General features: G+C 60.1%; 49 protein-coding genes (1 of these 49 running past the window's edge). 33 read left to right on the top strand and 16 right to left on the bottom strand.

Going from position 1 to position 57,671, the window contains the following annotated elements; translation table 11 throughout:
* Positions 1 to 55, bottom strand: the 5' end (the start) of a protein-coding gene (fadB, locus tag BFQ03_RS01575; protein ID WP_032863316.1) for a fatty acid oxidation complex subunit alpha FadB. Its footprint begins 2,093 nt before the window's first position; 55 of the gene's 2,148 nt are visible here — the first part of the coding sequence; the start codon lies at positions 53 to 55; its stop codon lies beyond the left edge, outside the window.
* A 597-nt stretch (positions 56 to 652) separates the two neighbouring features.
* Positions 653 to 1,090: a hypothetical protein gene (locus BFQ03_RS01570; RefSeq protein ID WP_032863317.1), complete on the bottom strand. Its 438-nt coding sequence runs from the start codon at positions 1,088 to 1,090 to the stop codon at positions 653 to 655.
* 105 nt (positions 1,091 to 1,195) lie between these two features.
* Here BFQ03_RS01570 and BFQ03_RS01565 point away from each other — a divergent pair, with 105 nt between their 5' ends.
* The gene (locus BFQ03_RS01565) at positions 1,196 to 1,633 is read left to right on the top strand and encodes a universal stress protein (protein WP_032863318.1); all 438 of its coding nucleotides are present in this window, start codon (positions 1,196 to 1,198) and stop codon (positions 1,631 to 1,633) included.
* Between the two features lie 94 nt (positions 1,634 to 1,727).
* Here the strand turns inward: BFQ03_RS01565 and BFQ03_RS01560 are convergent, their stop codons facing one another.
* Positions 1,728 to 3,644, bottom strand: a complete 1,917-nt coding sequence (locus BFQ03_RS01560; RefSeq protein ID WP_065942391.1) for an ATP-binding cassette domain-containing protein — start codon at positions 3,642 to 3,644, stop codon at positions 1,728 to 1,730.
* A 211-nt stretch (positions 3,645 to 3,855) separates the two neighbouring features.
* On the opposite strand from BFQ03_RS01560, the gene BFQ03_RS01555 reads away from it, so the two are divergent.
* A complete protein-coding gene (locus tag BFQ03_RS01555) occupies positions 3,856 to 5,784 on the top strand; it encodes a transglycosylase SLT domain-containing protein (RefSeq protein ID WP_032863320.1) in 1,929 nt (642 codons plus the stop codon).
* A 62-nt stretch (positions 5,785 to 5,846) separates the two neighbouring features.
* Here the strand turns inward: BFQ03_RS01555 and BFQ03_RS01550 are convergent, their stop codons facing one another.
* Complete coding sequence (locus tag BFQ03_RS01550; RefSeq protein WP_162237660.1) at positions 5,847 to 7,622, bottom strand: ABC transporter transmembrane domain-containing protein; 1,776 nt, start codon at positions 7,620 to 7,622, stop codon at positions 5,847 to 5,849.
* Positions 7,623 to 7,867: 245 nt separating this feature from the next.
* Here BFQ03_RS01550 and BFQ03_RS30150 point away from each other — a divergent pair, with 245 nt between their 5' ends.
* Positions 7,868 to 8,041 (top strand): PA1571 family protein, encoded by a 174-nt coding sequence (locus BFQ03_RS30150; RefSeq protein WP_032863322.1) that lies wholly within the window; start codon positions 7,868 to 7,870, stop codon positions 8,039 to 8,041.
* A gap of 165 nt (positions 8,042 to 8,206) precedes the next feature.
* Here BFQ03_RS30150 and pdxB read toward each other — a convergent pair whose 3' ends face one another.
* Positions 8,207 to 9,352, bottom strand: a complete 1,146-nt coding sequence (gene pdxB / locus BFQ03_RS01545) for a 4-phosphoerythronate dehydrogenase PdxB (RefSeq protein WP_032863323.1) — start codon at positions 9,350 to 9,352, stop codon at positions 8,207 to 8,209.
* A gap of 142 nt (positions 9,353 to 9,494) precedes the next feature.
* Between pdxB and BFQ03_RS01540 the strand changes: the two genes are divergently transcribed.
* Positions 9,495 to 10,877 (top strand): MATE family efflux transporter, encoded by a 1,383-nt coding sequence (locus BFQ03_RS01540; RefSeq protein ID WP_065942363.1) that lies wholly within the window; start codon positions 9,495 to 9,497, stop codon positions 10,875 to 10,877.
* A 157-nt stretch (positions 10,878 to 11,034) separates the two neighbouring features.
* Here BFQ03_RS01540 and tusA read toward each other — a convergent pair whose 3' ends face one another.
* Together tusA and rlmM are read right to left on the bottom strand one after the other, a co-directional pair.
* Positions 11,035 to 11,286, bottom strand: a complete 252-nt coding sequence (gene tusA, locus BFQ03_RS01535) for a sulfurtransferase TusA (RefSeq protein ID WP_032863325.1) — start codon at positions 11,284 to 11,286, stop codon at positions 11,035 to 11,037.
* A gap of 38 nt (positions 11,287 to 11,324) precedes the next feature.
* Positions 11,325 to 12,398 (bottom strand): 23S rRNA (cytidine(2498)-2'-O)-methyltransferase RlmM, encoded by a 1,074-nt coding sequence (gene rlmM / locus BFQ03_RS01530; RefSeq protein ID WP_032863326.1) that lies wholly within the window; start codon positions 12,396 to 12,398, stop codon positions 11,325 to 11,327.
* Between the two features lie 190 nt (positions 12,399 to 12,588).
* Here rlmM and acnA point away from each other — a divergent pair, with 190 nt between their 5' ends.
* The 10 genes from acnA to BFQ03_RS01480 all read left to right on the top strand — a co-directional run bounded on the left by acnA (position 12,589) and on the right by BFQ03_RS01480 (position 30,510).
* Positions 12,589 to 15,330 (top strand): aconitate hydratase AcnA, encoded by a 2,742-nt coding sequence (gene acnA, locus BFQ03_RS01525; protein ID WP_065942362.1) that lies wholly within the window; start codon positions 12,589 to 12,591, stop codon positions 15,328 to 15,330.
* Between the two features lie 209 nt (positions 15,331 to 15,539).
* Positions 15,540 to 16,331: a CPBP family intramembrane glutamic endopeptidase gene (locus BFQ03_RS01520; protein WP_065942361.1), complete on the top strand. Its 792-nt coding sequence runs from the start codon at positions 15,540 to 15,542 to the stop codon at positions 16,329 to 16,331.
* Positions 16,332 to 16,471: 140 nt separating this feature from the next.
* Complete coding sequence (gene wecB / locus BFQ03_RS01515) at positions 16,472 to 17,623, top strand: non-hydrolyzing UDP-N-acetylglucosamine 2-epimerase (protein WP_032863329.1); 1,152 nt, start codon at positions 16,472 to 16,474, stop codon at positions 17,621 to 17,623.
* Positions 17,620 to 18,882: a UDP-N-acetyl-D-mannosamine dehydrogenase gene (gene wecC, locus BFQ03_RS01510; RefSeq protein ID WP_032863330.1), complete on the top strand. Its 1,263-nt coding sequence runs from the start codon at positions 17,620 to 17,622 to the stop codon at positions 18,880 to 18,882. Before wecB ends, wecC begins: the two co-directional genes overlap by 4 nt.
* Positions 18,883 to 18,892: 10 nt before the next feature.
* On the top strand, positions 18,893 to 22,504 hold the full coding sequence (locus tag BFQ03_RS01505; RefSeq protein WP_065942360.1) for a glycosyltransferase family protein: 3,612 nt from the start codon (positions 18,893 to 18,895) through the stop codon (positions 22,502 to 22,504).
* Between the two features lie 29 nt (positions 22,505 to 22,533).
* Entirely contained in the window at positions 22,534 to 24,732 is a 2,199-nt protein-coding gene (locus tag BFQ03_RS01500) for a heparinase II/III domain-containing protein (RefSeq protein ID WP_229752172.1), read from the top strand.
* Between the two features lie 13 nt (positions 24,733 to 24,745).
* Positions 24,746 to 26,467 (top strand): hypothetical protein, encoded by a 1,722-nt coding sequence (locus BFQ03_RS01495; RefSeq protein WP_065942359.1) that lies wholly within the window; start codon positions 24,746 to 24,748, stop codon positions 26,465 to 26,467.
* Entirely contained in the window at positions 26,464 to 27,675 is a 1,212-nt protein-coding gene (locus BFQ03_RS01490; RefSeq protein ID WP_065942358.1) for a glycosyltransferase, read from the top strand. Before BFQ03_RS01495 ends, BFQ03_RS01490 begins: the two co-directional genes overlap by 4 nt.
* The gene (locus BFQ03_RS01485) at positions 27,672 to 28,850 is read left to right on the top strand and encodes a glycosyltransferase family 4 protein (RefSeq protein ID WP_065942357.1); all 1,179 of its coding nucleotides are present in this window, start codon (positions 27,672 to 27,674) and stop codon (positions 28,848 to 28,850) included. Before BFQ03_RS01490 ends, BFQ03_RS01485 begins: the two co-directional genes overlap by 4 nt.
* A 94-nt stretch (positions 28,851 to 28,944) precedes the next feature.
* Complete coding sequence (locus tag BFQ03_RS01480; RefSeq protein ID WP_065942356.1) at positions 28,945 to 30,510, top strand: methyl-accepting chemotaxis protein; 1,566 nt, start codon at positions 28,945 to 28,947, stop codon at positions 30,508 to 30,510.
* An 83-nt stretch (positions 30,511 to 30,593) separates the two neighbouring features.
* Here BFQ03_RS01480 and BFQ03_RS01475 read toward each other — a convergent pair whose 3' ends face one another.
* Entirely contained in the window at positions 30,594 to 31,286 is a 693-nt protein-coding gene (locus BFQ03_RS01475; RefSeq protein WP_065942355.1) for an alpha/beta family hydrolase, read from the bottom strand.
* A 79-nt stretch (positions 31,287 to 31,365) separates the two neighbouring features.
* On the opposite strand from BFQ03_RS01475, the gene ccoN (BFQ03_RS01470) reads away from it, so the two are divergent.
* From ccoN (BFQ03_RS01470) to hemN, 16 genes are all read left to right on the top strand, one after another.
* Positions 31,366 to 32,790 (top strand): cytochrome-c oxidase, cbb3-type subunit I, encoded by a 1,425-nt coding sequence (gene ccoN / locus BFQ03_RS01470; protein WP_029300057.1) that lies wholly within the window; start codon positions 31,366 to 31,368, stop codon positions 32,788 to 32,790.
* Positions 32,791 to 32,800: 10 nt separating this feature from the next.
* Complete coding sequence (gene ccoO, locus BFQ03_RS01465; RefSeq protein WP_029300055.1) at positions 32,801 to 33,409, top strand: cytochrome-c oxidase, cbb3-type subunit II; 609 nt, start codon at positions 32,801 to 32,803, stop codon at positions 33,407 to 33,409.
* A 3-nt stretch (positions 33,410 to 33,412) separates the two neighbouring features.
* Entirely contained in the window at positions 33,413 to 33,631 is a 219-nt protein-coding gene (locus BFQ03_RS01460; protein WP_032863336.1) for a cbb3-type cytochrome oxidase subunit 3, read from the top strand.
* The gene (gene ccoP, locus BFQ03_RS01455; protein ID WP_032863337.1) at positions 33,628 to 34,551 is read left to right on the top strand and encodes a cytochrome-c oxidase, cbb3-type subunit III; all 924 of its coding nucleotides are present in this window, start codon (positions 33,628 to 33,630) and stop codon (positions 34,549 to 34,551) included. The genes BFQ03_RS01460 and ccoP (BFQ03_RS01455) overlap by 4 nt, the downstream gene beginning before the upstream one ends.
* 545 nt (positions 34,552 to 35,096) lie before the next feature.
* On the top strand, positions 35,097 to 36,539 hold the full coding sequence (ccoN, locus tag BFQ03_RS01450; RefSeq protein ID WP_032863338.1) for a cytochrome-c oxidase, cbb3-type subunit I: 1,443 nt from the start codon (positions 35,097 to 35,099) through the stop codon (positions 36,537 to 36,539).
* Positions 36,539 to 37,147 (top strand): cytochrome-c oxidase, cbb3-type subunit II, encoded by a 609-nt coding sequence (ccoO, locus tag BFQ03_RS01445; protein WP_029300047.1) that lies wholly within the window; start codon positions 36,539 to 36,541, stop codon positions 37,145 to 37,147. Before ccoN (BFQ03_RS01450) ends, ccoO (BFQ03_RS01445) begins: the two co-directional genes overlap by 1 nt.
* 5 nt (positions 37,148 to 37,152) lie before the next feature.
* Complete coding sequence (locus BFQ03_RS01440; protein WP_003175465.1) at positions 37,153 to 37,338, top strand: CcoQ/FixQ family Cbb3-type cytochrome c oxidase assembly chaperone; 186 nt, start codon at positions 37,153 to 37,155, stop codon at positions 37,336 to 37,338.
* Positions 37,335 to 38,309 carry a cytochrome-c oxidase, cbb3-type subunit III gene (gene ccoP / locus BFQ03_RS01435; RefSeq protein ID WP_032863339.1) on the top strand — a complete coding sequence of 325 codons (975 nt, stop codon included), beginning with the start codon at positions 37,335 to 37,337 and terminating at the stop codon, positions 38,307 to 38,309. Before BFQ03_RS01440 ends, ccoP (BFQ03_RS01435) begins: the two co-directional genes overlap by 4 nt.
* Before the next feature lie 155 nt (positions 38,310 to 38,464).
* On the top strand, positions 38,465 to 38,719 hold the full coding sequence (locus BFQ03_RS01430) for a type II toxin-antitoxin system Phd/YefM family antitoxin (RefSeq protein WP_029300038.1): 255 nt from the start codon (positions 38,465 to 38,467) through the stop codon (positions 38,717 to 38,719).
* Positions 38,719 to 39,129, top strand: a complete 411-nt coding sequence (locus tag BFQ03_RS01425; RefSeq protein WP_065942354.1) for a type II toxin-antitoxin system VapC family toxin — start codon at positions 38,719 to 38,721, stop codon at positions 39,127 to 39,129. Before BFQ03_RS01430 ends, BFQ03_RS01425 begins: the two co-directional genes overlap by 1 nt.
* Positions 39,130 to 39,336: 207 nt before the next feature.
* Positions 39,337 to 40,752 carry a cytochrome c oxidase accessory protein CcoG gene (gene ccoG / locus BFQ03_RS01420; protein ID WP_032863341.1) on the top strand — a complete coding sequence of 472 codons (1,416 nt, stop codon included), beginning with the start codon at positions 39,337 to 39,339 and terminating at the stop codon, positions 40,750 to 40,752.
* Positions 40,753 to 40,766: 14 nt separating this feature from the next.
* Positions 40,767 to 41,306, top strand: coding sequence for a FixH family protein (locus BFQ03_RS01415; RefSeq protein ID WP_032863342.1), 540 nt, complete (start codon positions 40,767 to 40,769; stop codon positions 41,304 to 41,306).
* A 115-nt stretch (positions 41,307 to 41,421) separates the two neighbouring features.
* Complete coding sequence (locus tag BFQ03_RS01410; protein WP_065942353.1) at positions 41,422 to 43,872, top strand: heavy metal translocating P-type ATPase; 2,451 nt, start codon at positions 41,422 to 41,424, stop codon at positions 43,870 to 43,872.
* Positions 43,873 to 43,894: 22 nt separating this feature from the next.
* Complete coding sequence (gene ccoS / locus BFQ03_RS01405; RefSeq protein WP_032863344.1) at positions 43,895 to 44,122, top strand: cbb3-type cytochrome oxidase assembly protein CcoS; 228 nt, start codon at positions 43,895 to 43,897, stop codon at positions 44,120 to 44,122.
* Positions 44,115 to 44,798 carry a sulfite exporter TauE/SafE family protein gene (locus BFQ03_RS01400; RefSeq protein WP_032863345.1) on the top strand — a complete coding sequence of 228 codons (684 nt, stop codon included), beginning with the start codon at positions 44,115 to 44,117 and terminating at the stop codon, positions 44,796 to 44,798. Before ccoS ends, BFQ03_RS01400 begins: the two co-directional genes overlap by 8 nt.
* A 102-nt stretch (positions 44,799 to 44,900) precedes the next feature.
* Entirely contained in the window at positions 44,901 to 46,283 is a 1,383-nt protein-coding gene (hemN, locus tag BFQ03_RS01395) for an oxygen-independent coproporphyrinogen III oxidase (RefSeq protein ID WP_065942352.1), read from the top strand.
* A 6-nt stretch (positions 46,284 to 46,289) separates the two neighbouring features.
* Here the strand turns inward: hemN and BFQ03_RS01390 are convergent, their stop codons facing one another.
* Positions 46,290 to 46,760, bottom strand: coding sequence for a hypothetical protein (locus BFQ03_RS01390; RefSeq protein WP_065942351.1), 471 nt, complete (start codon positions 46,758 to 46,760; stop codon positions 46,290 to 46,292).
* Between the two features lie 154 nt (positions 46,761 to 46,914).
* On the opposite strand from BFQ03_RS01390, the gene fnr reads away from it, so the two are divergent.
* Positions 46,915 to 47,649, top strand: coding sequence for a fumarate/nitrate reduction transcriptional regulator Fnr (gene fnr, locus BFQ03_RS01385; RefSeq protein WP_032863348.1), 735 nt, complete (start codon positions 46,915 to 46,917; stop codon positions 47,647 to 47,649).
* 90 nt (positions 47,650 to 47,739) lie between these two features.
* Complete coding sequence (locus BFQ03_RS01380) at positions 47,740 to 48,288, top strand: adenine phosphoribosyltransferase (RefSeq protein WP_032863448.1); 549 nt, start codon at positions 47,740 to 47,742, stop codon at positions 48,286 to 48,288.
* Between the two features lie 143 nt (positions 48,289 to 48,431).
* On the opposite strand, the gene BFQ03_RS01375 is transcribed toward BFQ03_RS01380, so the two are convergent.
* From BFQ03_RS01375 to dnaX, 5 genes are all read right to left on the bottom strand, one after another.
* Positions 48,432 to 49,580, bottom strand: coding sequence for an acyl-CoA dehydrogenase family protein (locus BFQ03_RS01375; protein WP_032863349.1), 1,149 nt, complete (start codon positions 49,578 to 49,580; stop codon positions 48,432 to 48,434).
* A gap of 130 nt (positions 49,581 to 49,710) precedes the next feature.
* Positions 49,711 to 50,313 carry a recombination mediator RecR gene (gene recR / locus BFQ03_RS01370; RefSeq protein ID WP_032863350.1) on the bottom strand — a complete coding sequence of 201 codons (603 nt, stop codon included), beginning with the start codon at positions 50,311 to 50,313 and terminating at the stop codon, positions 49,711 to 49,713.
* Between the two features lie 58 nt (positions 50,314 to 50,371).
* Positions 50,372 to 51,397 carry an NADP-dependent oxidoreductase gene (locus BFQ03_RS01365; RefSeq protein ID WP_065942350.1) on the bottom strand — a complete coding sequence of 342 codons (1,026 nt, stop codon included), beginning with the start codon at positions 51,395 to 51,397 and terminating at the stop codon, positions 50,372 to 50,374.
* Between the two features lie 139 nt (positions 51,398 to 51,536).
* Positions 51,537 to 51,875, bottom strand: a complete 339-nt coding sequence (locus BFQ03_RS01360; protein WP_003193199.1) for a YbaB/EbfC family nucleoid-associated protein — start codon at positions 51,873 to 51,875, stop codon at positions 51,537 to 51,539.
* A 66-nt stretch (positions 51,876 to 51,941) separates the two neighbouring features.
* Positions 51,942 to 53,993 carry a DNA polymerase III subunit gamma/tau gene (gene dnaX, locus BFQ03_RS01355; RefSeq protein WP_032863352.1) on the bottom strand — a complete coding sequence of 684 codons (2,052 nt, stop codon included), beginning with the start codon at positions 53,991 to 53,993 and terminating at the stop codon, positions 51,942 to 51,944.
* A 134-nt stretch (positions 53,994 to 54,127) separates the two neighbouring features.
* Here dnaX and BFQ03_RS01350 point away from each other — a divergent pair, with 134 nt between their 5' ends.
* A complete protein-coding gene (locus BFQ03_RS01350; protein WP_065942349.1) occupies positions 54,128 to 54,895 on the top strand; it encodes a substrate-binding periplasmic protein in 768 nt (255 codons plus the stop codon).
* Here the strand turns inward: BFQ03_RS01350 and BFQ03_RS01345 are convergent.
* On the bottom strand, positions 54,868 to 56,565 hold the full coding sequence (locus BFQ03_RS01345) for a putative bifunctional diguanylate cyclase/phosphodiesterase (RefSeq protein ID WP_050593448.1): 1,698 nt from the start codon (positions 56,563 to 56,565) through the stop codon (positions 54,868 to 54,870). The genes BFQ03_RS01350 and BFQ03_RS01345 overlap by 28 nt on opposite strands.
* An 18-nt stretch (positions 56,566 to 56,583) precedes the next feature.
* Positions 56,584 to 57,671: methyl-accepting chemotaxis protein (locus BFQ03_RS01340; protein WP_065942348.1), on the bottom strand; the 1,088-nt coding region annotated here is incomplete at its 5' end.

The raw sequence follows: 57,671 nt of genomic DNA, 5'->3' as shown, positions 1-57,671 counted from the left end.
CGACGATGCCACTTTCAAGAGCCTTAACCGTGATGGCTTTACCTTCGTAAATCATCAACTGATCTCCACGATATGGAAGCTGAACAGTACACACTGGACGCTGGCCTCTGGTCGGGCATTGATCATTACGTCAATGCTTACGCCAATGCGCCAGGCACACCCGCCAATGCGATAGTCGGGATTATGTCTGAGATGTCTGACAGACAAACACTCAATTCATACGCCCGTTTGATTTGGGTACGCCACCTTCAGCCAATTTCCGACAATTGTCAATCGCTCGAAAGGGCCGCTAAAACGCGACTTTTCAGTCATTTCAGAACCGCCAAGGCGAATCAATGCGCAGGCATTCACATAATCAATAATACAAAAAGCTTAGAAAAGGCCTGTACAGCGGCGAATATCCGGCTAGGCTAGCCGCACGTTTGAACGCCTGTGCGAATGCGCGGCGTGATGAATTGAAGAATTACCGGCCTGCCTGGCCAACTCCAGCCCGATGATGATGTCGGGCTTTTTATTGCCTGTGATTTCGTCACTGTAGGAGCGAGCTTGCTCGCGAAGATCGTCAACGATAACGCGCTAAACCTGGTTTAACGCGGCGTGCTCAGGTTTTTCGTGAGCAAGCTCGCTCCTACAGTGGAACAGTGGAACGCTGTCAGGCCAGGGCCTTGAGCAAGGCATTGATGTCCTGCAAGACGCTCAATTCGCCCTTCTCCCCCCAATACAAGGCGATCATTTGCCCGTCGGCTTCGATTTTGTAGACGTTATCCGGCAGCTTTGCAAAATGCGGCAACAACTTCTCGTCGACGCAGATTTCCCGCCACTGATTGACCCACACCCCCGGCTCCAACTGCCAGTAACACCAGAGGGCCGGCTTACTGCTGCGCCGTGGCCGGCAGTACTGCGCACACGGGCTGGGCGGCTCCTGCTTGAGCCAGTGCGGCCATTCCTGGGGCGACAATTGCATCGCCAGGCCAATGCGGCGGGCCTCCATGCGCAGGGCCATGCGCCCGCTCTGGTGGCGCGAAGGTCGCAGCCATGCCAGGGGGCTCAACACCACCACAAGGATTGACACCACTATCCAGACCGTCATATGTGTACTCCCGAATTTCTAGATGAGCGGATTTGACCTGACGCAACCCCATCCGCTTGAAAGCAGCCATACTGAACTTATTGCAGTCCCCTGGAGGAACGCCTCATGACTTACGAACATATTCTGGTCGCCGTGGACCTGACCGAAGAGTGCGATCCGGTGATCAAGCGCGCCGTGGCCATCGCCGGCGATAGCGTCAAGCTGTCCCTGGTGCATATCGTCGAACCCATGGCCATGGCCTTTGGCGGCGATGTGCCGATGGACCTGTCGCAACTGCAACAGCAGCAGTTCGATCAGGCCAAGGAGCGCCTGGACCGGCTGATTGCCAAGTATCCCGCGTTGAAAAAAGACCAAAGCCACCTGACCTATGGCCAACCACGCCAGGAAATCCATCACCTGGCCAAAGAACAGAACTGCGACCTTATCGTCGTTGGCAGCCATGGGCGTCATGGCCTGGCGCTGCTGCTGGGCTCCACGGCCAATGATGTACTGCACGGCGCGCCGTGCGACGTACTGGCAGTGAAGCTGGTAAAGAGCTCGTAAGAACACTGCAAATCAAATGTAGGAGCTGGCTTGCATTTCATATAAAAAAACCGGTGCTCCTAAGAGCGCCGGTTTTTTATTGCCGCTGAATCAATCAGGCATCCAGCTCGGCCCAACGCTCAACCAGCACTTCCAACTCCTGGTTCAACTTCTCCAGGGACTCGATGACCTTGGCCGTTTCCGCCGCAGGACGCAGGTAGAAACCCGCGTCAGCCATTTCGGCTTCCACAGCAGCGATCTGCTGCTCCTTGGCGTCGATATCACCCGGCAAGGCTTCCAGCTCACGCTGCAGCTTGTAGCTGAGCTTTTTCTTGGCCGCCGGCGCAGCGTCCTGAACAGGCTCAGCAGCGGCAGGTGCAACCACCGCAGAATTCAAGTCGGCCTTGCCGGACTTGCTCTCGGTCACGCCCAGCAGGCGCGGCGAGCCGCCCTGGCGCAGCCAGTCCTGATAACCACCGACGTATTCGCGCACCTTGCCTTCACCTTCGAAGACCAGGGTGCTGGTGACCACGTTGTCGAGAAATGCCCGGTCGTGACTGACCATCAGCACGGTGCCGTTGAAGGTCAGCAGGACCTCTTCCAGCAGTTCGAGGGTTTCCACGTCGAGGTCGTTGGTCGGCTCATCGAGCACCAGCAGGTTGGCAGGTTTGCTGAACAGCTTGGCCAGCAGCAGGCGCGCACGCTCACCGCCAGACAAGGCCTTGACCGGTGTGCGGGCACGTTGCGGGCTGAACAGGAAGTCGCCCAGGTAGCTCAGCACGTGGCGGCTCTGGCCGTCGATATCGATAAAGTCGCGGCCTTCGGCGACGTTGTCGATCACGGTCTTTTCCAGGTCCAACTGGTGGCGCAACTGGTCGAAGTAGGCCACATCGATGCGCGTCCCCTCTTCCACGGTGCCGCTGGTCGGTTGCAGACCGCTGAGCATCAGCTTGAGCAAAGTGGTCTTGCCGGTACCGTTGGCGCCCAGCAGACCGATACGGTCGCCGCGCTGCAGGACCATGGAGAAGTCCTTGATCAGGAACGGGCCATCCGGGTGATGGAAGCTGACGTTCTCCAGGACCATGACCTGCTTGCCCGACTTGTCGGCGGTATCGAGCTGGATATTGGCCTTGCCGGTGCGTTCGCGACGTTCGCTACGCTCGACACGCAAGGCTTTCAGGGCACGTACGCGGCCTTCGTTACGGGTGCGGCGCGCCTTGATGCCCTGGCGGATCCAGACTTCTTCCTGGGCCAGTTTCTTGTCGAACAGCGCGTTGGCGGTTTCTTCAGCGGACAGCGCGGCTTCCTTGTGCACCAGGAAGCTGGCGTAGTCGCCGTTCCAGTCGATCAGGCCGCCGCGATCCAGTTCGAGGATGCGCGTAGCAAGGTTCTGCAGGAAAGAACGGTCGTGCGTGATAAACAGCACGGCGCCCTGGAAGTCCTTGAGGGCTTCCTCCAGCCAGGCAATCGCGCCGATATCCAGGTGGTTGGTCGGTTCGTCGAGCAACAGCAGGTCCGGTTCGGACACCAGGGCCTGGGCCAGCAGCACACGGCGACGCCAGCCGCCGGACAGTTCGGCAAGGGTCTTGTCGGCCGGCAGTTGCAGGCGGCTCAAGGTGCTGTCGACCAGTTGCTGCAAGCGCCAGCCATCACGGGCTTCAAGGTCTTGCTGGACGTGCATCAGCTTGTCCAGGTCTTCCTCGGTGACGCAGTTCTGCGCCAGATGATGGTATTGGGCAAGCAATTCGCCTACGCCGTCGAGGCCTTCGGCAACCACGTCGAACACGGTCCGTTCGTCGGCCACCGGCAATTCTTGCGGCAACTCGCCGATCTTCAGGCCCGGGGCACGCCACACGGAGCCGTCATCGGGCTTCTGGTCGCCCTTGACCAGCTTCATCATGCTGGACTTGCCGGTGCCGTTGCGGCCGATGATGCACACCCGCTCACCACGGGCGATCTGCCAGGACACCTTGTCCAACAACGGCATAGCGCCGAAAGCAAGGGACACATCGCTGAATTTGAGCAGGGTCATACGCTTCTCCAAAAACTGGGCGCGCATTCTACCTGAGTTGGGGGTGAAGCGGCCGGCATTTTCATGCCCGACACGTTCTGTAGGACATTTCTTGAGAACTTCAGCGAAGCGACCTGCAAAGCTTTCACCGGCTGCGGGCAAAAGGCTAAGCTAGGGGCAATCAGTGTCGGCGGCGCCGGCACTAGTCCTGATTTCTTTGCACGGACGTCTCATGCGCAGTCGCCTTTTCAGCTTTTTATCTTGCCTGCTTCTTTCCTCCACCGCCGTCCAGACTGCCCAGGCAGTGGACCTGACCACCCAACGCCAATATTACGATCAAGCCAAGCGGGCCCTGGCCAAGGGCGACACCGGCCCGTACATGCAATACAGCCAGGCCCTGGCCGATTACCCGTTGACGCCTTACCTGGCCTACGACGAACTGACCGCGCGCCTCAAATCCGCGAGCAACCAGGAAATCGAACAGTTCCTGGCCAAGCATGGCGACCTGCCCCAGGCCAACTGGATGAAGCTGCGCTGGTTGCGCTGGCTCGCCGAGCGTGGCGACTGGAAGACCTTTGAAAAGTACTACGACGCCAAGCTCAACTTCACCGAGCTGGACTGCCTGCACGGCCAATACCAGTTGGGCAACAACCTCAAGGCCGAAGGCTACAAGACCGCCGAAGCCCTGTGGATGACCGGCAAATCCCAACCGGCTGCCTGTGATGCCACCTTTGGCCAATGGGCCGCCGCCGGCCAATTGACCGAGCAGAAAATCTGGGACCGCGCCAAACTCGCCGCCGAAGCCCGCAACTATCCGCTGGCCAACAGCCTGGTGAAAACCTTGCCCACCCTGGGCGCCCAGGGCCGCCTGATGGTGGACGTGGCGCAAAAGCCCGCCATGCTCAGTGACCCCTCGCGCTTCCTGCCTGCCACTGAAGCCATGTCCGACGCCGTCGGCCTGGGCCTGCGCCGCCTGGCGCGCCAGGACCCGGAACAAGCCATGGCCCTGCTGGATGGTTATGCCAGCAGCATGCACTTCTCACGTGACGAAAAAGTGTCCATCGCCCGGGAAATCGGCCTGACCCTGGCGCGACGCTATGACCCCCGCGCCCTGGACGTGATGAGCAAGTACGACCCGGAGCTGCGTGACAACACCGTCTCCGAATGGCGCCTGCGCCTGCTGCTGCGCCTGGCCCGCTGGGAAGATGCCTACCAGTTGACCCGCAAGCTGCCTCAGGACCTGGCCACTACCAACCGCTGGCGCTACTGGCAGGCCCGCGCCCTGGAACTGGCCGAGCCGAAGAACCCGCAAGCGCTGGTGCTGTACAAAGGCCTGGCAAAGGAGCGGGATTTTTATGGCTTCCTCGCGGCGGATCGCTCCCAGGCCCCCTATCAGTTGAACAACCAGCCTCTGGTCATGAGCCAGGCCCTGATCAACAAGGTGCGCAACACCCCGGGTGTGCGCCGCGCCCTGGAGTTTTATGCCCGTGGCCAGATCGTCGACGGCCGCCGCGAGTGGTATCACGTCAGCCGCCACTTCAACCGTGACGAAATGGTCGCCCAGGCCAAGCTCGCCTACGACATGAAATGGTACTTCCCGGCGATCCGCACCATCAGCCAGGCCAAGTACTGGGACGACCTGGATATCCGCTTCCCCATGGCCCACCGCGACACCCTGGTACGTGAAGCCAAGGTCCGTGGCCTGCATTCGAGCTGGGTGTTTGCCATCACTCGCCAGGAAAGCGCCTTCATGGATGACGCCCGTTCCGGCGTTGGCGCCAGCGGCCTGATGCAACTGATGCCCGCCACCGCCAAGGAAACCGCGCGAAAATTCAGCATCCCACTGGCGTCACCGCAGCAGGTGCTGGACCCGGACAAGAACATCCAACTCGGCGCCGCCTACCTGAGCCAGGTGCACAGCCAGTTCAACGGCAACCGCGTGCTCGCGTCTGCCGCCTACAACGCCGGCCCAGGGCGCGTACGCCAATGGCTGCGCGGCGCCGATCACCTGAGTTTCGACGTGTGGGTGGAAAGCATCCCGTTCGACGAAACCCGCCAGTATGTGCAGAACGTGCTGTCTTATTCGGTGATCTACGGGCAGAAGCTCAACTCGCCACAACCGCTGGTGGATTGGCACGAGCGCTATTTTGATGATCAGTAACAACAGCCGAAAGCGGCAAGCTTGAAGCAGCAAGTGCCCGCGTTGTGAAACGCGGGCATTTTTTATAGGGCGTCGTGATTGTCGTTGAATTGCAGGGCTGCCAGGCGCGCATACAGCGGATTAGTGGCGATCAGTTGCTGATGCGTGCCCACCGCCACTAATTTCCCCTGATCCATCACCGCAATCCGGTCGGCGTTTTTCACTGTGGCCAGACGGTGGGCGATCACCAGAGTGGTACGCCCCTCCATCAGTTGCGGCAGTGCCTGCTGGATCAGATGCTCGCTCTGGGCGTCGAGGGCGCTGGTGGCTTCGTCCAGCAGCAGGATCGGCGCATCGACCAGCAAGGCCCGGGCGATGGCCAGGCGCTGGCGCTGCCCACCGGAAAGGCCCATGCCGCCATCCCCCAGATGTGTCTGGTAGCCCTGGGGCATTTGCAGGATGAAATCATGGGCGTGGGCGATGCGCGCCGCTTCTTCGACCTGGGCAGGTGTGGCCTTGGGGTTGCCGTAGCGGATGTTTTCTTCAACGCTGCCAAAAAACAGCGCCGGGCTCTGGGATACCAGGGCAAAACAGCGGCGCAGGTCCAACGGGTCCAATGCGCTCAGAGGCCGGCCTTCCAGCAGCACTTGCCCCTGTTGCGGGTCGTAGAAACGCAGCAATAGATCAAAAATCGTTGATTTACCGGCACCGGACGGCCCAACCAAAGCCAGGGTTTCACCGGCATTGATGCTCAGGCTCAGCCCATCGATGGCGTAGCGATCGGGACGCGACGGGTAGGAAAAATGCAGGTTTTGTAGCTCCAGGTGACCACTGACCCGTTCTGGCAGCTTGACCGCACCATCGGGCGGGGCCTGGATTTCATTGCGCGACTGCAATAACTCGGCGATCCGCTCCGCCGCCCCGGCCGCGCGCTGCAACTCGCCGATCACTTCGCTCAAGGTGCCAAAGGCGCTGCCCACGATCAGGCTATAGAACACGAACGCCGCCAGCTCGCCACCGGAGATGCGCCCGGCGATCACATCCATGCCGCCCACCCACAGCATCACGCCTACCGCACCCAGCACCAACATGATCACCAGGGTGATCAACCAGGCGCGCTGGACGATGCGTTTGCGCGCCGTGGCGAACGCCTCCTCAACGGTCACGGCGAAGCGCTGCTCATCCTGCACCTGATGGTTGTAGGCCTGCACCGTCTTGATCTGGCCCAGGGTTTCAGACACGTAGCTGCCGACGTCGGCAATCCGGTCCTGGCTCAGGCGTGACAGGCTGCGCACGCGGCGGCCGAAAATCAGGATCGGCGCCAGCACCAGCGGCAACGCCACCACCACGATGCTGGTGAGTTTTGGATTGGTGACAAACAGCAACACAATCCCACCGATAACCATCAATGCGTTGCGCAGGAACAGCGACAGGGATGAACCGATCACCGATTGCAGCAAGGTGGTGTCGGCGGTCAAGCGTGACTGGATTTCCGAGCTGCGATTGTTTTCATAAAACCCTGGATGCAGGTAGATCAGATGGTTGAACACCAGCCTGCGAATGTCCGCCACCACACGCTCACCGATCCACGACACCAGGTAAAAACGAGTAAAGGTGCCCACCGCCAGGCCCAGCACCAGGATCATGAACAGGCCGATGGACTGGTTGAGCAGGTGCGGCGATTGGGTCATGAAACCCTGATCCACCAGCAGGCGAATGCCCTGGCCCATGGACAAGGTAATCCCTGCAGTGACAATCAGTGCGAGCAAGGCACCGGTGGCCTGCCAGCGATACGGGGCGATAAAGCGCATGGCCAGGCGGATGGCGCGGCGTTGACGGGCTGAAAGCATGGAGAGCATCACCTGAGGAAGACACCCTCAAGCCTACACCGCAATCGGATTGAACTTGGGTAAATCACAATGAGTCAGGTTAATTATGCCCGGCAAGACTAGGTCCTAGAGGCTATCGGTCTAAAGTCCGGCTGGAAATCCGCGGCGATTTCTGCTGGACTGGGCATTCGATCCACCGACGGGCTCTGGAGTTGTAACAGCTCGGTCACGCGGGGGAATTAGAGTAGGTACACAACCTGATGAGGAGACAGGCCATGTCCTTGCAAACCAGCAGCACTGACAAAGTTGAAGTAATCCGCCAGCCACAGCAGTTGCCCTGCTCGTACATCGATGCCCAGGGTCGCGAAGTGCAGATTACCGAAGAGATGATCCAGGGCGCGTGCGCCGAACTGGAGCAGAAACTGGTCAAGCCTGCCCAGCAAGGCTGATACGCCCCAGCTCTTTCAGACCCGGCCCAAGTGGCCGGGTTTTTTATGCCTTTCCTGTAGGAGCGAGCTAGCTCGCGAAAAACGTTAACGATAACGTGAAAAACCTGACACCCAGCGTGGCTCTCAGGTTTTTCGTCGGAACGCCGCCCGGAGACAAGCACGCTCCTACAGGATGTTCTGTGCTTCCAGTGCGGCGACGATGCCCGACAACACTGGCGACCCACCGTTGATCCGCACTTTCAAACCATCGATCTCGCGGCGCTCCGGGTAGTGTTTGCGCAGCAGGTCGAATGCCTTGCGCTGTTCTTCCACTGTTCCTACCAGGCTACGGCGAAAGTCCGCATCGTCGCGGCGCGGGTCGTAGACGCTGCGACACAGCGTCGCCAGGGCCCAGGCCGGATCAGTGCTGGCATTGAGGGTAACCTCGGCCAGCCAGGGTTCAGGCAGCAGGTCACTCAACGAAATAGTCGCCGGCTGACCAAGGTGCGCGCACAGCGCCTGGTAGATCTGCGCGGTGCCGCGCTGCTTGCCGTCCAGGCTGTAGCCGGCGATATGTGGGGTTGCCAGCACGCACAGCTCGGCCAATTCGACATCCACTTGCGGCTCGCCTTCCCACACGTCCAGCACCGCCTGCAGGTCTTCGCGCTCCAGCAACACCTCGCGCAGCGCCGCGTTATCCACCACAGGGCCACGGCTGGCGTTGATCAGCCAGGTGCCCGGCTTGAGCTGCTCAAGACGCTGGCGATCCAGTAAATGCCAGGTCGAGCCACTGCCGGACTTTTTCAGCGGGGTGTGCAGGCTGATCACATCACACTGTTCGATGATCTGTTCCAGGCTGACGTAATCACCGTCTTCGGCGACCTGGCGTGGCGGATCACAGACCAGCACGTTCCAGCCCAGGCCCTTGAGTACCTTGACCAGCCTCCCACCCACCTCACCGGCACCGACGATGCCATAGGTGCGCCGGGTCAGGTCCGCCCCTTCGATTTCGGCCAGGGTCAGCAGGCTGCCCAGCACATAGTCCACCACCCCCCGGGCGTTACAGCCCGGCGCGCTGGACCATTGGATACCGGCCTTGTGAAAGTAGTCGAGGTCCAAATGATCGGTACCGATGGTGCAGGTGCCGACAAAACGCACCGGTGTGCCTTCCAGCAGCGCACGGTTGACGTTGGTCACCGAACGCACCAGCAACACATCGGCCTGTTCAATGGCGGCGCGGTCGATGGCACGCCCTGGCACCCGGCGGATCTCGCCAAACCCTTCGAAGAACGCATCGAGCAGCGGGATATTTTCGTCGGCAACAATCAGCATGGCAGGCTCCTTTGGCGGATCCGCAGTGTACAGGCACCAGCCCGTGGAACGTTTACAAATCCGCTACACAGGTATTTTCCTGACTCATCCGTCAAGGCGTAGAATGCGCCGTCCTGCGCTCCCCCTTATCGGACATCTGCACGTGAACACTGCCACCCTACCCCTCTCCGGCCCTGCCCGCGTTCGCCGGGAAGTCCATAGCCTGCTGGCGCTGGCCCTGCCGATCATGATCGGGCAACTGGCAACCACCGCCATGGGCTTTGTCGATGCGGTGATGGCCGGGCGCGTCAGTTCGCGGGACCTGGCGGCGGTAGCCCTGGGCAACTCCATCTGGATCCCGGTGTATCTGTTGATGACTGGCACCTTGCTGGCCACCACCCCCAAAGTCGCCCAGCGCTTTGGCGCCGGCAGCCACACCGAGATCGGCCCGCTGGTGCGCCAGGCGTTGTGGCTGGCGCTGGTGGTGGGGTGTACCGCGTCAGTGCTGCTGATCAGCGCCGAACCGATCCTGCATGCGATGAATGTCGACCCCGAACTGATCACACCCTGCATGGGCTACCTGCATGGCATTGCCGCGGGCATGCCGGCAGTGGCGCTGTATTACGTGCTGCGCTGTTTCAGTGACGGCCTGGGCCGCACACGTCCAAGCATGATCCTCGGACTGGCCGGGCTTGCGTTGAATATCCCGCTGAACTACGTGTTCATCTATGGCCATTTCGGTGTGCCGGCCATGGGCGGCGTGGGCTGCGGCTGGGCCACCGGGATTGTGATGTGGGCAATGATGCTGGGCTTCGCCGGCTGGACCCGCTGGGCACCTGTCTATCAGGCCAGCGAGCTGTTCAAGCGCTTCGACTGGCCACAGTGGGCGGTGATCAAGCGCATCCTGGGCATTGGCCTGCCGATCGGCATTGCGATTTTTGCCGAGTCGAGCATCTTTGCGGTAATCGCCCTACTGATCGGCAGCCTGGGCGCGACCGTGGTGGCCGGGCACCAGATCGCCCTGAACTTCAGCTCGCTGGTGTTCATGATCCCCTACTCCCTGAGCATGGCGGTGACCGTGCGCGTCGGCCAGGCCCTGGGCCGTGGCGAGCCCCGCGAAGCGCGCTTTGCCGCAGGCGTGGGGATGGGCACCGCACTGGCCTATGCCTGCGTATCGTGCAGCCTGATGCTGTTGTTCCGCGAGCAGATCGCCACGATCTACACCGCCGACCCGCTGGTGGTCCAGGTGGCGGCGATGCTGATTGTGTTTGCAGCGCTGTTCCAGTTTTCCGATGCGATCCAGGTCACGGCGGCAGGCGCCTTGCGCGGCTATCAGGACACCCGGGTGACGATGATCCTGACCCTGTTCGCCTATTGGGGCGTGGGCCTGCCGGTCGGTTACTTGCTGGGGCTGACCGACTGGCTGGGCCAGGCCAACGGCCCGAGCGGCTTGTGGCAGGGGCTGATCGTTGGCCTCAGTTGCGCGGCGGCCATGCTGGTGGTGCGCCTGGCACGTAGTGCGCGCAAGCGTATTCGCCAGGTTTAAGCGCGACTGCCCGCTGTAGGAGCGAGCTTGTCTCCGGGCGGCGTTCCGACGAGAAATCTGAGAGCGACGCGGGGTGTCAGTTTTTTCGCGTTATCTTTAACGTTTTTCGTCGGAACGCCGCCCGGAGACAAGCTCGCTCCTACAATAGGCACCTGCCTCAAGTGGACTTCTTGCGGATCCAGTACAGGTAAGTACCCGCCTCTTCGCGCTGCTCCACCAGTTCATGGTCCAGGAACACACAGAACTTGGGGATATCGCGGCGGGTCGAGGGATCAGTCGCGATGACCTTGAGCAGGCCGCCGGGCGCCAGGTCGCGGATGTGCTGGTGCAGCATCATCACCGGTTCCGGGCAGTTGAGGCCGGTGGCGTCGAGGGTGCCGTCGACGGCAGGGTCAAAAATGTCACTCATCGTTCACTCCTAAACAGCCGGTTCCTACAAGGTTGCGCTTACCGGGCCTTGGGTTTCTTTACGTCCAGACGGCGCAAGTGGCAGGTGACTTCCTCGCGGTCGTGGTACAGCTGCTTGCAACCGATCTCCACCCGAATGCCCCGCGCCTTGAAGCCTTCTTCGATACGCTCCAGCAGGCGCTTCACTTCGGCGTAACGCTGCTTCATCGGCAACTTGAGGTTGACCACCGCTTCGCGGCAATGCCCTTCGCCGATCCAGGTTTCCAGCAGGGCCGCGTTGCGCGCCGGTTTCTCGACGATATCGCAGACCATCCAGTCCACCGGCTGCTTGGGGGTGAAGGTAAAACCATCGGCCATCAAGTGTTGCACCAGACCGGTATCCATCAGGCTTTCGGCCATCGGCCCGTTATCGATGGCGGTGACCAGCATGCCACGGTTGACCAGTTGCCAGGTCCAGCCGCCTGGCGCTGCGCCGAGGTCTACGCCGGTCATGTCACCGTGCAGGCGCTCGTCCCACTGGTCCCGGGGGATAAAGTGGTGCCAGGCCTCTTCCAGCTTCAAGGTCGAGCGGCTGGGTGCGTCGCGAGGGAACTTCAGGCGGGGGATGCCCATCGGCCACATGGCCGAGTTGTTTGACTCGGCCAGCCCCATGAACACTTCGCGGCCGCTCTTGAAAGTCAGCAGCAGGCGCGGCTTGCTTGCATCTTCCACCAGTTTGCCGGCGCCCAGCAGGGCCTTGCGCAGGTGCACTTCGAATTTCTTGCAGAAGTTCGACAGTTCCTTGCCGTCATTGGTATCGACCATCTCCAGCCACAGGCTGCCGCACACCGGGAAGTCCCGCAGGTGCGCGAGAATGACGCTGATGCGGTCGGTTTCCGGCAAATCGATGAAAACCCCACGCGCCCACTGCCTCGGGAAGATCAGCTCGGCAAAGCGTTGGCCGCGCATCAGGCGCTGGGCGCCGTCTTCCTCGGTGCAGACAAATTCGGCGCAGGCGCTGCCGGTCTTGGCCTTGGCATAGCCCGAAACGTTCAGGCGCGCGGCGTGTTCCGCGATCTCGGAACAGACTTCGCCTTCAAAACCCGGGCGGCAGTGCATAAAAAGGGTGTTCATCAACTCTCCTGGCAACTGGCTTGCTCTATCGCAATGCCTGTCATGAAAACGCGCGCATGATAACTGACTTCGGAACCTTGGACTTGTCCATAGAGTCCAGTTATTAGCCAGCTACTGAAAACAAGGCTAGGTTAGAAGCTCTGTTCGTCCCGTCAGGTCCGTAGCCGTGCGGACCATAAGGAGTCATGTAATGTCATCCGTTGATAGCCTGAGAACCCTTAAGACCCTGCAAATCGACAGCCAGACCTACCACTACTTCAGCCTGCCCGAAGCCGCCAAGAGCCTGGGTGACCTGGATAAACTGCCGATGTCCCTCAAGGTGCTGCTGGAAAACCTGCTGCGCTGGGAGGATGAAAAAACCGTGACCGGCGCCGATCTCAAGGCGCTTGCCGCCTGGCTCAAGGAGCGCCGCTCCGACCGCGAGATCCAGTACCGCCCGGCCCGGGTGCTGATGCAGGACTTTACCGGCGTGCCCGCCGTGGTCGACCTGGCCGCCATGCGCGCCGCCGTGGCCAAGGCCGGTGGCGACCCGCAGCGCATCAACCCGCTGTCGCCGGTGGACCTGGTGATTGACCACTCGGTGATGGTCGACAAGTTCGGCAATGCCGACGCCTTCGAGCAAAACGTCGATATCGAAATGCAGCGCAACGGTGAACGCTATGCGTTCCTGCGCTGGGGCCAGAGCGCCTTTGATAATTTCAGCGTGGTCCCGCCGGGTACGGGCATCTGTCACCAGGTCAACCTGGAATACCTGGGCCGCACGGTGTGGACCAAGGACGAAGACGGCCGTACCTATGCCTTCCCCGACACCCTGGTGGGCACCGACTCCCACACCACCATGATCAACGGCCTCGGCGTTTTGGGCTGGGGCGTGGGCGGTATCGAGGCGGAGGCGGCGATGCTCGGCCAGCCGGTGTCGATGCTGATCCCGGAAGTGATCGGCTTCAAGCTCACCGGCAAATTGAAAGAAGGCATCACCGCCACCGACCTAGTGCTGACCGTCACGCAGATGCTGCGTAAAAAAGGCGTGGTGGGCAAATTCGTCGAGTTCTATGGCGACGGCCTCGCCGACCTGCCCCTGGCCGACCGCGCCACGATTGCCAACATGGCACCGGAATATGGCGCCACTTGTGGCTTTTTCCCGGTAGATGAAGTGACCCTGGACTACTTGCGCCTGTCCGGCCGGCCTGACGCCACGGTCAAGCTGGTCGAGGCCTATACCAAGGCCCAGGGCCTGTGGCGCAAGGCCGGTGAAGAACCAGTGTTCACCGACAGCCTGGCCCTGGACATGGGCAGCGTCGAAGCCAGCCTGGCCGGGCCGAAACGCCCGCAGGACCGGGTCTCGCTGCCCAACGTGAGCCAGGCATTCACTGACTTTCTCGACTTGCAGTTCAAGCCGGCCAATAAAGAAGTCGGTCGCCTGGAAAGCGAAGGCGGCGGCGGTGTCGCGGTGGGCAATGCCGACCTGGTAGGCGAAGCCGACTACGACTTCGAAGGCCAGACCTATCGCCTGAAAAACGGCGCGGTGGTGATCGCCGCGATTACCTCCTGCACCAACACCTCCAACCCGAGTGTGATGATGGCCGCCGGCCTGGTCGCGAAAAAAGCCGTGGAAAAGGGCCTGACCCGCAAGCCTTGGGTAAAAAGCTCCCTGGCCCCGGGCTCCAAGGTGGTCACCGACTACTACAACGCCGCCGGCCTGACGCCGTACCTCGATCAACTGGGCTTCGATCTGGTCGGCTACGGCTGCACCACCTGCATCGGTAACTCCGGGCCACTGCCGGAACCGATCGAAAAAGCCATCCAGAAAGCCGACCTGACCGTGGCGTCAGTGCTGTCCGGCAACCGTAACTTCGAAGGCCGCGTGCATCCGCTGGTGAAAACCAACTGGCTGGCCTCGCCGCCGCTGGTGGTGGCCTATGCGCTGGCCGGAACCGTGCGGATCGACATCAGCAGCGAGCCCCTGGGCACCGGCAAGGATGGCCAGCCTGTGTACCTGCGCGATATCTGGCCCAGCAGCCAGGAGATCGCCGACGCCGTGGCGCAAGTCAGCACCGGTATGTTCCACAAGGAATACGCCGAGGTGTTTGCCGGCGACGAGCAGTGGCAAGCCATTGAAGTGCCACAGGCTGCGACTTATGTGTGGCAAAAGGACTCCACCTATATCCAGCACCCGCCCTTCTTCGATGACATCGCCGGCCCCTTGCCGGTGATCAAGGATGTGCAAGGCGCCAATATCCTGGCCCTGCTCGGCGACTCGGTGACCACTGACCACATCTCCCCGGCCGGCAATATCAAGGCCGACAGCCCGGCCGGCCACTACCTGCGCGAACAGGGCGTGGAACCCCGGGACTTCAACTCCTACGGTTCACGGCGCGGCAACCATGAAGTGATGATGCGCGGCACCTTTGCCAACATCCGTATCCGCAACGAAATGCTCGGCGGCGAAGAAGGTGGCAACACCCTCTACATCCCGACAGGCGAGAAAATGCCGATCTACGACGCCGCCATGCAATACCAGGCGTCCGGCACGCCGCTGGTGGTGATCGCCGGCCAGGAATACGGCACCGGCTCCAGCCGTGACTGGGCTGCCAAGGGCACCAACCTGCTGGGGGTCAAGGCGGTGATTGCCGAGAGCTTCGAGCGGATCCACCGCTCCAACCTGGTGGGCATGGGCGTGCTGCCGCTGCAGTTCAAGCTGGACCAGAACCGCAAGGCGCTGAAGCTGACCGGCAAGGAGAAGATCGACATCCTGGGCCTGACCGATACCGAGATCGAGCCACGCATGAACCTGACGCTGGTGATCACTCGCGAAGATGGCCGCAGCGAGAAGGTCGAGGTGCTGTGCCGGATCGACACCCTCAATGAAGTGGAATACTTCAAGGCGGGTGGGATCCTGCATTACGTGCTGCGCCAGTTGATTGCTTCGTAACGCGTCAAGCCAGACAAAACACCGCCTTCGGGCGGTGTTTTCATTTTAGCGTTCAGTCACCGCCGCTATAATGCGCACCTATTTCCCTGTAGGAGCGAGCTTGCTCGCGAAGGTCGCCAACGAAAACGCGGGCAGCCTGGACGCGCGAGGTGCCTTGAGGTTTTTCGCGAGCAAGCTCGCTCCTACATCGACCTGTGTAAGGATTCTCAATGCCCGCTTTACCCTGGCTGTACCTGGTACTTCTTTCCATTGGCTATGGACTGGCCCTGACCTACGGGAAACTGGGTTTACTGGCCCTGGTATCTATCGGCCTGTTACTGGTGGCCGGGTATGCCGTGCGCCAACAACGCAACCCATGGGCGCGCTACCTCGGCCATGGCCTGTTCATCGTACTGGCCCTGGGCCTGGCGATGCATTGGCTGCCCGGTTTCTACAACGGTCGTGGGATCGACCCGCAGCGCTTCACCGCCGATGCGGTGCCCTTCTCGATGTACTTGAACCAGGACAAACCGCTGATTGGCTTGTGGCTGCTGCTCGCCTGTCCATGGATCGTCGCCCGCCGCCCGTTGCGCCTGTCGATCTATGCCACGGCCCTGGCCTTGACCCTGACAACTATTGCCGCCCTCGGCGGTGCGGTGCTTCTGGGCATCATCAGTTGGGCGCCAAAGTGGCCGGACCAGGCATGGCTATGGGTGCTGAACAACCTGTTGCTGGTGACCCTGGTCGAGGAGGCGCTGTTTCGCGGCTACATCCAGGGCGGCTTGAGCCGACGCTTCCAGCAACTGCCCTATGGCGAAAACCTCGCCTTGTTGCTGGCTTCGTTGCTGTTTGGCCTGGTACACGTGGGCGCAGGCTGGCAGTGGGTGCTGCTGGCCAGTATCGCCGGCGCGGGTTATGGCCTGGCGTACCGCTTCGGTGGCCTGGGCGCGGCGATTGCTACGCACTTTGGCTTGAATCTGCTGCATTTCGGACTGTTTACCTACCCGATGCTCGCGGGCTGAACCAGCCCCCACGCAGTGAACACAACCCAGTCACCAGGCCTTCACTTGCCTTGATCTGCGTTGAAGGAACCCGCGCACCCGCCTTCCAGGGACGACCCGTCTGCGTCTTTCCATCAGGCCTTGAACAAGAGTCCACGCCTATGCCCCTCAAGACCCTGTCCGTTTTTGGCACTCGCCCGGAAGCCATCAAGATGGCCCCGCTGGTCATCCAACTGGCAAATGACGCGCACTTCAACTCAAGAGTCTGTGTCACCGCACAGCACCGGGAGATGCTGGACCAGGTACTTGACCTGTTTGAACTGGTACCTGACTACGACCTGAACCTCATGAAGGCCGGCCAGAACCTGGCGGATGTAACGACGGCCATCATTCAAGGGCTGCAGGCGGTACTGGACGACTTCACGCCAGACATCATCCTGGTACACGGCGATACAGCCACCACCTTCGCCGCCAGCCTCGCGGCCTATCACCGCAAAATCCCGATTGCCCATATCGAGGCCGGGCTGCGCACCAACGACCTTTACTCGCCGTGGCCCGAGGAAGGCAATCGGCGCCTGACCGGCAGCCTGGCGACGATTCATTTTGCGCCGACGCACACATCCCGGCAGAACCTGCTCAATGAAGGCGTCGCACCTGAACGCATCCATGTCACAGGGAACACGGTGATCGATGCGCTCCTCAGTACGGTAGAGAAACTGGGCCCCCCCTTATCACCGCTGCGTATCGCGCTGGATTGCCAATTCGCCTTCCTGCCCGAGGGGCAACGCATGGTCCTGGTGACCGGCCACCGCCGGGAAAACTTTGGCGACGGCTTTGAGCGCATTTGCCAAGCCCTGGCCAACAGTGCCCGCTGCTTTCCAGAGGTAGCCTTTGTTTATCCGGTACACCTGAACCCCAATGTGCAGACGCCAGTAAAGCGCCTACTGACGGGGATCGACAATGTGCATCTGATCGCTCCCCAGGACTATCTGCCCTTCGTATATCTGATGACCCGTGCGTACCTGATCCTCACTGACTCAGGCGGTATCCAGGAAGAAGCACCTGCGCTGGGCAAGCCGGTGCTGGTGATGCGCGATACCACCGAGCGCCCCGAAGCGGTCGAAGCGGGGACGGTCAAGCTGGTCGGCACCGATGTCGGCTGTATTACCCATCACCTGAGCAGGCTGCTCGAAAACGAAGCCGATTATCGGCAAATGAGCATCGCCCATAACCCTTATGGCGACGGCGATGCATGCATCCGTATTCGCGCTGCGCTGTTGAGCCTTGCTCAAAAGAACGAGGCAGTTGCATGAGTGTTGCAAGGATTTGTGTGATGGGCCTCGGTTATATCGGCTTACCGACGGCCGCCATTTTTGCCTCGCGCAAAAAGCAGGTAATCGGGGTGGATATCAACCAGAGCACCGTGGACATCATCAATCGCGGGGCCGTGCATATTGTCGAGCCCGAGCTGGAACTGCTGGTACATGCGGTGATCACCCAAGGCTATCTGCGGGCAACCACCACGGTGGAGCCTGCGCAAGCATTCCTGATCGCCGTCCCCACACCGTTCAAGGACAACCATGAGCCTGACTTGAGCTACATCAGGGCGGCTGTCGAAGCCCTAGCCCCGGTCCTGAAAAGGCGTGACCTGGTCATCCTCGAATCCACTTCTCCGGTGGGTACCACCGAGCGCATGACCCAGTGGCTCGCCCGGGCCCGCCCCGACCTGACCTTCCCCACCACCCACGGCGAAGCCAGTGATATCCGTGTTGCCCACTGCCCGGAGCGGGTGTTGCCGGGCCATGTGCTGCGCGAGCTGGTGAGCAATGACCGGATCATCGGTGGTATCACGCCAGCCTGTTCCGCTGCCGCCGCACAGCTCTACCAGACGTTCGTCAAAGGCCAGTGCATCGTGACTGATGCGCGTACAGCGGAGATGTGCAAGCTCACTGAAAACAGCTTTCGCGACGTCAACATCGCCTTCGCCAATGAGCTTTCAATGATCTGCGCACAATTGAAAATCAACCCCTGGGAACTGATTCGCCTGGCCAACCATCACCCGCGGGTGAACATACTCCAGCCAGGGCCAGGGGTCGGTGGCCACTGTATCGCCGTTGATCCGTGGTTCATCGTCAGCAAGACCCCTGAGCTGGCGCAATTGATCCGCACGGCCCGCGAAGTCAATGACAGAAAACCGCAGTGGGTCATCCAACAGGTCAAGCTGGCACTGGCAAACCTGTTGCTCAAGCGCGCGGACTTGCGGGCCGGCAACGTACGCATTGCCTGCTATGGCCTGGCATTCAAAGCCGACATTGATGATCTGCGCGAGAGCCCTGCCCTGTTTATCGCCCAGCAGTTGGGGGAGGTGCTTGGGGTAAAACTGTTGCTGGTGGAGCCAAACATTGAGGCACTGCCGGCTGATATGTCTATGCATTCACTGACCGATACCGCCGATGCCCTGGAACGCGCACAGATTCATGTATTACTGGTCAGGCACCGCGAGTTCGCCTTGATGTCCAGCAGGGGCGCAGACCTTCTAGTGATTGACGCTGCCGGCGTGCTGGCGACCTGAGGGGGTGACAATGAATGCAGTCGAACGCTCCTTGCGCCAACAACTGTCCCAGACCCAGCAGGAACATCACACGGCCACCAAACAGATCCATCAGCTCCAGACCGCCCTCGCCCAGGCCCTTGAACAAGTCTCAGCCAGCCATGAGCAACTGCACACCGCCAACGCCAGACGCCACCTGGCGGAGCAACGGCTGATCAAGACGCGCGCAAGCATGACCTATCGGCTGGGCTATGAGCTGAAGGTGGGCATTCGCACCCTGGGCGGGTGGGTGCGCCTACCGGCGACGCTGTTCAAGTTGTACCGGCAGGCCCGCAAGAACCGTGCGCTCACTCAAACCAATGCGCGCATCGAGCGAGTGCCACTGCCGGCCGTGCGCGCCATCATGGCGACACCCACGCCCCAGCCCCTGGAGAATGCCAGGCACATTCGCAATCACCTGCTGCCTGGTGCCAACCACAGTAGCAAGGGCCTGAAAGTCGCCTGTGTAATGGACGAATTTTCCTACGAGGCGTACCGCCACGAATGCCAGCTATTACAACTGACACCCGCCAACAGCCTGGCCGAGTTGCAGGCATTCCAACCCCAACTGCTGTTTATCGAGTCAGCCTGGTGCGGCAAGGACGCCTTATGGAAAAACAAGGTGGGTCACAACAGCGAGGAACTGCGAGGTGTCTTGAAGTGGTGCAAAGCGCAAGGCGTGCCCACGGTGTTCTGGAACAAAGAAGATCCGGTGCACTTTGAGACGTTCCTTTCCACCGCCAAGCAATTCGATACTGTCTTTACCACCGATATCGACTGCATTCATCGTTACAAAGGCGCACTGGGCCATGAGCGCGTCTACTTGCTGCCTTTTGCCTGCCAACCGGTGCTGCACAATCCGATTGAACTGTATCAGCGCAAAGATGCGCTCTGCTTTGCGGGTGCGTACTACGTGCGCTATCCCGAACGAATCCGTGATCTGGACCATTTCCTGCGGGATCTACCGCAGTTTCGCCCGCTGGACATCTTCGATCGCAACCTGGAAAAACAAGACCCCAACTATCAGTTCCCCCTCGCGTATCGACCGTACATTGTCGGTACGTTGAGCAGCGCACACATGGACTTGGCCTACAAAGGCTATCGCTATGGGGTCAACCTCAACTCGATCAAGCAATCGCAATCCATGTTTGCCCGACGCATTTTCGAGCTGCTCGGTTCCAACACCCTGACGGTCAGCAATTTTTCCCGTGGTCTGCGTTTGTTGTTTGGCGATCTGGTGATCACCAGCGACAACAGTGCACAAGTCCTGCAACGTCTCACAATGCTCACGGACACCCCCCAGAACAGCGCCAAACTACGCTTGGCCGGGCTGCGCAAGGTCATGCAGGAACACACCTACGCGCACCGCTTGAGTTATGTCATGACCAAGGTAAACGGCAGTGCCAAACACGATAGCCTGCCCTCGATTTGCCTCCTCGCCTGTGCCGCTGACGATACCGAGTTCCAAGCCCTGGGCCGACACTTGCAGCGCCAGCGCTACGCCAATGTCGTCATGTATGTTGCAGTGAATTTTGAAGCCTGCCCGTTGGATCCACGTTTACGCCTACTCAGCTATCAGCAACTCAATACCCTCACGCTGGAAGAACTGGCCAACGGCGCCTCCTGGTTCGGCACCATGCTGGCCGAGGACTACTACGGGGCCAACTACCTGCTGGACCTGGCCCTGGCAGCGAGCTACAGCCAGGCCACGGTGATCGGCAAGGTGACTCATTACGCGGCGAACAGCGGCGCTATCCAGTTGCACAACGCCGATCAGGAATACCGACATGCAAGCGCAATCGCGGCGCGTTGTTCGCTGATCAAAACCTCATCCCTGCCCAGGCAAACCGCAGGCGATTGGCTCAACGGCTCGCAAACCCTTGAATACCGGGATCCACAGGGCCTGGCGATCGACGCCTTCAATTACTGCAAGAATGCCGCGAATAACAACGAGCAGCAGGTCAGCGAGACCGTCGACGATCTTGAGATCAATACCGGTATCCACCTCAATCAATTACTGCAACGGGCAGAAGCCATCCCGGCGCTGAAAACAAGCACCCACAACGCGCAATTCAGCGGCCAGACATTGGCCCGGCAGTTTGGCCCGATCAGCAGCAGGGTGTTGCAGGATCGCATCGATGGGGAGACCTGGCATATCAGTTCATCCCTCGCAGATGGCAAACACGAGTACTGGTATGCCAAGCAGGTACTGAGCGTTGCGCAACTGGGCGGCGCGCCACTGAAACTGTGCCTGGACGCCACACCCGGCCTGAACATCCAATTGGTCGTCCTGTTCCTGGATACGCATGAGCAACGTATCGGACACTCCATGGCACCGGCCAATCGCAATCAGACCTGTGACATACCGCCGGAAACGGCGCACCTGCGCTTGGGACTGCGGGTCTACGGCAGTGGAACTGCAGCCATCACGGCACTGTTGCTCGGGCATCGAAACCTGCAACCCTCGACCTTGCTCGCCAAGGCCCGGCACTTGCTGCTGACTAACCATTACCCCGCCTATGACGACCTGTATCGCAACGGTTTCGTTCACACACGTGTTATCGCCTACCAGAAGCGCGGTATTGCAGTCGATGTCTTCCGTCTACGCGCCAATCAATCAGCGGGTTATCAGGAGTTCGAAAACGTCGATGTGATGACCGGCTCCCAGGACAGCCTGGTGAAAATGCTTGAGTCGGGATCGTACAACGTCGTCCTGGTGCACTTCCTGGATCCGTCGATGTGGGAAGTCCTACGCCGGTACGCGCAGAGCATCCGCATCATCGTCTGGGTCCATGGCGCCGAGATCCAGCCATGGTGGCGTCGTGTATACAACAGCAATAGCGAAGAGCACCGGCAACTGGCCAAACTTGACAGCGAAAAGCGCCTGCACTTCTGGCACAACCTGCTTGCGCCCATGCCTGCTAATCTCAAGCTGGTATTCGTATCCCGTCATTTTGCCGAAGAAGTCATGGAGGACCTCGGTTTCCGCCTGCCAGACGCCCAGTACGAGATCATTCATAACCCGATCGATACAGTGCTGTTTTCCTATGAAGAAAAACCCGTCGAGCAGCGTAGGAAAATCTTGTCGATTCGCCCCTATGCCTCTGCAAAATATGCCAATGATTTGAGCGTGCGGGCTATCGAACTGCTCGCCCTCAAACCGTACTTTGCCGAGCTGGAATTCCATCTAGTGGGAGACGGCACCCTGTTTGAGGAAACCCTGGCCCCCCTGCGCAAATACCCAAATGTAAAGATAGAAAACCGCTTCCTCAGGCAGCAGGAAATAGCCGCCTTACACAAGCAATATGGGATTTTCCTGTGCCCTAGTCGGGCAGATACCCACGGTGTTTCCCGCGATGAGGCAATGGCTTCAGGGTTGGTCCCCATCACCAATGGCGTGACCGCCATCCCGGAATTTGTCGACGAGCGTTGCGCAATCCTGGCACCTGCCAACGACGCCGAAGCACTCGCAGCGGGCATCGCCAGGCTTGTAGAAACGCCCCAACTATTCCATGAGTTATCCATGGCTGCGCGCGCAAGAATAGAACGCCAAACGTCGATGAACAGAATCTTGGCGCAGGAATTAAAACTGATTGATGTTTAGTTAAACAGCGACTGAGCGTACATAACCTCATGATAAAAAAAGCGTCTAGCCAAACCTCGCACCCGGAATGCCGCACTCCAGACAGGCAAATAGAAAGCAGCTTACATTTCACCAACAAGATATCCGGGGAAGACTATTACCCGCTTGAAGCGACAGCATTCAAGGGTAATGCCAAAGCTCGGAAAACGGTTTGCGGCTTGGCGTTTTTATTCCATGAAGACAAAAACACGCATCAAATAAGGCTTTCACTCCCCAATCCCTACGTGGCAAACGGGCTTAGCATTCGCTTTAAAATATCTGGTTGGCAGTCATTGAAATACATGGCTATCGGCTACGACTCCAGTGAAGGATATAAACACATAAAGCTGGCTAACACGGCTATCAACCAATGGGTAGATTTTTCGTTTGGCTATGGCGATCTCGCTTTTGGCATACAAAACGACTGGCAACACGTCGTCGATTCGACAGTTTGCGAGGTAAAAATATTCTTCAAGGGGCATCCACTGCCAGAGGGCTCCGAACTGAAAGTTGAAGAAGTTATCTGTTGGCGAGAACGTACAACGCCACCTCCATGGTCGAGCGGGCCTGATCAAATTGACCCGAACCAGAAAAGCAAAATATCGCGCTTACCGGCGGTTTTTATCGAAAAGCTGTATGCCTATTTTGAGCAATGCTTTACCCATTCAGAGCAGCAAGTCCAAGCCTACCTTGCCCATGGCGACTGTCCTCTGTCCGGTGACGTGAGTCTCGCCTGGCCTGCTGAAAAAAAACTTCCGGATAGGCTGCAAGATACTGGAACCTACCGATTTTCCTGGCACGCATTGCATCCTGCCGCAATGCTGATGGTCTATGCGCGCAACCATGAGGATATCGCCGCTGTTTTTTCTGCCCGGGAGTTTATCGGCAACTGGCTCGAACACAGTTATTTCACCCATGACGCCGATAAAAAATATGCCTGGTACGACCACGGCACCGCCGAACGAATGCTTGCGTTTATCCTGATGTGGGACATGGGTGCACAGTACAATTTCGACCGACGCTTCATGTCACGCTTACGCAGTGCAATGTTCAGGCACGCGCAGTTGCTGGCCTCCGAGGCCTTTTATGCTTCGCACCAGTTGACGCGTTATCACAACCATGCGTGGTTTCAGGATACGGCACTCTTGGCCGCCGCATTAGCCATGCCAGAGCTGCCTTGTGCGCAAAACTGGGCTTGCAGGGCGCAGGTACGCCTTGAAGATCAGTTGGACAACTTGATCATTCGCGACAATGGCTACGCCATCTTTATCGAAAATTCGATTGGCTATCATCAGGGCGTGCAACGCCTGATTACCTTTGCCGGCGAACTGGCCTTGTTGAATGGAGGACACAGCAGCATCCCGGACATAGCCCATGAGCTTATGCAGTTTTCGGAGCTATTAAAGTACCCCGACAATAGAACCCCCGCGCAAGGCGATACGTTCCGCAAGGCCAACCCTACGAGCGCACCTGGAGCACTCACCCCTTACAGCAACAATAGCGTCGAGATACTGCCAAAGGCTGGCTATGCAGTCATCAAGAGCAACCACCAAACGCACGCTTATATGCTGTGCTTATTTGCAACTTCTCTGTGCCAGACGCACAAACATGAGGACAATCTTTCGTTCACGCTATACATGGATGGCATTGAATGGCTGATAGATCCAAGCTTCAACTCTCACGAATATAAAAAACCGCTGGAAACATTCCTCAGAAGTGCGTGGGCACATAACAACGTCGCAATCAGGGGCGCTCATTACAGCATTGAACCAAATCTTGCACAGCTCACCGGCGCGGTGGAGAACTCAATTTTCCACATGCACAGCTCGCACTCTGCCTACCACGGATATGTGGTTTCAAGGTCTATTGAAGGCACCCTCGACGTACTGGATTTTCGTATCACGGACACGGTGACGGGTGACGGCACTACCGAGGCGTTCACCCTCTTTCATTGTGGCGATGGGGTCATCGTGACCCCCGTTGAACAAGGGGTGCAGTTGTCCCACCCCCATTCACGATGCAGCCTGGATATTCTCAGCAGCAACCGCTTTACCGTCATTTATGGATGGCACGAGTCCGCTGATCTGAATGCCATGGCCGGCCTCGGCTTCATGCAAGCACAGGCAACGACAGTGGTGGCGTTCAGAATCCCCCTGCCTGGGTGTTCAACCTTTCAGATAAGCGCCTCTTCGAATACGCCGACCCCGTAAACCCGGAGCTTGTATGCACCCAGCCACTCCACTGCATTGGTATTGCTCCGTCTGCGTAAAAGTCGTGGGCAGCGTTCCCGGTCATACATTTTTGCTGATCGTACTCATGCTGGTATCGCAGCTCAGTTTACTCAGTGCATTTTTCCTGCCGATAAAAGCCATTATCCTGATGGGGTCCCCCTTCATCCCGGATTACTTCCCCGCAGCACTTGCATCCCTGGGGCGCAAAACCCTCTTTACCTACTTGAGCATAGCGGCAATATTTTTATACCTGACCCATTTGCTTGCAGAAAATAAAATCAAGAGCTTTACCGAGCGCGGCGCCCAGCAACTTATCGTCAACTGCGCCAATATGATTCCGTTCGAAGACCAGGAAAATCTCACAACCCGTACATTCTCAAGATTGACCAGAAGCCTGGCAAACACGCTATTCATCACCGCTGCCCTGATGGTGCTGGGCATCATGTATAAAGGACTATTTTTCGCACTCCTGGGTATCTGCGCATTCGCGGGCAGCGTGTACATATTTGTACGACCCGCCCCCACCACAGAGGTTCTAGAAATACCCAACACCGTTGCTTCACTGGGATTTCTTGCCGCCTTCGGTTTTATATTTTACGACCTGCTGAATACAACTTCCTCCAACATAATCGCAGCATTGATTGGGCTTATGTTGGCGCGCCAGATAATGCAACGCGCGGCCATCCTGATTCAGGACACCCATAGCTTGATGACTCAACATGTTAAAATTTCGAACTTACTTTTTAACATGCCATGTCTCGCAACTTCTGACAACAGCCCTGATATTTTATGGACACTTCTCAAGCCTGATGTACGCCACTCTCTTATCGGCAACGCCATCTCTGAAATTACAGGAGCCTCTTACAACGTCATCGACGCGAAATGGCACCAAATCGGAATACACGACATTGCGGCCTTCGAGGTCACCGCCCGCCATACGGCCACTGCGCAGAAACACCGGTTTCTTATAAAAATCTTCAACTCAAAAAGAAAAAACCTGGCCATCAGTGAAGCAATGTTACTGGCGAACACCCAGCATACTAACTTACCCACTCTTCCGTTCCTGGGGGCCAGCGCTATAGAAAATTTCAACTGTCATGTCTTTGAATGGACCTCACTCGAAAAGTGCGACCCTTTATACATAAAGCACCCCATGCATAGTGTATTGAAAGACATGATGAGAACCCTGCCAGCGGCAAATCTTACTGAGCTGTTTTTAAACTCTCAGCCCTTACTATGGGATCGCCTCACCCCACACAATCTTTCAGCATTTGAACTAGCGATCGACACCACTCACTATGCAGACATCCTGCAAGCGTTTATGGCAGCACGCGCAGATATAGTGTCCCACTTGAAAAAAGTCCCACTGCAAATAGCAAATTTCGACATACACAAAGATCATTTATTAAGCGACCCACAGGGCAAGCTCTATGTAAGCCACTGGGGCCTGTGGAGTCTCGAACCCGTCGGAGCAGGATGGCCCACGTCGAAAAAAGAGCTACAACAACTGCACGGCATTTTTCATGACCTGCAACTGAATCGCGACGACACACGTCATCTTTCATTTCAACTATTCACCCTTTCAGTCCTGTTATCAGCGCTGGACAGGCTTGTGGCAAAGCAACACTTCATTTCGGCAGCCAAGTTACTTCCCCCCATCATGGCCGCCTATGCCCAGGAAACGGCCCCGCAACAGCAGGAGTCGCGGATATGAAAAAGATCGCCATGATCGTCTGGAACGAGTTCCGTCACGACGCCCGCGTATTGAAACAGGCCCAGACACTGCAGGCGGCCGGCTATCAGGTCACGGTGTTTGCGCTGCACACCCCGGGCGTCACCCGGCAAAAAGAAACCCTCAACGCAGGCATCCAAGTGATCCGCGTAGCCCGGCGCCCATTCTGGCGGGCACGGGCCGCCGGGCCTGGCCACGCAGTGGCCCCATCGGCAACGGGGAACACACTGTCACCAATGCGCCTCATCGCCCGGCTATGGACTCATGTCGGCCTGCTGGTACGCATGGCCCTGCATCGTGCAGCGGTCATCCACGCCCATGACGTTAATACACTGCCAACCGCTTGGTTGGCCGCCCGCCTCAGTGGCGCGCAGTTGGTTTATGACGCTCACGAAATCAGCACCAGCCGCGAGGGCTACTCGCGCTTTCGTGGGTGTGTGGCGCGAATTGAGCAAACGTTGATGCCCAGGGCCCAGGCCACCCTGACCACCACGACGACGCGAGCAAAGTTTTTTGCCCGTGCCTATGGAATTGTGCGCCCGTTGGTCCTGCAAAATCGCCCGCGATTGACTGTGTGCCCGCCAACCCAACGTATTCGTGAAGAGTTGGGCTTGCAACAGGCCTGGCCAATTATCGTCTATCAAGGCGGGTTGCAGCAGGGGCGCGGGCTGGAGCGTCTGTTGCGAGTAGCCGCCAACGTGCAAGAGGCCTATTTTGTATTGATAGGCGCAGGCCGGTTGACCTTGCCACTCATGGCGCTAAGTCGCGAACTGGGCTTGAGCGAACGCGTGCATTTCATCCCCACCGTTTCCCTGGCCGATTTACCCAGCTATACCGCATCGGCCGATATTGGCGTCCAGCCTATCGAAAATACCTGCCTGAACCACTTCAGCACAGACTCCAACAAGCTATTCGAATACGTGATTGCCGGGCTGCCCGTGGTGGCTACGGATTTTCCGGAAATCCGCCGGGTCGTCAAAACCCATGACCTAGGACTACTGGCCAACGCCGGCGACGACCTGCAACTGCGCACAGCCCTCCAAAGCCTGGTCGACTCCCCCACCCTGCGCCGCAAGTACGCTCGCAACGCATCCAGGGCCAGGCCACATCTGAACTGGGAACAGCAAGAGAGCCAATTGGTAACCCTCTACCAGCGCCTGCTCGCGGGAAAAGCGCAGGTTTATCCATGACTGTCCGTATTCTGCTGTTGAGCTTTCATTACCCGCCTGACCTTGCAGCGTTTCGCATCGAAGCACTCGTGGAGGCATTACTCGCCCAATCAACCTACAACGTACAGGTTGACGTAGTGACCACCCATCCCAGCCGCTATCCCTCACACTACTCCCCCGGCGACTACGACCCGCCACGCCCGGGGCTGACCATTACACGCATTGCCCTGCCCAAGCATAAAAACGGCCTCCTGGGCCAGGCGTGGGGATTTTGTGTCTATGCCGATGGCGTGCGCAAAGCGGTGAAGAACAGGGAGTACGACATGATCCTTGGTTCCTCCTCACGCCTGATGACGGCGGCCCTGGCCAGCGCTATCGCGCGTTGGCGCAAAACACCGCTGTACCTTGATATTCGCGATATCTTCGTCGATGTCTTGCCCGAGCTGTTCCCGGGAATCGTCGGCAAGATACTGGCCGGTATGTTTACACGGGTCGAACGGCTGACCATCAACCAGGCATCACGGATTAACCTGATCTCACCGGGGTTTCTCGCTTACTTCAAAGAGCATTATCCCGACAAAAATTTTTCCACTTATACCCATGGTGTTGACGAACTGTTTCTTCAGCCTCTCCCTCCTGCCGGCCTTTACCCAAACAAAGGCCGCTTGAAAATCGTGTATGCCGGCAACATCGGTGCAGGCCAGGGCCTGGAAAAGATCATCCCGCAACTGGCAGAAAGACTGGCTGAACGCGCGTACTTCTACATCATTGGGCATGGCAACACCGTACAAAAGTTGCGTGACGTGCTGGAGCGCCGGCAGATAACCAATGTCGAGCTGATTGCCCCGACACCCCGCGCCGAGTTGATCCATTACTACCGCCAAGCCGATGTACTGTTTTTGCACCTCAATACGTTCAAGGCCTTCCTCAAAGTCATCCCCTCCAAGTTGTTTGAGTACGCCGCTACCGGCAAGCCGATCCTGGCGGGCCTGGAAGGCTATGCAAAACACTTCACCAACACGCATATCGCCAATGCCTCGGTGTTTACCCCCGCCGACCTGGATTCGGCCGTTGCCGCACTGACGCGACTGCATCTGGGAGCAACCGACCGGTCAGCATTCGTCCGCGACTACACGCGTACGACCATCCAGCAACGCATGGCGCTGGACATATTGGGTACCGGGAGCAATCCATAGAACAGCACAAGGCCCCGCCGATTATTGCAAAAATAAGCTAAATAAAAGCCCGCGCCGGCCGACAACCTGTCAAAGCCTTGCGGATTGATCAATCATGCGTAATAACCAACCCGTTACCCAGCGCGAACGTACCTTCCCCGCTCAACAACGGTTGATCTCCACGACCGATGCCAAAGGCGTGATCACCTACTGCAACGATGCGTTTGTCGAGATCAGTGGGTTTTCCCGGGATGAACTGATGCGCGCCCCGCACAACCTGGTACGTCACCCCGACGTGCCAGCCGCGGTGTTCGGGCATATGTGGGCGACGCTCAAACAAGGCTTGCCATGGATGGGCATCGTCAAGAACCGCTGCAAGACCGGCGATCACTACTGGGTCAACGCCTATGTGACCCCGGTGTTCGACGGCGAACAGGTGATCGGCTACGAATCGGTACGGGTCAAGCCGACTGCCGAGCAGATCCGCCGTGCCGAAGCGCTGTACCAGCGGATCAACCAGGGCAAGTCGGCGATCCCGCGCAGTGATAAATGGCTGCCGGTGCTGCAGGACTGGCTGCCGTTTATCCTGGTCAGCCAGCTGAGTTTCCTGATTGGCATCTGGCTCAATTCCCACTGGGGCTTTGCCTTGGCCGCCGCCTTGTCGGTGCCGCTGGGCCTGCTCGGCCTGAGCTGGCAACAGCGTGGCCTCAAGCGCCTGCTGCGCCTGGCCGAACAGACCACCTCCGACCCGCTGATCGCGCAGATGTACACCGACAGCCGTGGCGCCCAGGCGCGACTGGAGATGTCGATCCTCAGCCAGGAAGCGCGTCTGAAGACCTGCCTGACCCGTTTGCAGGACACCGCCGAGCACCTCAACGACCAGGCCGCGCAGTCCAATACCCTGGCGCACAACAGCTCCACCGGGCTGGAGCGCCAGCGCGTGGAGACCGAACAGGTGGCCACCGCCGTCAATCAGATGGCCGCGACCACCCAGGAAGTCGCCAGTCATGTACAGCGCACGGCGGATGCCACCCAGGAAGCCAATCGCCTGACCAGCCGTGGCCGCGACATTGCCGGGGAAACCCGCGAAGCCATCCAGCGCCTGTCGGTGGTGGTCGGGGAAACCGGCGTGACCGTGACCCAGTTGGCCAAGGACAGCGACGAGATCGGCGGCGTGGTGGATGTGATCAAGGGCATTGCCGACCAGACCAACCTGCTGGCCTTGAACGCGGCCATCGAAGCGGCGCGTGCCGGTGAGATGGGCCGGGGCTTTGCGGTGGTGGCCGATGAAGTGCGGCAACTGGCGCAACGTACCAGCGAATCCACCGGGCAGATCCATGCCCTGATCGCTAAGCTGCAACAGACCGCCAGCACCGCCGTGCAGACCATGGATGCCGGACATCGCCAGGCTGAAGAAGGTGTGGCGCGGGTAATGGAAGCGGACGCGGCGCTGGTGGGGATCAGTGAAGCGGTGGCGCATATCACCGACATGACCACCCAGATCGCTGCGGCGACTGAAGAGCAAAGCTCGGTGGCCGAAGAGATCAGCCGCAATATCAGCACCATTGCGCTGTTGGCCGACCAGACCTCGGAGCAGGCGTTGAATTCGGCGCAGTTGAGTGAAGAACTGACCCATACGGCCAATACGCAGTATTCGCTGGTGGAGCGGTTTAACCGCTAGATCGCTATCGCAGGCAAGCCAGCTCCCACATTTTGAATGTATTCACAGATCAAAATGGGAGCTGGCTTGCCTGTGATGAGGCTCTAACAGGCGCCTAAAAACCCAGCCATCTTCACCGCCGCAGCCTCCAAATGCTGCTCATGACTGAACCCCGAAGCCTTCAACGGCTTCAAATCATGATCCCCCGCGACCAGCCACATCACCTCGATGCTCGGCGACAGCACATAACCCTCCACCGCCGCCCGATTGCCCAGCGCATCGCGCTCGCCCTGCACGATCAACGTCGGCGTCTTCAGCCCAGCCAAGTGTTCGACCCGCGGTTTTTCCGGCTTGCCCACCGCATAGAACGGATAACCCAGGCACACCAGCGCATCAGCCGCCAACTCATCGGCCACTAGACTGGCCATCCGCCCGCCCATGGACTTGCCGCCAACCGCCAAAGGCCCAGCGACATGACGTCGCACCTGGGCATATACCTCGCGCCAGCATTCCAGCAGTTTCGGCGCTGGGTTCGGTGGGCGTTTGCCCCCGTCCACACGGCGCTGGGCCATGTAGGGAAACTCGAAGCGCAACACGTTCATCCCATGCCCGGCAAGGCGTACAGCCATATCGCTCATGAAACCCGAGTCCATCGGCGCACCCGCACCGTGGGCCAGGATCAGCGTCGGTGATGGACCTGCGCCAACGCGCGTAGCCGCATTCCACAACCAGCCCTGTTCACGCACACACTGCGCCCATTGATCCCCGTCAATACTGGCCTTGTGCTCTTTGCCCATGCTTGCCTCGCTTTTTAGTCTGCCTATAACTCCAGCCCAAGTGCCGCATCTGCTTGGGTTGAACCGTGGATGGGGAACCATGAACACTACTTTAAGTACCGCCTATAACTACAAGGTGGTCCGCCAATTCGCCATTATGACGGTGGTGTGGGGCATCGTCGGCATGGGGCTCGGGGTTTTTCTCGCCGCCCAGTTGGTATGGCCCGAACTCAACTTCAACCTGCCTTGGACCAGTTTCGGTCGATTGCGCCCACTGCACACCAACGCGGTGATTTTCGCGTTTGGTGGCTGTGCGCTGTTTGCCAGCTCCTTCTACGCGGTGCAACGCACCTGCCAGACCCAGTTGTTCGCGCCCAAAGTCGCCGCGTTCTGCTTCTGGGGCTGGCAATTGGTGATCCTGCTGGCAGCAATCAGCTTGCCACTGGGCTACACCAGTTCCAAGGAATACGCCGAGCTGGAATGGCCGATCGACATCCTGATCACCATCGTCTGGGTCGCCTACGCCATCGTGTTCTTCGGCACCGTGGCCAAGCGCAACACCAAGCACATCTACGTCGGTAACTGGTTCTTCGGTGCCTTCATCATCACCGTGGCGATCCTGCATATCGTCAACAACCTGGAAATCCCGGTCAGCCTGACCAAGTCCTACTCCCTCTACGGTGGTGCGACGGATGCCATGGTGCAGTGGTGGTATGGCCACAACGCCGTAGGTTTCTTCCTGACCGCGGGCTTCCTGGGGATGATGTATTACTTCGTGCCGAAACAGGCCGAGCGTCCGGTTTACTCCTATCGCTTGTCCATCGTGCACTTCTGGGCATTGATCACCCTGTACATCTGGGCCGGTCCTCACCACCTGCACTACACCGCGCTGCCGGACTGGGCACAGTCCCTGGGCATGGTGATGTCGCTGGTCCTGCTGGCACCCAGCTGGGGCGGCATGATCAACGGCATGATGACCCTCTCGGGCGCCTGGCATAAGCTGCGCAGCGACCCGATCCTGCGCTTCCTCGTGGTATCGCTGGCGTTCTACGGCATGTCGACCTTTGAAGGTCCGATGATGGCGATCAAGACGGTCAACGCCCTGTCCCACTACACCGACTGGACCATCGGCCACGTACACGCCGGCGCCCTCGGTTGGGTGGCGATGATCTCCATCGGCGCGCTGTATCACATGATCCCGAAAGTCTTCGGTCGCGAGCAGATGTACAGCCTCGGCCTGATCAACGCGCACTTCTGGCTGGCCACCATCGGCACCGTGCTCTACATCGCTTCGATGTGGGTCAACGGCATTGCCCAGGGCCTGATGTGGCGTGCGGTCAACGAAGACGGCACCTTGACCTACTCCTTCGTCGAAACCCTGGTGGCCAGCCACCCAGGCTTCATCGTGCGGTTGGTGGGCGGTGCGATCTTCCTCAGCGGCATGTTCCTGATGGCTTACAACACTTGGCGCACCGTGCGTTCGGCACAACCTGCCGAAGTAGCCGCTGCGGCGCAGATGGCCTGAGGAGTCGATGATGAAACACGAAACGATTGAAAAGAACGTCGGCCTGCTGATGCTGCTGATGGTGCTGGCCGTGAGTATCGGCGGCCTGACGCAGATCGTCCCGCTGTTCTTCCAGGACGTGACCAACAAGCCGGTCGAAGGCATGAAGCCCTATACCGCGCTGCAACTGGAAGGCCGTGACATCTACATCCGCGAAGGCTGCGTACAGTGCCACTCGCAAATGATCCGGCCGTTCCGCGCCGAAACCGAACGCTACGGCCACTACTCGGTTGCCGGCGAAAGCGTATGGGACCACCCGTTCCTCTGGGGCTCCAAGCGTACCGGTCCCGACCTGGCCCGGGTCGGCGCTCGCTACTCCGACGACTGGCACCGCGCGCACTTGTACAACCCGCGCAACGTCGTGCCTGAGTCGAAGATGCCGGCCTACCCATGGCTGGTGACGGCCCAGGTCGACAGCAGCCACACCGAAACCAAGCTCAAGGTCATGCGTACCCTCGGCGTGCCGTACACCGACGCGGACATCACCGCGGCCGTGGACAGCCTCAAGGGCAAGACCGAAATGGACGCTCTGGTCTCCTACCTGCAAGTGCTCGGCACTGCAATCAAGAGCAAGAGGTGACCCATGGGTTTTGAACTGGATACCGGAATGATCCGCGGACTCGGCACGCTGGTGGTGGCGATTGCCTTCATCGGCCTGTCGCTGTGGGTGTTCAACGCCAAGCGCAACCCGGAGTTCGCCGAAGCCTGCCTGCTGCCATTTGCCGATGAGCCTAAGCCTGACGCCATTGGCACCCCATCCGACGCTCAAGAAGAGCCTGTAACAAGGAGCATTCGGCCATGACTACCTTTTGGAGTACATGGATCTGTGTACTGACCCTGGGCAGCCTGATCGGCCTGACCTGGCTGCTGTTCGGCACCCGCAAGGGCGAGACCAAGGGCAGCGTCGACCAGACCATGGGCCACGCCTTCGACGGGATTGAGGAATATGACAATCCCCTGCCGCAATGGTGGTTCCTGTTGTTCGCCGGCACCCTGGTGTTTGCCGTCGGCTATCTGATCCTCTACCCGGGCCTGGGCAACTGGAAAGGCGTATTGCCGGGCTATGAAGACGGCTGGACCCAGAACAAGGAATGGGACAAGGAAATGGCCAAGGCCGACGCCAAGTTCGGGCCGATCTTCGCCAAATTCGCAGCCATGCCCGTGGAAGAAGTGGCCAAGGACCCGCAAGCGTTGAAAATGGGCGGTCGCCTGTTTGCCTCCAACTGCGCGGTGTGCCATGGCTCCGACGCCAAGGGCGCCTACGGCTTCCCGAACCTGGCGGACGACAACTGGCGCTGGGGTGGTTCGGCTGATGCAATCAAGCTGACCATCATGAACGGTCGCCACGCAGCGATGCCGGCCTGGGGTGAAGTGCTGGGCGAAGACGGTGTAAAAAACGTCGCCGCTTATGTACGTCACGACCTGGCCAAATTGCCGCTGCCGGCTGACAGCAAGGTCGACCTGGCCGCTGGCAAGCAAGCATACGACACCACTTGCGTGGCATGTCATGGCCCAGAGGGCCACGGTGTTGAAGCCATGGGCGCGCCAAACCTGACGCAACCTGCCGGCTTCATCTACGGCACCAGCCTTGCGCAGTTGCAACAAACCATCCGCCACGGCCGTCAAGGCCAGATGCCGGCGCAGGAAGCACTGCAAGGCAACGACAAGGTCCACTTGCTGGCCGCCTACGTCTACAGTCTGTCGCAGAAAGAGCAGAAGTAAGCTTTAAGCTACACGCTGCAAGAGAAGAGTTCTCAACTCGGCTCTTGCAGCCTTTTCAGCCCTCCCCCTCCCCGCTCCAAACTTGCCGCTTGCAGCTTGCTACTAACCGCTGCGCCCTGCGCCCTATTGTCACACCCTTCTAAAGCACACCTTTCCCCTCTCGCCATTCGGGTCTACGCTTGTTTCGACAGTGGGCCGGCGTTGATCGGTCGCAGCTTAACTTGCACGCGATGAGTCAGACATTCCAGCAGGGTGACAGGCGCAAGGGCTGACAGTTACCGGCTATCGCGCCACCGACCATTCGTCACCTTGGCAGCGTGTCCCTACACATCGCGTTGCAAGTACCTGCGCCCCCTCAAAATTCCTGTCCAACCCGTCAGCTTTTCATTTTTGATTTTGTCCTTACACCAAACAGGGAAAGGGCGCAGAATCTGGCTTGAAACGCATTGACGCAGGTCAGCGTTACGTTGCAATGGCACTTCGCATTGTCCATACTTGCGGCCGATTTTTATCCTAATAAAACACCTAAACCGTGGAACCTTAGAATGAGCACAGCAATCAGTCCGACTGCTTATAACTATAAGGTAGTCCGCCAGTTCGCCATCATGACGGTGGTCTGGGGGATCCTTGGCATGGGGCTCGGTGTCTTCATCGCCTCGCAACTGGTCTGGCCGGAGTTGAACTTCGACCTGCCATGGACGACGTTTGGACGCCTACGCCCACTGCACACCAACCTTGTGATCTTCGCCTTCGGCGGATGTGCACTGTTTGCCACTTCCTACTATGTCGTGCAGCGAACCTGCCAGACGCGACTGATTTCCGACGGCCTCGCCGCCTTCACCTTCTGGGGCTGGCAAGCAGTCATCGTCGGCGCCATCATCACCCTGCCAATGGGCTTCACCACCACCAAGGAATACGCGGAATTGGAATGGCCCCTTGCCATCCTTCTGGCGATCGTCTGGGTGACCTACGGCATCGTGTTCTTTGGCACCATCGTCAAGCGCAAGACCAAGCACATCTACGTCGGTAACTGGTTCTACGGTGCGTTCATCGTGGTGACCGCGATGCTGCACATCGTCAACCACGCGTCCCTGCCGGTGAGTTTCTTCAAGTCCTACTCGGCCTACGCCGGTGCGACCGATGCGATGATCCAGTGGTGGTACGGCCACAACGCCGTAGGGTTCTTCCTGACCACCGGCTTCCTGGGGATGATGTACTACTTCGTGCCAAAACAGGCCGAGCGTCCGATCTACTCCTATCGCCTGTCCATCGTGCACTTCTGGGCGCTGATCACCCTGTATATCTGGGCCGGTCCTCACCACCTGCACTACACCGCACTGCCGGACTGGGCACAGTCCCTGGGCATGGCCATGTCGATCATCCTGCTGGCTCCAAGCTGGGGCGGCATGATCAACGGCATGATGACCCTCTCGGGCGCCTGGCATAAGCTGCGCACCGACCCGATCCTGCGCTTTTTGGTGGTATCGCTGGCGTTCTACGGCATGTCGACCTTCGAAGGCCCGATGATGGCGATCAAGACCGTCAACTCGCTGTCCCACTACACCGACTGGACCATCGGCCACGTACATGCCGGCGCTCTGGGCTGGGTCGCGATGATCTCCATCGGCGCGCTGTACCACATGATTCCCAAGCTCTATGGCCGTGCGCAGATGCACAGCACCAGCCTGATCAATACGCACTTCTGGCTGGCCACCATCGGTACCGTGCTCTACATCGCCTCGATGTGGGTCAACGGCATCACCCAGGGCCTGATGTGGCGTGCAATCAACGATGACGGCACCCTCACCTACTCCTTCGTCGAAGCGCTGCAAGCCAGCCATCCTGGTTTCATCGTGCGCGCCCTTGGTGGTGCGTTCTTTGCCAGCGGCATGCTGTTCATGGCCTACAACGTCTGGCGCACCGTGCGTGCCGCGGACCCTGTAGCCGCTGAAGCCGCCGCCAAGATCGCTGTCGTGGGAGCTCACTGATGAAGCATGAAGTAGTCGAGAAGAATATCGGCCTGCTGGCCTTCTTCATGGTCATCGCCGTGAGTATCGGCGGCCTGACCCAGATCGTTCCGCTGTTTTTCCAGGACGTGACCAACAAGCCGGTCGAAGGCATGAAGCCGCGCACCGCCCTTGAACTGGAAGGCCGCGACGTCTACATCGCCAACGGCTGTGTCGGCTGCCACTCGCAGATGATCCGTCCGTTCCGTGCCGAAACCGAACGCTATGGCCACTACTCGGTTGCCGGTGAAAGCGTGTGGGACCACCCGTTCCTGTGGGGTTCCAAACGTACCGGCCCGGACCTGGCCCGCGTGGGTGGTCGTTACTCCGATGACTGGCAGCGTGCGCACTTGTACAACCCGCGCAACGTGGTGCCCGAGTCGAAAATGCCGGCGTACCCGTTCCTCGTGGAAAACAAGCTCGACGGCAAAGACACTGCCAAGAAAATGGAAGTCTTGCGCACCCTCGGCGTGCCTTACACCGACGAAGACATCGCCGGTGCCCAGGCAGCTGTAAAGGGCAAGACCGAAATGGACGCGCTGGTGGCCTACCTGCAAGGCCTGGGCACCATCATCAAAAGCAAACGGTGATCTGAATGGATATCGGGATGATTCGAGGCCTGGGCACCGTTGTCGTGATGGTGGCCTTTATCGGCCTGGCGTTGTGGGTGTTCAGCCCCAAGCGCAAGTCAGAGTTTGAAGACGCGACCTTGCTGCCTTTTGCGGATGATCCCGAAGCCATCAAGCACGTCGAGCAAGCTTCTAGGAGTAACAAAGAATGACTACGTTCTGGAGTCTGTACGTCACAGTCCTCAGTCTGGGTACCATTTTTGCCCTGACCTGGCTGCTGCTGTCGACCCGCAAGGGCCAGCGCGCCGAACAAACGGACGAGACGGTTGGCCACTCGTTCGATGGCATCGAGGAATACGACAACCCGCTGCCAAAGTGGTGGTTCATGCTGTTCGTCGGCACCATCATCTTCGCCTTGGGCTACCTGGTGCTGTACCCGGGCCTTGGCAACTGGAAAGGCCTGCTGCCGGGTTATGCCTACCTCGACAACGAGAAGCAAACCCCGTTCGCCAACGGCCAGAGCGGCTGGACCGGCGTGCACGAGTGGGAAAAGGAAATGGCCCGCTCGGACGCCAAGTTCGGGCCGATCTTCGCCAAGTTTGCCGCCATGCCCATTGAAGAAGTGGCCAAGGATCCGCAAGCCCTGAAGATGGGTGGCCGCCTGTTCGCCTCCAACTGCTCGGTGTGCCATGGTTCCGACGCCAAGGGTGCCTATGGCTTCCCCAACCTGACCGACGCCGACTGGCGCTGGGGCGGCGAACCGGAAACCATCAAGGCCACCATCATGGCTGGCCGTCACGCGGTCATGCCGGGCTGGGCTGAAGTGATCGGTGAACAAGGCGTGGCCGACGTCGCCGGTTTCGTGCTGACCAACCTCGATGGCCGCAAGCTGCCGGAAGGCGCCAAGGCCGACGTGGCCAACGGCGAGAAACTGTTCGCCGCCAACTGCGTGGCGTGCCACGGCCCGACCGGCAAAGGCACCCCAGCGATGGGCGCGCCTGACCTGACCCACCCGGGCGCGTTCATCTACGGTTCGAGCTTCGCCCAACTGCAGCAGACCATCCGTTACGGCCGCCAGGGCCAGATGCCTGCACAAGAGCAGTTGCAGGGTAATGACAAGGTGCACTTGCTGGCGGCGTATGTTTACAGCCTGTCGCACAAAGAGCAGCAAGAGCAGAAGTAAGCGGCAAGCCGCAAGAAAAAGCCCCGTACAGCGCATGCTGGCGGGGCTTTTTTCTTTCTGGAGAAACACATCGACCGCTTGTAGCTTGAAGCTTGTAGCTTTTCACTGCGACGTAGTAACGTAACTACATTCACCCATCCACTGGGAGGCGCCCCATGACAATTACGACCATCTCCAGTCGCGAATTCAACCAAGACACAAGCGGTGCCAAAAAAGCCGCGCGCCAAGGACCGGTTTTTATCACCGACCGAGGCAAGCCTGCCCATGTACTGCTAAGTATTGAGGACTACCAAAAACTGACAGGTATCAACGCCGACATTGTTGATCTGTTGGTGATGCCAGAAGCGGCGGATATCGAATTTGAAACCGAGCGCGCCGTGATTATTCATCGACCCGTGGACCTCTCTTGATGTATCTGCTCGACACCAATGTCATCTCCGAGTTACGCAAACCCCAGGCCGACAAAAATGTGGTCGCGTGGGCCAAAACTATCGCTGCGCCGCGCATGTACATTTCGGCGATCACCTTGAAGGAGTTGGAGACTGGGGTGCTGCGAATGGAGCGCCGCGACCCCGTGCAGGGCAAGGTCTTGCGCACCTGGCTCAAACGCCACGTCATGCCGGCCTTCGATGCCAGGATCCTGCCGATTGACGCTGCCGTGGCATTGCGCTGCGCCAGCCTGCATGTACCGGATCGTGCCAACGAAGGTGATGCGCTGATCGCCGCAACCGCTCTGGTTCACGGCCTGACCGTGGTCACCCGCAATGTCGCCGACTTCCAAAGCAGCGGTGTGACACTGATCAATCCATGGGACGAATGACCTTCGGGCCCTGAAAAACCGTCCATACTCAACCTGTCAATTGATTCAAGTCACGTACACCATCAATTGATTTCCCCCAACGCGACCAAAGGTCGCACCCGTTCATCGGTACTACAGGCGTATCATTACGCCACTGCAACACCCCTATTTTGACCCCGGCTGGCACGTACTGGCCGAGGCAAATCTCCACTGCCGTGGGATGCAATGATGAGCAACCAGATTCCGGTACATGACGTTACCCCGCCTGCCAAAAAAACCAGCAACACCGTTGATCTCTACGCCTCGCGAGAGAAAATCTACACCCGTGCCTTTACCGGGCTGTTCCGCAATCTGCGGATGCTCGGCGGTGCCGGCCTGTTCCTGTTGTACTTCGGTACGGTGTGGCTGAACTGGGGCGGACACCAGGCGGTCTGGTGGAACCTGCCAGAGCGCAAATTCTTTATCTTCGGTGCGACATTCTGGCCCCAGGACTTCATCCTGCTGTCAGGCATCCTGATCATCTCGGCCTTCGGCCTGTTCTTTATCACGGTGTACGCCGGGCGTATCTGGTGTGGTTATACCTGCCCGCAAAGTGTGTGGACCTGGATCTACATGTGGTGCGAAAAGGTCACCGAGGGCGACCGCAACCAGCGCATCAAGCTGGACAAGGCGCCGATGAGCGCCAACAAGTTCCTGCGTAAACTCAGCAAGCACACGCTGTGGCTGCTGATCGGTTTTGTCACCGGCATGACCTTTGTCGGCTACTTCTCGCCGATCCGCGAACTGGTGTTCGAGTTCTTCACCGGCCAGGCCGATGGCTGGTCGTACTTCTGGGTCGGTTTCTTCACCCTCGCCACTTATGGCAATGCCGGCTGGCTGCGCGAGCAAGTGTGTATCTACATGTGCCCGTATGCGCGCTTCCAGAGTGTGATGTTCGACAAGGACACCCTGATCGTGTCCTACGACCCGCGTCGTGGCGAAGTGCGTGGCCCACGCAAGAAAGGTGTCGACTACAAGGCCCAGGGCCTGGGGGATTGCATTGACTGTACGATGTGCGTGCAGGTCTGCCCCACCGGTATCGACATTCGTGACGGCCTGCAAATCGAGTGCATTGGCTGCGCCGCCTGCATCGACGCCTGCGACACCATCATGGACAAGATGGAATACCCGCGCGGCTTGATCAGCTACACCACCGAACATAACCTGTCGGGGCAAAAGACCCACAAACTGCGCCCGCGCCTGATCGGCTATGCGCTGGTGCTGCTGGCGATGATCAGCCTGCTGGCCACCGCATTCTTCATGCGCTCGCTGGTGGGTTTCGACGTCAGCAAGGACCGCGTGCTGTACCGCGAAAACGCCGAAGGGCGGATCGAGAACGTCTACAGCCTGAAGATCATGAACAAGGACCAGCGCGACCACACCTACGTGCTAGACGCCACGGGCCTGCCGGACCTCAAGCTGCAAGGCAAGCGCGAGATCAAGGTCGCCGCCGGGGAAATCTTCACCATGCCGGTGGAACTGTCGAGCGCGCCGGAACAAATGCCATCGACCACCAACGAGGTGAAATTCATCCTCAAGGATGCGGACGATGACAGCGTCCACGTTGAAGCCAAGAGCCGGTTCATCGGCCCACAAATTCGTTGAAAGAGAACAGAACAATGCCCGTAGCAACTGCCGCAAGCCCCTGGTACAAGCACCTCTGGCCCTGGATCATCATTGCCATCCTGGCCTGTTCGGTGACGCTGACCTTGTCCATGGTGACCATCGCGGTGAACAACCCGGACAACCTGGTCAACGACAACTACTACGAGGCCGGCAAAGGCATCAACCGCTCCCTGGACCGCGAATTGCTGGCCCAGACCCTGCAAATGCGCGCCACCATGCATCTGGATGAGCTGACCGGCGAAGTCGAGTTGCACCTCACCGGCAACAGCGGGCCGGCCACGCTGGAACTGAACCTGATTTCGCCGACCCAGCCGGAGAAAGACCGCAAGGTCATGCTCACCCGTAGCGAGAGCGAGCCGGGTCGGTATATCGGCCAGGTCACCGACAAGGTCGAAGGCCGGCGCTTCGTCGAACTGCTGGGGGTGGAAGGCGACAGGACCTGGCGCATGTTTGAAGAGGAAGAAGTCAGCCACGGCACCGACCTGAAGTTGGGTGACGAGCCGTTGCAGGGTGCCGAAGACCTGAAGAACTGAAAGCCTGCGCTTCGCGCATCGCCGGCAAGCCGGCTCCTACAGGGAGTGTGCGATAACCTTGTAGGAGTCGGCTTGCCGGCGATGAGGCCCTCCCCGCCCACACAGATCCAAAGCCATGACCACCCCAATCCCCTGCTACCACTGCGCCCTCCCCGTCCCGCCCGGCAGCCGCTTCACCGCGGTGATCCTCGGCGAGCCCCGGGAGCTCTGCTGCCCGGGTTGCCAGGCGGTGGCCGAGGCGATTGTCGCAGGTGGCCTGGAGAGCTATTACCAGCACCGCAGCGAGGCCTCGGCCAACCCCGAGGCCTTACCCGTGCAACTGGTCGACGAACTGGCTCTGTACGACCGAGCCGATGTGCAAAAACCTTTCGTGCGCCACGACGGCGACCTGGCCGAAGCTACCCTGTTGATGGAAGGCATCAGCTGCGCCGCCTGTGGCTGGCTGATCGAGAAACATCTGCGCAGCCTGCCGGCCGTGGCCGAGGCGCGGCTGAACCTATCCAACCATCGCCTGCATGTACGCTGGGCCGACGCGCAATTGCCGTTGAGCCAAGTGCTCAGCGAGCTGCGCCAGATCGGCTACGCCGCCCACCCTTATCAAGCCGACCGTGCCGCTGAACAGTTGGCCAGCGAAAACCGCCTGGCCCTGCGCCAGCTCGGCGTTGCCGGTCTGTTGTGGTTCCAGGCGATGATGGCGACGATGGCCACCTGGCCGGAATTCAATATCGACCTCAGCCCCGAACTGCATGTGATCCTGCGCTGGGTCGCGCTGTTTCTGACGACACCGATCGTGTTCTACAGCTGCGCACCGTTTTTCAAGGGCGCCATGCGTGACCTGCGCACCCGTCACTTGACCATGGATGTCTCGGTTTCGCTGGCCATCGGCGGCGCTTACCTGGCGGGGATCTGGACCGCCATCACCGGGGTCGGCGAGCTGTATTTCGATGCCGTGGGCATGTTCGCCCTGTTCCTGCTGGCCGGACGCTACCTGGAGCGCCGGGCCCGCGAGCGCACCGCTGCGGCCACCGCCCAGTTGGTCAACCTGCTGCCGGCCTCGTGCCTGCGCCTGAAAAGCGATGGCCATAGCGAACGCATCCTGCTCACCGAACTGGCCCTGGGCGATCAGGTGCTGGTGCATCCAGGCGCGATCCTGCCGGCCGATGGCGTGATCCTGGATGGCCAGTCGAGCATCGATGAATCCCTGCTCACCGGCGAATATCTGCCACAACCACGACAAGCCGGCGATAGCGTCACCGCTGGCACCCTCAACGTCGAAGGCGCGTTGACCGTTGAGGTGCGCGCCCTGGGCCATGACACCCGTTTATCGGCCATCGTGCGCCTGCTGGAGCGGGCCCAGGCAGAAAAGCCACGCCTGGCCGAAATCGCCGACCGCGCTGCGCAATGGTTCCTCCTGTGCTCATTGATCGCTGCCGCCGTGATCGGCCTGCTGTGGTGGGAACTGGATTCGTCACGGGCATTCTGGATTGTCCTGGCGATGCTGGTGGCGACCTGCCCGTGCGCCCTGTCCCTGGCGACCCCCACCGCGTTGACTGCCGCCACCGGCACCCTGCACAAACTCGGCCTGCTACTGACCCGCGGCCATGTGCTGGAAGGCCTGAATCAGATCGACACGGTGATTTTCGACAAGACCGGCACCCTGACCGAAGGCCGCCTGGCCCTGCGCGCCATTCGGCCGCTGGGCAGCATGAGCAGCGACCTCGCCCTGGCCCTGGCCGCCGCCCTCGAAAACCGCTCCGAACACCCGATTGCCCGGGCCTTCGGCCGTGCGCCGATGGCCGCCGACGAAGTGCTGAGCACGCCTGGCCTGGGCTTGGAAGGCCGGGTTGGCGAGCGCCTGCTGCGTATCGGCCAGCCGGCCTTTGTCTGCGAACTGAGCGGCTGCGCAATTCCCGACTCGCCGCAAGACGCTGGCCAATGGCTGCTGCTGGGCGACACCAACGGCGCCCTGGCCTGGTTTGTCCTCGATGATCGCCTGCGCAGTGATGCACCGGCGCTGCTGGCCGCATGCAAGGCACGGGGCTGGCGTACCTTGCTGCTGTCGGGGGATAGCTCACCGATGGTCGCCAGCGTCGCCGCCGAGTTGGGCATCGACGAAGCCCGTGGTGGCCTGCGCCCGGATGACAAGCTGCAAGTGCTGCAACAGTTGCACAAGGAAGGCCGCAAGGTGTTGATGCTCGGCGACGGGGTCAACGATGTGCCGGTACTGGCCGCCGCCGATATCAGCGTGGCCATGGGCTCGGCCACTGATCTGGCGAAAACCAGCGCCGATGCGGTACTGCTGTCCAACCGCCTCGATGCCTTGGTACAAGCCTTCAGCCTGGCACGGCGCACGCGCCGCGTAATCATTGAAAACCTGCTGTGGGCCGGGCTATACAATGGCCTGATGTTGCCGTTCGCCGCCCTTGGCTGGATCACGCCGATCTGGGCGGCGATCGGCATGTCCCTCAGTTCGTTGACTGTGGTGCTCAACGCCCTGCGCCTGACTCGCCTGCCGCGCGCCAGCGCCGCGAGCGCCACCCCTCAGCCCCGTCCGCTGCCGGCTTGAGCCGCACGGGCATGGAGTAGCGATGCCAGCTCTTTACGTAATGATTCCAGCAGCACTGCTGATCGTCGCCATCGCCATCTACATCTTCTTCTGGGCGGTGGACAGCGGCCAGTATGACGACCTCGACGGGCCGGCCCACAGCGTGCTGTTCGATGACCAGGACCCCAAGCACCTGGCCGCCGTCGACGAAGCCAGCAGCCATCCGCAGCCACCGAGCAAGCCTGACGAACCGGCGCCACCCCATGCTTGAGCTAGCGCCGCTGCTGGTTTCCGCACTGATCCTCGGCCTGCTGGGCGGCGGTCATTGCCTGGGCATGTGCGGCGGCCTGATGGGCGCGCTGACCCTGGCGATCCCTGCGGAGCAGCGCAGCCGGCGCTTTCGCCTGCTGCTGGCCTACAACCTGGGGCGTATCCTCAGCTACGCCACGGCCGGCGTGCTGATTGGCCTGGCCGGCTGGGCAGTGGCCAACAGCCCGGCCGCGATGTTCATGCGCATCCTCGCCGGCCTGCTGTTGATCAGCATGGGCCTGTACCTGGCCGGCTGGTGGAGCGGCCTGACCCGCATCGAAAGCCTCGGGCGCGGCCTGTGGCGCCATATCCAGCCGGTTGCCAACCGTTTGCTGCCGGTGTCGAGCCTGCCGCGCGCCTTGCTGCTGGGCGCGCTCTGGGGCTGGTTGCCGTGCGGGTTGGTCTACAGCACGCTGCTCTGGGCGGCCAGCCAGGGCAACGCACTGGATAGCGGGCTGTTGATGCTGGCTTTCGGCCTCGGCACCTGGCCGGTATTACTGGCCACCGGGCTCGCCGCCGAACGCATCACCGCGCTCTTGCGCAAGCGCAGTGTGCGCATGGCCGGCGGCCTGCTGGTGATCCTGTTCGGCATCTGGACACTGCCCGGCCCACACCAGCACTGGCTGATGGGCCACTAAAAGGCCATGTGGCATAGCGCCGCTCCCCGTTGATACAAATCAAGATGACCGCCCAGCCATGCCCCTAGACTCGGCCCACTAGCCATTCCGGGGAACGCCCGCATGCTCGACGCCATTCGTTGGGACACAGATCTGATTCATCGCTACGACCTGGCGGGGCCGCGCTATACCTCCTACCCCACCGCCGCGCAGTTCAACAGCCAGGTCGGCACCTTCGACCTGCTGCACGCCCTGCGCGACAGCCGCAAAGCCGTACGCCCGCTGTCGCTGTATGTGCACGTGCCGTTCTGCGCGAATATTTGCTACTACTGCGCCTGCAACAAAGTCATCACCAAGGACCGCGGTCGCGCCCAGGCCTACCTGCAACGCCTGGAACAGGAAATCCAACTGGTGGCCTGCCACCTGGACCCCAACCAGCAAGTGCAGCAACTGCACCTGGGTGGCGGCACACCGACCTTTCTCAGCCACGACGAACTGCGCCAACTGATGGCCCAACTGCGCCGCCACTTCAACTTGCAGGATGACGACTCTGGCGACTACGGCATCGAGATCGACCCCCGGGAGGCCGACTGGGCCACCATGGGCCTGCTGCGCGAACTGGGCTTCAATCGCGTAAGCATCGGCGTGCAGGACCTCGATCCCGAAGTGCAGCGCGCAGTCAATCGCCTGCAAAGCCTGGAAGAGACCCGCGCGGTGATCGATGCGGCGCGCACCCTGCAGTTTCGTTCGATCAATATCGACTTGATCTACGGCCTGCCCAAGCAGACACCAGAGCATTTCGCCCACACCGTGGCCGAGGTCATCAGCCTGCAGCCTGATCGCCTGTCAGTGTTCAACTACGCCCATCTGCCGGAGCGCTTCCTGCCCCAACGACGGATCAACAGCGACGACCTGCCGGCCCCTGCCGACAAATTGCAGATGCTGCACAACACCATCGAGCAACTGACCGCAGCCGGTTACAACTACATCGGTATGGACCATTTCGCCCTACCCGACGACGAGTTGGCCATCGCCCAGGAAGAATCGACCCTGCAGCGTAATTTCCAGGGCTACACCACCCACGGCCATTGTGATTTGATCGGGCTGGGAGTCTCGGCCATCAGTCAGATTGGGGATTTGTACTGCCAGAACAGCAGCGACCTGAATCACTACCAGAACGCCTTGGCCGGCGCACAACTGGCCACCAGTCGCGGCCTGCTCTGCACAGCCGATGACCGTCTGCGCCGGGCAGTGATCCAGCAGTTGATCTGTAACTTGCGCCTGGACTTCGAGCACATCGAGCAGGCGTTCACCGTGGATTTTCGCGGTTACTTCGCCGAAGTCTGGCCGCAACTGCAAGTGATGGCCAACGATGGCCTGATCGCACTCGACGCCGAGGGGATTCGTGTATTGCCCGCTGGGCGCCTGTTGGTGCGCTCGGTGTGCATGGTGTTCGATGCCTATCTGCAACAGCAGAACAGGCAGCGATTTTCACGGGTGATCTGAAGCAGGTTACTTGGCGATCAACGAGGCCGCTTTCACCGCGTCCTCGGCACTCAAGTTCTTCATTACTTCGTTCAAGGACGCATAGGCGGAGGTCAATGCGGCTTGCAGGCTGCCTAACGCCGCTTGCACGGCGCCCAGTTTCGCCTGGGCCTGGTCGGGGCTCAGGCGCTTGTCGGCCATGATCGCCGTCATCTCAGCCATCTTTTCCGCGATCTGCTGCTTCAACTGGCGAATCATTTTCAGCAGCTTCTGCACGTTTTCGTCCAGGCCGCTTTCTTCGATATCGTTGTTGGCCGTTTTCTCGGCGTTGGCCGCCCTCAACGAAGCACCGGAAAAGGTCACGCTCACACCTTCGGCAGGCTTGGTTTCACTCAGCGCTGCGGTCTCGCCCGCCTCGCTGACGGTGCTGGTTTTTTTCGGCTCAAGCAGAGTCGGCACCGTGGTGCGGGACGGGAGATTGCCGTCGATGGAAAGCATATCTTGAGCCTCCAAGCTCTTGGTCGATAGCAGTCCATCGGCCGCTGTGTAAAATTCTTTATACCCCTGCCGGTTTTTTGTACAGGCTGGCCTGATAGTCCCTCAGTGCGGTACCCTTACGTCTTATGTGTGTTTTCCCACAAGGATTTAAGAAATGTCCGAGCCAGTCAAACTGCGCGCTCATAGCCAGGCTCACTGCAAGGATTGCAGCCTGGCGCCCCTCTGCTTGCCACTTTCGCTGAATCTGGAAGACATGGATGCGCTGGACGAAATCGTTAAACGTGGTCGCCCACTGAAGAAAGGCGAATTTCTGTTTCGCCAGGGCGACAAGTTCGATTCCGTCTATGCAGTACGCTCGGGCGCCTTGAAGACGTTCAGCCTGAGCGATAGCGGCGAAGAGCAGATCACCGGCTTCCACCTGCCCAGCGAGCTGGTTGGCCTGTCGGGCATGGACACTGAGATTCACCCGGTGTCGGCCCAGGCCCTGGAAACCACGTCGGTGTGCGAGATTCCATTCGAGCGCCTGGATGAGCTGGCCCTGCAATTGCCGCAGTTGCGCCGCCAATTGATGCGCGTGATGAGCCGGGAAATCCGCGACGACCAGCAAATGATGCTGCTGTTATCGAAGAAAACCGCCGACGAACGGATTGCCACGTTCCTGGTCAACTTGTCCGCACGTTTCCGCGCCCGTGGCTTTTCGGCCAACCAGTTCCGCCTGAGCATGTCGCGCAACGAAATCGGCAATTACCTGGGCCTGGCGGTGGAAACCGTGTCCCGGGTATTCACCCGCTTCCAGCAAAACGAACTGATCGCCGCCGAGGGCAAGGAAGTCCACATCCTCGACCCGATCCAGCTGTGTGCACTGGCCGGCGGCTCCCTCGACGGCTGATCGCCGTACAAGGGATGCGACACTTGCGGCCAAGCCAACCGGTTGGGCCGCAGGTATACTGACGAGTCTTTGCCCCCAGGACTCCCGATGATGGCCTTCGACTCATTCGACATCAAATCCCTGATTCGCCCCGTCATCGACTTCCCCAAGCCTGGGGTGATCTTTCGTGATATCACGCCGCTGTTCCAATCGCCCAAGGCCATGCGCCTGGTGGCCGACACCTTTATCCATCGCTACGTCGAAGCCGAGTTCACGCACATCGGCGCGATGGATGCCCGTGGTTTTCTAATCGGTTCGATCATCGCCTACCAACTGAACAAGCCGCTGATCCTGTTCCGCAAGCAAGGCAAGCTGCCGGCAGACGTATTGTCCGAGGGTTACCAGACCGAATACGGCGAGGCCTTTCTTGAGGTGCACGCCGACAGCCTGTGTGAAGGGGATTCAGTGTTGATGTTCGATGATCTGATTGCCACAGGTGGCACCTTGATTGCTGCGGCCAACCTGGCACGGCGTATGGGTGCGCGGATTTTCGAAGCGGCGGCGATTATTGACCTGCCGGAACTGGGTGGCTCGCAGCGGTTGGAGGATATGGGGGTTCCGACGTTTTGTTTGACGCAGTTTGGGTTGACTGAGCGCTGATTTGTGGTGTCTTGGCGGGCCTCTTCGCGAGCAAGCCCGCTCCCACATTCGACCGCATTCCTATGTTGGAAATCGATCGAATGTGGGAGCGGCGGTGCGACGATTCGACTTGCTCGCGATAAGGCCCCTTAGAACACCATCAATCACAAACCCATCTGCTTACTGATGATCTCGTTCATCACCTCCCGAGTGCCGCCACCAATCGACAAGATCCGATTGTCCCGGTACAGCCGCTCCACCAGACTGCCGCGCATATAACCCAGCCCTCCAAGAATCTGCACCGCGTCATACGTCACGCGGTCGGCGGTGTCCGTGGCGAGGTTCTTGGCCATGGAAATCTCCTTGATCACACTCTTGCCAGCCGCCATCTTCGCCGCCTGGCGATAAGTGAACTCCCGGGAAACCTCGACCGCCGTGGCCATCTCCGCCAGGCGATGCTTGAGCACCTGGAACTTGCCGATCGGCTTGCCAAAGGCCTCGCGCTGGGCGGCCCACTTCAAGCTCTCCTCCAAGGCCATCTGCGCGGTCATATTGGCCATCAATGCCAAAGCCAGGCGCTCGCTCTGGAAGTTGCCCATGATGCAGGCAAAACCCATGTTTTCGGCACCAATCAGATTGCCTACGGGCACCTGGCAATCATCGAAGAACAACTCGGCAGTGTCCGACGCCCACCAGCCCATCTTCTTCAACGGCTGACCAACGGTGAAGCCAGGCGTGTCCTTCTCGATCAACAGCAGACTGATGCCGGCAAACCCTGGCCCACCAGTACGCACGGCGACGGTGTAATAGTCGGCACGCGCGCCACTGGTGATAAAGGTTTTGCTGCCACTGACCCGATAACAATCGCCATCACGCACGGCACGGGTTTGCAGGCTGGCGACATCGGAACCGCCACCGGGCTCGGTGACGGCCAGGGCCATGATCTTCTCGCCGGACAAGACTTGCGGCGCCACGCGCTCGCGCACTTCGGGACGCGCCCATTTGACGATGGGCGGCAGGCCGATATCCAGCGAGCCCAGCCCGGCCACCACGCCGCCGGAGCCACAGCGCATCAACTCTTCGCTGGCGGCGACCTTGGCGAACAGATCGCCTTCGTGGCTACCGCCCAGCGCTTCGGGGTAGCCGATCCCGAGAATCCCCGCCGCGCCGGCCTTGAGGTACAACTCGCGGGGGAAGAGCTCGGCTTCCTCCCATTGCTCGACGCCCGGCAGCATCTCGCGCTCGACAAAACGGCGCACGCTGTCGCGGACCAATTGGTGGCTGGGATCGAAGTATTCCTGATAGGCAGACATCGGCAAGCTCCACGGAGAGGTGGAGCGAACTTACCAAGCGCTTGCTTGGTTATCAAGCGACACAAAATTTTCGACCCCACCAAAAATCCCCCACATAAGCTCATTCATATCTGGGAATTTGTGGTCGGTGTTAGAGGGCGATAGGTTTACGCCCGGCAAACGAGTGCGCCAGCGTGCCGCCGTCCACCAGCTCCAGCTCGCCACCCAACGGCACACCGTGGGCGATGCGCGAAGTGACCAGGCCTTTGTTGCTTAGCAGTTGTGCGATGTAATGCGCCGTGGCTTCGCCTTCCACCGTCGGGTTGGTGGCCAGGATCACTTCGCTGAAGGTGCCCTGCTCTTCAATGCGCGCGACCAGTTGCGGGATACCAATCGCCTCCGGCCCCAGGCCGTCGAGGGGCGAGAGGTGGCCCTTGAGCACAAAATAGCGCCCGCGATAGCCGGTCTGCTCCACCGCGTACACGTCCATCGGCCCTTCGACCACGCACAGCAGCGTGTCGTCGCGACGGGGGTCGGCGCATTGCGGGCACAGTTCTTCTTCGGTCAGGGTGCGGCACTGGCGGCAATGCCCCACGCCGTCCATGGCCTGGCTCAGTGCCTGGGCCAGGCGGGAGCCGCCGCTGCGGTCACGCTCCAGCAGTTGCAGCGCCATGCGCTGGGCAGTTTTCTGGCCCACGCCCGGCAAGGTGCGCAGGGCATCGATCAGTTGACGAATCAGGGGGCTGAAGCTCATGGGGCAAAGGTCCGACAAAACAACGAGACGCGGTTTATACCCGCGCCTCGGATAAGCGTCAAATACGCACGACCAACTTGCCGAAGTTGCGCCCTTCCAGCAAGCCGATAAAGGCTTCGGGCGCCTGCTCCAGACCCTCGACCATGTCTTCGCGGAACTTGACCTTGCCGTCACGCACCCACGGCGCCATGGCGCTGATAAATTCGGGGTGTCGATCGCCATAGTCGTCGAACACGATAAAGCCCTGGATGCGCACGCGCTTGGTCAGCAGGGTGCGTTGCAGCGCCGGCAACCGATCGGGTCCGGTGGGGGCTTCATGGGCGTTGTAACCGGCAATCAGGCCGCACAGGGGAATCCGTGCCTTGGCATTGAGCAAGGGCAGCACGGCGTCGAAGACCTTGCCGCCGACGTTTTCGTAATAAATATCCACCCCTTTGAAACAGGCCAGGGCCAGTTCATTGGTAAAGTCCGCGCTCTTGTGGTCGATACAGGCGTCAAAACCCAGCTCATCCACCACATAGCGGCACTTGTCCGCGCCGCCCGCAACGCCCACCACCCGCAGGCCCTTGAGCTTGGCCACCTGACCGACCACCGAGCCCACCGCACCGGAGGCCGCCGCCACGACCAGGGTTTCCCCGGCCTTGGGCTGGCCGATATCCATCAATCCCATGTAGGCCGTCATACCGGGCATGCCCAACACGCCAAGGGCCATGGACGGGCTCGGCAACCCCTTGGGCACCGGCATCAGGTTGCGACCGTCACTGATGCTATGGCTTTGCCAGCCGGTGGCACCGACCACCAGGTCACCCACTTCAAACTTGGGGTTGCGCGACTGTTCGATACGGCTGACAGCGCCGCCGGTCATTACCTCGCCGATTTCCACTGGAGCGGCGTAGGACGGCGCGTCACTCATACGCCCACGCATGTAGGGATCCAGGGACAGGAACAGGGTCTTGAGCAGGACCTGGCCGTCTGCCAGGTCTGGCAGCGCCACACGTTCCAGGCGGAAGTTCTCCGGTACGGGCGCCCCTTGCGGGCGGGATACCAGGACGATGCGCTGGTTAAGGGTCATGGCTTGAGTCATCAGCAAGGCTCCTTTTATCGGTGATTGAATTCAGCGGTATAGGGTGCAGACAGCTGTTGCAATACTGACGTTCGATTTTGACCGACACAAACAAAAATGCCAGGCACGAGGCCTGGCATTTTTTATTGCATGTCACCGATCAGAACGGCAGCTTCATGCCCGGAGGCAGTTGCATGCCTGCGGTCACACCGGACATTTTGTCCTGGCTGTTGGCTTCGATCTTGCGCACAGCGTCGTTGACGGCCGCGGCGAACAGGGCTTCGAGCATTTCCAGGTCGTCTTCACCCACGCCCGGCAATACGCTTGGGTCGATGCTCACGCGCTTGATGTCGTGACGACCGGTCATCACCACGCTGACCATATCGCCACCGGCTTTACCGGTGACTTCGGCGTTGGCCAGTTCTTCCTGCATCTTGGCCATTTTTTCCTGCATCTGCTGCGCCTGCTTCATCAGGCCGGCCATGCCACCTTTCATCATGGGAATCACCTCAAAAGTACGTGGATCAATACGGCGCCGAGCCTTGGGGCACGGCGCCTTCAATTATCAGCCCTGTGCTGCCTGGGCTTCGACGGGCTCAATAGTATCGTGTCGCACCACCGCGCCAAACTGCTCCATCATCTGCTGGATGAGCGGATCGGCCTGGATCGACTCCTCGGCCTCGCGCTGACGGTTGAGACGGCGACGGGTCGCAGCCTGGGCCGGGGTTTCCTGCTCGGGCTTGATCAGCTCGATGGTCACCGTCAGGGTGCGTTCGTGGAACTGGTTCAGGGCATCGTTGAGCCGGCGCTGCTGGGTCGCGTTGAACAGGGCACTGTGGGCCGGGTCCAGGTGCAACAGCCAGTGATCGCCATCGACGGCGATCAAGGTGCAGTTGGCGGCGATGCTGCCGGTCATGCCGGAGATCGGCAATTTCGGGAACAGCTCCAGCCATTGCAGGGCCAGGCCCGTGGCCGGCATCGCGGCGGGTTCCGCCTCGGGCTCGGGCGCAGGCTCGGCGGTGTGCTCGCTGGCGAGATCGTCCAGGTAGCTGTAGGCCGAATCCATGTCCGGCTCGATGTAGTCTTCGTCCAGCGGTGGCTCGTCGTCCAGGTCAATGCCCGGCGTGGCGGCATCCACTTCGGCGAAGGTCGGCTCAGGCACGGGCGCGGCGACCCATTCCGGCGCATCGGGCACCACGCTGTCGGGAGTTGGCGTCGGCATTGGCGTGAGTTCGGGCTGTTCGCCAGCGGTTTCCAGCACGGGCTCGACTGCCGGCTGCTGCTCGACCACCGCCTCTACCGGCTCATTCCAGGGCAGGTCGACCACAGGCGCGGGCGCAGGCTCGGCAACCGGCGCAGCTACCTCCACGGGCGCCACAGGCTGTGCGACGACCGGCTTCGGCTCCGGTGCGACAGGCGTCGGCGCGACCACTGGTGCAGCAACCGCTGCGCCAGCCACTGGTTTGGCGGAATCAACTGTGGCCTGGCTGATCCCCACTGGCTTTAGCGGCTGTCTCGGCGCGTCGGCGGTATCCGCCGGGCGGAACGCCAACATGCGCAACATGACCATTTCAAAGCCACCGCGCGGGTCTGGCGCCAATGGCAAGTCACGTCGACCGATCAGGCCCATCTGGTAGTAGAACTGCACATCTTCGGCCGGCAACGCCTGCGCCAGGGCCAACACGCGATCGCGGTCACCGTGGCCGTTATCGACGCCTTCCGGCAGGGCCTGGGCGATAGCGACGCGGTGCAGCACATTGAGAATTTCCGACAGCACGCCATTCCAGTCCGGGCCCTGCTCCGACAAATGGCGCACGGCTTCGAGCAGCGCCTTGGCATCGCCTTCGATCAGCGCATGCAGCACATCAAAGACCTGCCCGTGATCGAGGGTGCCGAGCATGGCCCGCACGTCGGCGGCCATGACCTTGCCTTCACCGAAGGCAATCGCCTGGTCGGTCAGGCTCATGGCATCACGCATCGAGCCATCGGCCGCGCGACCCAGCAGCCACAGGGCGTCGTCTTCGAACGGCACGTTCTCGACACCCAGCACATGCGTCAAATGCTCGACCACCCGCTCGGGGGTCATGTTCTTCAGGGAGAACTGCAGGCACCGCGACAAAATCGTTGCAGGAAGTTTCTGCGGGTCGGTGGTGGCCAGGATGAACTTCACGTAGGGCGGCGGCTCCTCCAGGGTCTTCAACAGGGCGTTGAAGGAATGGCTGGAGAGCATGTGCACTTCGTCGATCAGGTAGACCTTGAAGCGGCCACGGCTAGGCGCGTACTGCACGTTATCCAGCAGTTCACGGGTGTCCTCGACCTTGGTGCGGCTCGCGGCATCGATCTCGATCAGGTCGACAAAGCGCCCTTCGTCGATCTCCCGGCACACCGAACAAGTGCCGCAGGGGGTCGACGTGATGCCAGTCTCACAGTTCAGGCACTTGGCGATGATCCGCGCAATAGTGGTCTTGCCCACCCCGCGGGTGCCAGTGAACAGGTAGGCGTGGTGCAGCCGCTGGCTGTCCAAGGCATTGATCAGAGCCTTGAGCACATGGGTCTGGCCGACCATTTCGCGGAACGAGCGCGGACGCCATTTACGTGCAAGAACCTGATAACTCATCGAAAACCGTCGCAACTGGGAAGCGGAAGCCGGTAATGCTAGCGGAGCAGGGGGGAAATTGCATCCGGCACGCTCGCCTAATCTGACTAAGCTGGTAGTGGCATGCCCTGCAAAGGGCTGATCCCGGAGAGTTTATGCGCGTAGTCCTGGGCGCTTTATGGATGATAACCACACTGAGCCTGGCGGCACCTGCACCGCTGCGCTTCTCGATTTCCGACAGTTGGGCCATGCCCTTGGTGCAGATCGAGGACGACCAGCCGACCCAGGGCATTTTGTATGACCTGATGTTGAGCCTGGCGACCCAGGTCGGCCATCCAGCGCAGTTCCAGGTCCTGGCCCGGGCCCGCATCGCCCCGGCCATGGAGCGCGGTGAGATCGATGTGCGCTGCTACGTCGCACAAGCGTGGCTCAATGACCTGTCAGGCGATCATGTGTGGAGCATCCCCTTGCTGGTGCAGCGCAATGTGCTGGTCAGTGCCCATATCCCCCCGTTGTCGGTACGCGTGCCCAAGTTGGCGGCGCAGAATATCGGCACGGTGCTCAATTACAGCTACCCGACCCTTGAACCGCTATTCGCCAAAGGCCAACTCAAACGCGACGACGCCCGCAGCGAAGAGCAGGTGCTGCAAAAACTGGTAGCCGGACGCTTCAAGTACGCGGTCACCAATGAATGGACCCTGGAGCGTTTCAATCAACAGTTGCCGGTGGGTCGCAGGTTACACGTGGTGGCAGTGATCGAAGAGCAAAGCCTGGGCTGCTTCGTGCGCAACGACCCAGCCCTGCCCGTCCAACGAATTTTGCGTACGCTGCTGCGCATGAAGATGTCAGGAGAGATTGACGCAATCATCAAGCTCTATACCGGCGACCGCGGACGTCAGCTTCCCTCTTCGCCGGCGCCATAGTTGAGCAAATCAAACCCGGCGGCCCAGGCCGGAACCTCGTCAGCCGGCATGGGCTGGGCGAAATAATAACCCTGGGCCACTTCACAGCCCATGCGCAGCAGCAGTTGGCCATGCTCCAGGGTTTCCAGGCCCTCGGCGATCACTTCGCGGCCAAACGCCCGGGCCAGGCCGATCACCGCCTGAGTCAGGGCCAAATCGTCCTTGTCATGCAGGATGTCGCGCACAAACGACTTGTCAATCTTGATGGTCTGGGTCGGCAGGCGCTTGAGGTAGCTGAGGGAGGAATAGCCGGTGCCGAAATCATCCAGGGAAAACCTCACCCCCAGCGCCTGGCATGCTGCAAGGTGCTCGGTGACTCGCTCGATATGGTCGATGGCCACCGACTCGGCAATCTCCAGGTCGAGCATGTGCGGTGCAACCTCGGGGTGCTGCGCCAACAGTTGTTGCAGGCGCTCGACAAAATCCGCGCGCTGGAAATGCCGGGCCGCGATATTCACACTGACCGGCCAGCAATGCCCAGCCTCTTGCCACTCACGCATCTGCGCCAGTACCTGGTCCATCACCCATTCGCCGACATCGACGATCAGGTCAGTCTGCTCGATCAAGGACAGGAAATCCTTGGGCGACACCAACCCACGTATCGGATGCTGCCAGCGCAGCAGTGCCTCAAACCCCACGACCTGACCATGGCGCAGGTTGATCTTGGGATGAAAGTGCAGGCACAACTCCCCCGCCGCCAGGGCCTGGCGAATCTGCTGCACGGTCTGGTGGGTGGCCTTGACCTCCTGCTCCAGTGACACGTCAAACAGTTGATAGCGGTTGCGACCACTCTGCTTGGCCACATACATCGCCTGGTCGGCATGGCGCAGCAAGGTGTCGGCGTCCTCGTCATCCAGCGGAAACAAGGTCACGCCAATGCTGGCAAACACGTTGATCTGCGCGCCGAGGATCGAATAAGGCTCGGAAATCGCCGAGAGGATGCGCCGCAGCGCGCGATTCAGTTCATCTGTATCGCGCACATAGCGCAGGATCAGCACGAACTCATCACCCGCCAGCCTGGCGACCACATCTTCGCCACGGATGATGTCACGCAGGCGGCTGGCCACCTCCACCAGCAACAGGTCGCCAGAGGCATGGCCATAGCCGTCGTTGACCGCCTTGAAGCCATCCAGGTCGAGCATGCACACCGCCAGGGGGATGTGCTCGCTGCGGGAAAACTCCAGGGACTGCACCAGCAACTCCGACAGGTAAGCCCGGTTCGGCAGCCCGGTCAGCACATCGTGACCGACCCGCCATTGCAAGGTTTGCAGCAGTTGGCGCTTTTCGCTGACATCAAAACGGATCGACACGTACTTCTGCACCTGCTTGGTACGCTCATCGACCAACGGCACCATGGTGCTGTCGACCCAATACAGCGATCCATCCTTGGCGCGGTTACAGATTTCCCCACGCCAGACCTTGCCCTCGGTGAGCGTGCGCCACATGCCCTGGAAAAACCCGGCAGGGTGCAACCCGGAACTGAGGATCCGGTGGTTGCGCCCCAGCAACTCGTCGCGGCTGTAGCCGGACATGCCGCAAAATTGGTCGTTGACGTAGGTAATGCGGCCGGTGAGGTCTGTCTCGGAGAAAATGGCGGCGGCATCCACGGCCCTGCGGTATTTCTCATCCATGAATGAGGCTCTAGGTGGCTAGCGGTTGAACCGCTCGACCAGGGCACGCAACCCGGAAGAGATGCTTTCAAGTTCCCGGCCCCGGATGACTGCAGCGTTGGCATTGCCCGCTGTCTTTTGCACCGTGGCCGCGACGTTATTGATCTGTTGTGAAACATCCTCTGCGACGTGGGATTGTTCCTGTGAGGCAGCCGCCATTTGCTGACTCATGCCGGTAATGCGCTCCACTGCCTGGCGAATGCCCAGCAGTGCCTGTTGCGCTTGCAATACCTGTTGCACGCCCTGCTCGGCTTCGCGAATGCCGGTGCTGGCGATTTCAACAGCCTCGTCGGCGCCGGCGCGCAAGTTCTGGATGATGCCCTGGATCTGTTCGGTCGACTCCCGGGTCTTGCCCGCCAGCGCCCGCACTTCATCGGCCACCACGGCAAAACCACGCCCTTGCTCGCCCGCCCGCGCCGCTTCGATGGCGGCATTCAGGGCCAGCAGATTGGTCTGGTCGGCGATGGCCTGGATCATGCTCGCGGCTACGCGGATTTCCTGGGTCTGGCCGGCCAGGTGGCCAACGGCCTGGTTGATCTGGGTGACGGTGGCCGCCAGCAGTTGAATCGCTTCGCGTGTGGTGCCGACCACCTGGCTGCCGTGTCCAGCCAGGTCATTGGCGGTACGGGCTTCGCTGGCGGTCTGTTGGACGTGCACCGCCACTTCGGCGATGGATGCGGCCATTTCGGTCATGGCGGCGGCCGTCATATCGGTTTCGGCGCGCTGTTCCAGCAGCGCCGACTCGGTAGTCGCCGACAGTGCACTGGAGTCGGTCGCCGCCCCAGCCATCTGCGTGGCCAGGTCACTGAGGCGCGTGAGGGCAGTTTTCAAGCGCGCCTCTTCGCTGATCAGGATCATCTCCAACTGCGCAGCCGGCCCCAGCGCATCGCTGTAGGTCATGGCGCTGATCGGGTCGGAAAAGGTATTGGGCGTGTGCTCGACAATCTGCTTGAGTTGCTGCCCCAGACGCAGGTGCGCCCAGGCACCCACCCCGAGTAACAGCAGCGCGGTCGATGCCTGCGCCCACCCCGTGGGCAGCCATTGCACCGCCCCACTCGCGGCCACCG

The organism is Pseudomonas sp. 25 R 14, from assembly GCF_900004755.1.
Taxonomy (GTDB): domain Bacteria; phylum Pseudomonadota; class Gammaproteobacteria; order Pseudomonadales; family Pseudomonadaceae; genus Aquipseudomonas; species Aquipseudomonas brenneri.
The sequence above is the reverse complement of the archived record's forward strand: the minus strand, read 5'-3'. Positions and strand labels throughout refer to the sequence as shown.

Bases quoted from the DNA above. Each gene is read 5' to 3' on its own strand.
- ccoG (WP_032863341.1), top strand. From the start codon at position 39,337: ATGAGCAACCAGATTCCGGTACATGACGTTACCCCGCCTGCCAAAAAA.
- BFQ03_RS01360 (WP_003193199.1), bottom strand. From the start codon at position 51,875: ATGATGAAAGGTGGCATGGCCGGCCTGATGAAGCAGGCGCAGCAGATG.
- BFQ03_RS01415 (WP_032863342.1), top strand. From the start codon at position 40,767: ATGCCCGTAGCAACTGCCGCAAGCCCCTGGTACAAGCACCTCTGGCCC.
- dnaX (WP_032863352.1), bottom strand. From the start codon at position 53,993: ATGAGTTATCAGGTTCTTGCACGTAAATGGCGTCCGCGCTCGTTCCGC.
- rlmM (WP_032863326.1), bottom strand. From the start codon at position 12,398: ATGAACACCCTTTTTATGCACTGCCGCCCGGGTTTTGAAGGCGAAGTC.
- BFQ03_RS01475 (WP_065942355.1), bottom strand. From the start codon at position 31,286: ATGGGCAAAGAGCACAAGGCCAGTATTGACGGGGATCAATGGGCGCAG.
- BFQ03_RS01495 (WP_065942359.1), top strand. From the start codon at position 24,746: ATGCACCCAGCCACTCCACTGCATTGGTATTGCTCCGTCTGCGTAAAA.
- BFQ03_RS30150 (WP_032863322.1), top strand. From the start codon at position 7,868: ATGTCCTTGCAAACCAGCAGCACTGACAAAGTTGAAGTAATCCGCCAG.
- ccoP (WP_032863337.1), top strand. From the start codon at position 33,628: ATGACTACCTTTTGGAGTACATGGATCTGTGTACTGACCCTGGGCAGC.
- BFQ03_RS01425 (WP_065942354.1), top strand. From the start codon at position 38,719: ATGTATCTGCTCGACACCAATGTCATCTCCGAGTTACGCAAACCCCAG.
- BFQ03_RS01410 (WP_065942353.1), top strand. From the start codon at position 41,422: ATGACCACCCCAATCCCCTGCTACCACTGCGCCCTCCCCGTCCCGCCC.
- BFQ03_RS01375 (WP_032863349.1), bottom strand. From the start codon at position 49,580: ATGTCTGCCTATCAGGAATACTTCGATCCCAGCCACCAATTGGTCCGC.
- BFQ03_RS01520 (WP_065942361.1), top strand. From the start codon at position 15,540: ATGCCCGCTTTACCCTGGCTGTACCTGGTACTTCTTTCCATTGGCTAT.
- BFQ03_RS01400 (WP_032863345.1), top strand. From the start codon at position 44,115: ATGCTTGAGCTAGCGCCGCTGCTGGTTTCCGCACTGATCCTCGGCCTG.
- BFQ03_RS01560 (WP_065942391.1), bottom strand. From the start codon at position 3,644: ATGACCCTGCTCAAATTCAGCGATGTGTCCCTTGCTTTCGGCGCTATG.
- ccoP (WP_032863339.1), top strand. From the start codon at position 37,335: ATGACTACGTTCTGGAGTCTGTACGTCACAGTCCTCAGTCTGGGTACC.
- recR (WP_032863350.1), bottom strand. From the start codon at position 50,313: ATGAGCTTCAGCCCCCTGATTCGTCAACTGATCGATGCCCTGCGCACC.
- BFQ03_RS01550 (WP_162237660.1), bottom strand. From the start codon at position 7,622: ATGCTCTCCATGCTTTCAGCCCGTCAACGCCGCGCCATCCGCCTGGCC.
- BFQ03_RS01505 (WP_065942360.1), top strand. From the start codon at position 18,893: ATGAATGCAGTCGAACGCTCCTTGCGCCAACAACTGTCCCAGACCCAG.
- BFQ03_RS01350 (WP_065942349.1), top strand. From the start codon at position 54,128: ATGCGCGTAGTCCTGGGCGCTTTATGGATGATAACCACACTGAGCCTG.
- tusA (WP_032863325.1), bottom strand. From the start codon at position 11,286: ATGAGTGACATTTTTGACCCTGCCGTCGACGGCACCCTCGACGCCACC.
- BFQ03_RS01480 (WP_065942356.1), top strand. From the start codon at position 28,945: ATGCGTAATAACCAACCCGTTACCCAGCGCGAACGTACCTTCCCCGCT.
- ccoO (WP_029300055.1), top strand. From the start codon at position 32,801: ATGAAACACGAAACGATTGAAAAGAACGTCGGCCTGCTGATGCTGCTG.
- BFQ03_RS01390 (WP_065942351.1), bottom strand. From the start codon at position 46,760: ATGCTTTCCATCGACGGCAATCTCCCGTCCCGCACCACGGTGCCGACT.
- ccoN (WP_029300057.1), top strand. From the start codon at position 31,366: ATGAACACTACTTTAAGTACCGCCTATAACTACAAGGTGGTCCGCCAA.
- BFQ03_RS01555 (WP_032863320.1), top strand. From the start codon at position 3,856: ATGCGCAGTCGCCTTTTCAGCTTTTTATCTTGCCTGCTTCTTTCCTCC.
- BFQ03_RS01365 (WP_065942350.1), bottom strand. From the start codon at position 51,397: ATGACTCAAGCCATGACCCTTAACCAGCGCATCGTCCTGGTATCCCGC.
- wecC (WP_032863330.1), top strand. From the start codon at position 17,620: ATGAGTGTTGCAAGGATTTGTGTGATGGGCCTCGGTTATATCGGCTTA.
- ccoS (WP_032863344.1), top strand. From the start codon at position 43,895: ATGCCAGCTCTTTACGTAATGATTCCAGCAGCACTGCTGATCGTCGCC.
- wecB (WP_032863329.1), top strand. From the start codon at position 16,472: ATGCCCCTCAAGACCCTGTCCGTTTTTGGCACTCGCCCGGAAGCCATC.
- ccoN (WP_032863338.1), top strand. From the start codon at position 35,097: ATGAGCACAGCAATCAGTCCGACTGCTTATAACTATAAGGTAGTCCGC.
- BFQ03_RS01570 (WP_032863317.1), bottom strand. From the start codon at position 1,090: ATGACGGTCTGGATAGTGGTGTCAATCCTTGTGGTGGTGTTGAGCCCC.
- pdxB (WP_032863323.1), bottom strand. From the start codon at position 9,352: ATGCTGATTGTTGCCGACGAAAATATCCCGCTGCTCGATGCGTTCTTC.
- BFQ03_RS01430 (WP_029300038.1), top strand. From the start codon at position 38,465: ATGACAATTACGACCATCTCCAGTCGCGAATTCAACCAAGACACAAGC.
- hemN (WP_065942352.1), top strand. From the start codon at position 44,901: ATGCTCGACGCCATTCGTTGGGACACAGATCTGATTCATCGCTACGAC.
- BFQ03_RS01485 (WP_065942357.1), top strand. From the start codon at position 27,672: ATGACTGTCCGTATTCTGCTGTTGAGCTTTCATTACCCGCCTGACCTT.
- BFQ03_RS01380 (WP_032863448.1), top strand. From the start codon at position 47,740: ATGGCCTTCGACTCATTCGACATCAAATCCCTGATTCGCCCCGTCATC.
- BFQ03_RS01565 (WP_032863318.1), top strand. From the start codon at position 1,196: ATGACTTACGAACATATTCTGGTCGCCGTGGACCTGACCGAAGAGTGC.
- BFQ03_RS01440 (WP_003175465.1), top strand. From the start codon at position 37,153: ATGGATATCGGGATGATTCGAGGCCTGGGCACCGTTGTCGTGATGGTG.
- acnA (WP_065942362.1), top strand. From the start codon at position 12,589: ATGTCATCCGTTGATAGCCTGAGAACCCTTAAGACCCTGCAAATCGAC.
- BFQ03_RS01500 (WP_229752172.1), top strand. From the start codon at position 22,534: ATGATAAAAAAAGCGTCTAGCCAAACCTCGCACCCGGAATGCCGCACT.
- BFQ03_RS01490 (WP_065942358.1), top strand. From the start codon at position 26,464: ATGAAAAAGATCGCCATGATCGTCTGGAACGAGTTCCGTCACGACGCC.
- fnr (WP_032863348.1), top strand. From the start codon at position 46,915: ATGTCCGAGCCAGTCAAACTGCGCGCTCATAGCCAGGCTCACTGCAAG.
- BFQ03_RS01460 (WP_032863336.1), top strand. From the start codon at position 33,413: ATGGGTTTTGAACTGGATACCGGAATGATCCGCGGACTCGGCACGCTG.
- ccoO (WP_029300047.1), top strand. From the start codon at position 36,539: ATGAAGCATGAAGTAGTCGAGAAGAATATCGGCCTGCTGGCCTTCTTC.
- BFQ03_RS01345 (WP_050593448.1), bottom strand. From the start codon at position 56,565: ATGGATGAGAAATACCGCAGGGCCGTGGATGCCGCCGCCATTTTCTCC.